At 36.5% G+C, this 57,671-nt stretch carries 54 protein-coding genes and 1 riboswitch (1 of these 55 only partly in view); of the genes, 27 read left to right on the top strand and 27 right to left on the bottom strand.

Going from position 1 to position 57,671, the window contains the following annotated elements:
• Positions 1–586 precede the first annotated feature (586 nt).
• The 13 genes from A9G10_RS12425 to A9G10_RS12855 form a co-directional block, all read right to left on the bottom strand.
• Complete coding sequence (locus A9G10_RS12425) at positions 587–1,381, bottom strand: ABC transporter ATP-binding protein (RefSeq protein WP_065559820.1); 795 nt, start codon at positions 1,379–1,381, stop codon at positions 587–589.
• Positions 1,374–2,327 (bottom strand): ABC transporter permease, encoded by a 954-nt coding sequence (locus tag A9G10_RS12420; RefSeq protein WP_065559819.1) that lies wholly within the window; start codon positions 2,325–2,327, stop codon positions 1,374–1,376. Before A9G10_RS12420 ends, A9G10_RS12425 begins: the two co-directional genes overlap by 8 nt.
• 58 nt (positions 2,328–2,385) lie before the next feature.
• Positions 2,386–3,360 carry an ABC transporter substrate-binding protein gene (locus tag A9G10_RS12415; protein ID WP_065559818.1) on the bottom strand — a complete coding sequence of 325 codons (975 nt, stop codon included), beginning with the start codon at positions 3,358–3,360 and terminating at the stop codon, positions 2,386–2,388.
• Between the two features lie 292 nt (positions 3,361–3,652).
• The gene (locus A9G10_RS12410; protein ID WP_065559817.1) at positions 3,653–4,612 is read right to left on the bottom strand and encodes an ABC transporter substrate-binding protein; all 960 of its coding nucleotides are present in this window, start codon (positions 4,610–4,612) and stop codon (positions 3,653–3,655) included.
• A 281-nt stretch (positions 4,613–4,893) separates the two neighbouring features.
• A complete protein-coding gene (gene fdhE, locus A9G10_RS12405) occupies positions 4,894–5,802 on the bottom strand; it encodes a formate dehydrogenase accessory protein FdhE (RefSeq protein ID WP_065559816.1) in 909 nt (302 codons plus the stop codon).
• A 103-nt stretch (positions 5,803–5,905) separates the two neighbouring features.
• On the bottom strand, positions 5,906–6,604 hold the full coding sequence (locus A9G10_RS12400; protein WP_065559815.1) for a formate dehydrogenase subunit gamma: 699 nt from the start codon (positions 6,602–6,604) through the stop codon (positions 5,906–5,908).
• A complete protein-coding gene (gene fdxH, locus A9G10_RS12395) occupies positions 6,597–7,571 on the bottom strand; it encodes a formate dehydrogenase subunit beta (protein ID WP_081299213.1) in 975 nt (324 codons plus the stop codon). The genes A9G10_RS12400 and fdxH overlap by 8 nt, the downstream gene beginning before the upstream one ends.
• Positions 7,572–7,586: 15 nt before the next feature.
• On the bottom strand, positions 7,587–10,655 hold the full coding sequence (gene fdnG / locus A9G10_RS12390; RefSeq protein ID WP_081299212.1) for a formate dehydrogenase-N subunit alpha: 3,069 nt from the start codon (positions 10,653–10,655) through the stop codon (positions 7,587–7,589).
• Positions 10,656–11,028: 373 nt separating this feature from the next.
• A complete protein-coding gene (plsB, locus tag A9G10_RS12385; RefSeq protein ID WP_065559814.1) occupies positions 11,029–13,446 on the bottom strand; it encodes a glycerol-3-phosphate 1-O-acyltransferase PlsB in 2,418 nt (805 codons plus the stop codon).
• A 235-nt stretch (positions 13,447–13,681) separates the two neighbouring features.
• Positions 13,682–13,891, bottom strand: a complete 210-nt coding sequence (locus A9G10_RS12380) for a hypothetical protein (protein ID WP_065559813.1) — start codon at positions 13,889–13,891, stop codon at positions 13,682–13,684.
• A 113-nt stretch (positions 13,892–14,004) separates the two neighbouring features.
• Entirely contained in the window at positions 14,005–14,769 is a 765-nt protein-coding gene (gene aroD / locus A9G10_RS12375; protein ID WP_065559812.1) for a type I 3-dehydroquinate dehydratase, read from the bottom strand.
• A 134-nt stretch (positions 14,770–14,903) separates the two neighbouring features.
• Entirely contained in the window at positions 14,904–15,776 is an 873-nt protein-coding gene (locus A9G10_RS12370) for a shikimate dehydrogenase (protein WP_065559811.1), read from the bottom strand.
• Positions 15,777–15,823: 47 nt separating this feature from the next.
• A complete protein-coding gene (locus tag A9G10_RS12855; RefSeq protein WP_179855840.1) occupies positions 15,824–15,973 on the bottom strand; it encodes a hypothetical protein in 150 nt (49 codons plus the stop codon).
• A 164-nt stretch (positions 15,974–16,137) separates the two neighbouring features.
• On the opposite strand from A9G10_RS12855, the gene A9G10_RS12850 reads away from it, so the two are divergent.
• From A9G10_RS12850 to rsmB, 3 genes are all read left to right on the top strand, one after another.
• Positions 16,138–16,311, top strand: a complete 174-nt coding sequence (locus tag A9G10_RS12850; protein WP_179855839.1) for a hypothetical protein — start codon at positions 16,138–16,140, stop codon at positions 16,309–16,311.
• A 738-nt stretch (positions 16,312–17,049) separates the two neighbouring features.
• Positions 17,050–18,393 carry a Na+/H+ antiporter family protein gene (locus A9G10_RS12365; protein WP_065559810.1) on the top strand — a complete coding sequence of 448 codons (1,344 nt, stop codon included), beginning with the start codon at positions 17,050–17,052 and terminating at the stop codon, positions 18,391–18,393.
• A 27-nt stretch (positions 18,394–18,420) separates the two neighbouring features.
• Positions 18,421–19,713 carry a 16S rRNA (cytosine(967)-C(5))-methyltransferase RsmB gene (gene rsmB, locus A9G10_RS12360; RefSeq protein ID WP_065559809.1) on the top strand — a complete coding sequence of 431 codons (1,293 nt, stop codon included), beginning with the start codon at positions 18,421–18,423 and terminating at the stop codon, positions 19,711–19,713.
• A 54-nt stretch (positions 19,714–19,767) separates the two neighbouring features.
• Here rsmB and A9G10_RS12355 read toward each other — a convergent pair whose 3' ends face one another.
• Entirely contained in the window at positions 19,768–20,295 is a 528-nt protein-coding gene (locus A9G10_RS12355; protein WP_065559808.1) for an NAD(P)H-dependent oxidoreductase, read from the bottom strand.
• Between the two features lie 154 nt (positions 20,296–20,449).
• On the opposite strand from A9G10_RS12355, the gene serB reads away from it, so the two are divergent.
• Complete coding sequence (gene serB, locus A9G10_RS12350; RefSeq protein WP_065559807.1) at positions 20,450–21,424, top strand: phosphoserine phosphatase; 975 nt, start codon at positions 20,450–20,452, stop codon at positions 21,422–21,424.
• Positions 21,425–21,433: 9 nt separating this feature from the next.
• Entirely contained in the window at positions 21,434–22,813 is a 1,380-nt protein-coding gene (gene radA / locus A9G10_RS12345) for a DNA repair protein RadA (protein ID WP_065559806.1), read from the top strand.
• Between the two features lie 83 nt (positions 22,814–22,896).
• Here the strand turns inward: radA and ppnN are convergent, their stop codons facing one another.
• A complete protein-coding gene (gene ppnN / locus A9G10_RS12340; protein ID WP_065559824.1) occupies positions 22,897–24,273 on the bottom strand; it encodes a nucleotide 5'-monophosphate nucleosidase PpnN in 1,377 nt (458 codons plus the stop codon).
• Between the two features lie 425 nt (positions 24,274–24,698).
• On the opposite strand from ppnN, the gene A9G10_RS12335 reads away from it, so the two are divergent.
• On the top strand, positions 24,699–25,712 hold the full coding sequence (locus A9G10_RS12335) for a hypothetical protein (protein WP_065559805.1): 1,014 nt from the start codon (positions 24,699–24,701) through the stop codon (positions 25,710–25,712).
• Positions 25,713–25,734: 22 nt separating this feature from the next.
• A riboswitch (molybdenum cofactor riboswitch) is annotated at positions 25,735–25,865 on the top strand.
• Positions 25,860–26,834: a GTP 3',8-cyclase MoaA gene (gene moaA / locus A9G10_RS12330; protein WP_065559804.1), complete on the top strand. Its 975-nt coding sequence runs from the start codon at positions 25,860–25,862 to the stop codon at positions 26,832–26,834. (Overlaps the previous riboswitch by 6 nt.)
• On the opposite strand, the gene gluQRS is transcribed toward moaA, so the two are convergent.
• The 3 genes from gluQRS to folK all read right to left on the bottom strand — a co-directional run bounded on the left by gluQRS (position 26,814) and on the right by folK (position 28,822).
• The gene (gene gluQRS / locus A9G10_RS12325; RefSeq protein ID WP_065559803.1) at positions 26,814–27,704 is read right to left on the bottom strand and encodes a tRNA glutamyl-Q(34) synthetase GluQRS; all 891 of its coding nucleotides are present in this window, start codon (positions 27,702–27,704) and stop codon (positions 26,814–26,816) included. The genes moaA and gluQRS overlap by 21 nt on opposite strands.
• 42 nt (positions 27,705–27,746) lie before the next feature.
• A complete protein-coding gene (gene dksA / locus A9G10_RS12320) occupies positions 27,747–28,202 on the bottom strand; it encodes an RNA polymerase-binding protein DksA (RefSeq protein WP_065559802.1) in 456 nt (151 codons plus the stop codon).
• A gap of 134 nt (positions 28,203–28,336) precedes the next feature.
• Positions 28,337–28,822: a 2-amino-4-hydroxy-6-hydroxymethyldihydropteridine diphosphokinase gene (gene folK, locus A9G10_RS12315; protein ID WP_065559801.1), complete on the bottom strand. Its 486-nt coding sequence runs from the start codon at positions 28,820–28,822 to the stop codon at positions 28,337–28,339.
• 212 nt (positions 28,823–29,034) lie between these two features.
• Between folK and A9G10_RS12310 the strand changes: the two genes are divergently transcribed.
• Entirely contained in the window at positions 29,035–30,396 is a 1,362-nt protein-coding gene (locus A9G10_RS12310) for an MmgE/PrpD family protein (RefSeq protein WP_179855838.1), read from the top strand.
• Positions 30,397–30,552: 156 nt separating this feature from the next.
• On the opposite strand, the gene A9G10_RS12305 is transcribed toward A9G10_RS12310, so the two are convergent.
• The 5 genes from A9G10_RS12305 to purB are packed head-to-tail and all read right to left on the bottom strand — an operon-like array spanning position 30,553 to position 34,649.
• Positions 30,553–31,305, bottom strand: a complete 753-nt coding sequence (locus A9G10_RS12305; RefSeq protein WP_065559800.1) for an amino acid ABC transporter ATP-binding protein — start codon at positions 31,303–31,305, stop codon at positions 30,553–30,555.
• 11 nt (positions 31,306–31,316) lie between these two features.
• Positions 31,317–31,988 carry an amino acid ABC transporter permease gene (locus tag A9G10_RS12300; RefSeq protein ID WP_065559799.1) on the bottom strand — a complete coding sequence of 224 codons (672 nt, stop codon included), beginning with the start codon at positions 31,986–31,988 and terminating at the stop codon, positions 31,317–31,319.
• The gene (locus A9G10_RS12295) at positions 31,985–32,770 is read right to left on the bottom strand and encodes an amino acid ABC transporter substrate-binding protein (RefSeq protein WP_065559798.1); all 786 of its coding nucleotides are present in this window, start codon (positions 32,768–32,770) and stop codon (positions 31,985–31,987) included. The genes A9G10_RS12300 and A9G10_RS12295 overlap by 4 nt, the downstream gene beginning before the upstream one ends.
• Entirely contained in the window at positions 32,767–33,291 is a 525-nt protein-coding gene (locus A9G10_RS12290; RefSeq protein ID WP_065559797.1) for a GNAT family N-acetyltransferase, read from the bottom strand. Before A9G10_RS12290 ends, A9G10_RS12295 begins: the two co-directional genes overlap by 4 nt.
• On the bottom strand, positions 33,288–34,649 hold the full coding sequence (gene purB / locus A9G10_RS12285) for an adenylosuccinate lyase (protein WP_065559796.1): 1,362 nt from the start codon (positions 34,647–34,649) through the stop codon (positions 33,288–33,290). The genes A9G10_RS12290 and purB overlap by 4 nt, the downstream gene beginning before the upstream one ends.
• Positions 34,650–34,955: 306 nt before the next feature.
• Here purB and A9G10_RS12280 point away from each other — a divergent pair, with 306 nt between their 5' ends.
• Entirely contained in the window at positions 34,956–36,101 is a 1,146-nt protein-coding gene (locus tag A9G10_RS12280) for an MFS transporter (protein WP_065559795.1), read from the top strand.
• 110 nt (positions 36,102–36,211) lie between these two features.
• On the opposite strand, the gene A9G10_RS12275 is transcribed toward A9G10_RS12280, so the two are convergent.
• Both A9G10_RS12275 and syd read right to left on the bottom strand, forming a co-directional pair.
• A complete protein-coding gene (locus A9G10_RS12275; protein WP_065559794.1) occupies positions 36,212–37,387 on the bottom strand; it encodes an amino acid aminotransferase in 1,176 nt (391 codons plus the stop codon).
• 136 nt (positions 37,388–37,523) lie between these two features.
• The gene (gene syd, locus A9G10_RS12270) at positions 37,524–38,051 is read right to left on the bottom strand and encodes a SecY-interacting protein (protein WP_065559793.1); all 528 of its coding nucleotides are present in this window, start codon (positions 38,049–38,051) and stop codon (positions 37,524–37,526) included.
• A 741-nt stretch (positions 38,052–38,792) separates the two neighbouring features.
• Between syd and rne the strand changes: the two genes are divergently transcribed.
• The 18 genes from rne (at position 38,793) to pgi (ending at position 55,760) form a co-directional block, all read left to right on the top strand.
• Entirely contained in the window at positions 38,793–41,483 is a 2,691-nt protein-coding gene (rne, locus tag A9G10_RS12265) for a ribonuclease E (RefSeq protein ID WP_081299210.1), read from the top strand.
• Positions 41,484–41,567: 84 nt separating this feature from the next.
• Positions 41,568–42,497: an ABC transporter permease subunit gene (locus tag A9G10_RS12260; protein ID WP_081299209.1), complete on the top strand. Its 930-nt coding sequence runs from the start codon at positions 41,568–41,570 to the stop codon at positions 42,495–42,497.
• The gene (locus A9G10_RS12255; protein ID WP_065559790.1) at positions 42,490–43,350 is read left to right on the top strand and encodes an ABC transporter permease subunit; all 861 of its coding nucleotides are present in this window, start codon (positions 42,490–42,492) and stop codon (positions 43,348–43,350) included. The genes A9G10_RS12260 and A9G10_RS12255 overlap by 8 nt, the downstream gene beginning before the upstream one ends.
• A gap of 2 nt (positions 43,351–43,352) precedes the next feature.
• The gene (sapD, locus tag A9G10_RS12250; RefSeq protein ID WP_065559789.1) at positions 43,353–44,342 is read left to right on the top strand and encodes a putrescine export ABC transporter ATP-binding protein SapD; all 990 of its coding nucleotides are present in this window, start codon (positions 43,353–43,355) and stop codon (positions 44,340–44,342) included.
• A 24-nt stretch (positions 44,343–44,366) separates the two neighbouring features.
• Complete coding sequence (locus A9G10_RS12245) at positions 44,367–45,179, top strand: peptide ABC transporter ATP-binding protein (RefSeq protein WP_065559788.1); 813 nt, start codon at positions 44,367–44,369, stop codon at positions 45,177–45,179.
• Between the two features lie 221 nt (positions 45,180–45,400).
• A complete protein-coding gene (gene metA / locus A9G10_RS12240; RefSeq protein WP_065559787.1) occupies positions 45,401–46,333 on the top strand; it encodes a homoserine O-acetyltransferase MetA in 933 nt (310 codons plus the stop codon).
• Positions 46,334–46,684: 351 nt separating this feature from the next.
• Positions 46,685–48,352: a hypothetical protein gene (locus tag A9G10_RS12915; RefSeq protein WP_218837414.1), complete on the top strand. Its 1,668-nt coding sequence runs from the start codon at positions 46,685–46,687 to the stop codon at positions 48,350–48,352.
• Positions 48,349–48,639: a hypothetical protein gene (locus A9G10_RS12230; protein WP_065559786.1), complete on the top strand. Its 291-nt coding sequence runs from the start codon at positions 48,349–48,351 to the stop codon at positions 48,637–48,639. Before A9G10_RS12915 ends, A9G10_RS12230 begins: the two co-directional genes overlap by 4 nt.
• A gap of 162 nt (positions 48,640–48,801) precedes the next feature.
• Positions 48,802–49,107, top strand: a complete 306-nt coding sequence (locus tag A9G10_RS12225; protein WP_065559785.1) for a hypothetical protein — start codon at positions 48,802–48,804, stop codon at positions 49,105–49,107.
• A gap of 298 nt (positions 49,108–49,405) precedes the next feature.
• Positions 49,406–50,125 (top strand): polymorphic toxin type 50 domain-containing protein, encoded by a 720-nt coding sequence (locus tag A9G10_RS12220; protein WP_065559784.1) that lies wholly within the window; start codon positions 49,406–49,408, stop codon positions 50,123–50,125.
• Between the two features lie 3 nt (positions 50,126–50,128).
• The gene (locus A9G10_RS12215; RefSeq protein ID WP_065559783.1) at positions 50,129–50,461 is read left to right on the top strand and encodes a hypothetical protein; all 333 of its coding nucleotides are present in this window, start codon (positions 50,129–50,131) and stop codon (positions 50,459–50,461) included.
• 45 nt (positions 50,462–50,506) lie between these two features.
• Positions 50,507–51,436 carry a hypothetical protein gene (locus tag A9G10_RS12210; RefSeq protein WP_143426014.1) on the top strand — a complete coding sequence of 310 codons (930 nt, stop codon included), beginning with the start codon at positions 50,507–50,509 and terminating at the stop codon, positions 51,434–51,436.
• Positions 51,429–51,854 (top strand): hypothetical protein, encoded by a 426-nt coding sequence (locus tag A9G10_RS12205; RefSeq protein WP_065559781.1) that lies wholly within the window; start codon positions 51,429–51,431, stop codon positions 51,852–51,854. Before A9G10_RS12210 ends, A9G10_RS12205 begins: the two co-directional genes overlap by 8 nt.
• A complete protein-coding gene (locus tag A9G10_RS12200; RefSeq protein WP_065559780.1) occupies positions 51,851–52,192 on the top strand; it encodes a DUF6717 family protein in 342 nt (113 codons plus the stop codon). The genes A9G10_RS12205 and A9G10_RS12200 overlap by 4 nt, the downstream gene beginning before the upstream one ends.
• 488 nt (positions 52,193–52,680) lie before the next feature.
• Complete coding sequence (locus A9G10_RS12195; protein WP_065559779.1) at positions 52,681–52,962, top strand: hypothetical protein; 282 nt, start codon at positions 52,681–52,683, stop codon at positions 52,960–52,962.
• A 10-nt stretch (positions 52,963–52,972) separates the two neighbouring features.
• Complete coding sequence (locus A9G10_RS12190) at positions 52,973–53,335, top strand: hypothetical protein (RefSeq protein WP_065559778.1); 363 nt, start codon at positions 52,973–52,975, stop codon at positions 53,333–53,335.
• A gap of 184 nt (positions 53,336–53,519) precedes the next feature.
• Positions 53,520–53,924, top strand: coding sequence for a hypothetical protein (locus A9G10_RS12185; RefSeq protein ID WP_065559777.1), 405 nt, complete (start codon positions 53,520–53,522; stop codon positions 53,922–53,924).
• Positions 53,925–54,110: 186 nt separating this feature from the next.
• Positions 54,111–55,760, top strand: a complete 1,650-nt coding sequence (gene pgi, locus A9G10_RS12180; RefSeq protein WP_065559776.1) for a glucose-6-phosphate isomerase — start codon at positions 54,111–54,113, stop codon at positions 55,758–55,760.
• A 71-nt stretch (positions 55,761–55,831) separates the two neighbouring features.
• Here the strand turns inward: pgi and crr are convergent, their stop codons facing one another.
• Together crr and ptsI are read right to left on the bottom strand one after the other, a co-directional pair.
• Positions 55,832–56,338: a PTS glucose transporter subunit IIA gene (gene crr / locus A9G10_RS12175; protein ID WP_065559775.1), complete on the bottom strand. Its 507-nt coding sequence runs from the start codon at positions 56,336–56,338 to the stop codon at positions 55,832–55,834.
• 9 nt (positions 56,339–56,347) lie between these two features.
• On the bottom strand, positions 56,348–57,671 hold the 3' portion of the coding sequence (ptsI, locus tag A9G10_RS12170) for a phosphoenolpyruvate-protein phosphotransferase PtsI (RefSeq protein ID WP_065559774.1). It continues 404 nt past the right edge of the window; 1,324 of the gene's 1,728 nt are visible here — the last part of the coding sequence; its start codon lies beyond the right edge, outside the window; its stop codon occupies positions 56,348–56,350.

The raw sequence follows: 57,671 nt of genomic DNA, 5'->3' as shown, positions 1-57,671 counted from the left end.
ATAATATCAAACAGCAGATTGAATTTACCTAATGCTTATTACAAATATTAATAAGTTTGTTTGATGTTAATAACATGTCTATTATCTAGATTAAGTCGTCGATTACAAAATTCCATTAAATATCTATTGTTATATCAGTGTCATGTCGTAGTGCAATTTTCATTGCATGAAAATAGTTAAACAATAGATTTGACCAGCCCAATGAGTGATAAACTTGTTTGATGCTAATAACATATCTGTTATTTAGACTAGATTGTTGATTATAAAATTCCATTAAATGTTTAACACCTATCTAGCCAATAGTCTAGCAAAGCGCTCTCAATAATAACAATGAATCAAATTTATGTTGTTTATTGGGAAAGTATTGTACCAAGGAAAAATCTTTGGATAAAATATTAGAAAAACAGGTTTAGCTAAGGTTATCCAATTATTGCTCATTCATTTATATGGAGAAGTGATTATTGATTTGGCTGCTGTATGTTAATAAGTAAGGTAAAGCTTAACGCTTAAAGTCTGAAGAATTTGATTGGAAAGACAAAAAGATAAAGCAATACTCGTGATAATGAATATTGCTTTTTTGTTAATATTAACCTAGAAGTAAGGCGTCATCGGTAACTTTTTCACCACGTGTTTTTTCAAACATAGCTAATAAGTCATTTACTGTCATCTTATCACGTTGTTCACCAGAAACATCAAGTACGACTTGTCCCTGATGAAGCATTACAGTCCTGTTTCCATATTCTAAAGCTTGTTTCATTGAGTGTGTTACCATCATGGTCGTTAAGTGGTTTTTGCCCACTATTTCATTAGTCAGATCTAGAACAAATTGAGCTGTTTTAGGATCAAGTGCAGCGGTGTGTTCATCAAGTAACAAAATTTTAGATGGCTGTAAGGTCGACATCAATAAACTTATCGCTTGTCTTTGTCCTCCTGAAAGCAACCCCATCATATCGGATAAACGATTTTCGAGACCTAAATTTAAAGTCGCAAGCTTTTCCTTGAATATAGATTGAATTTTGCGATTAAATGCAGGGCGTAATGTAAAACAACGCCCACGATTATAAGCAATAGCAAGATTTTCTTCGATGGTTAAATTTTCACAGGTTCCAACCATTGGATCTTGAAACACTCTGGCAACCATTCCTGCTCTTTTCCATGCAGGAACACGCGTTACATCTTTGCCATTAATGATGATATGCCCTGAGTCACTGAGTAAATCTCCACTAATGATATTAAGTAAAGAACTTTTTCCTGCACCATTACTACCAATAATTGTAACAAACTCGCCTTCTTTAATATTTAAATTTAAGCCACGTAATACATGATTTTCAATAGGTGTACCTTGATTAAAGGTTAATTGCAATTGTTCAACGTTAAGCATATTTATTTCCTCTTTTTTTCGAGTATTTTTTTAATTGCTTAGGTAGTACAAGGGCAAGTACAACCAATATTGCGGTAATAAGATTTAAGTCTTCTGTGCCTACACCTATTTTGTGCAAAAACTCATTACTTAGTGCTACAGCTATAAATAAACGATAAAGAATTGCGCCTAGAATAACTGCCAGCATAATTGCCCATATCCGTTTTGTTGGGAAGATACTTTCACCAATGATAATCGAAGCAAGACCAATGACGATTGTACCCACACCGATAGTAATATCAGCACTACCTTGGATTTGGACAAATAATGAACCGCCTAATGCGATTAAGCCATTTGAAATAGCCATGCCTAAAATGGTAATGCTACCCGTTGGGACACCTTGAGATCTAGCCATTCTTTGGTTTGTACCGGTTGCTCTCAATGCCAATCCCATTTGGGTGTTTAAAAATAAATGTAGTAGTGACCAAACTACGATAACAAAGCCACAAACCATAACGGATTGGACAAAATATTGGTTACTGTAGTCTTCTGAAATAAAAGGTGAGAAAATAGTTTTCGCATCCAGTAATGCGAGATTTGGTGATCCTGAGTATTCAGTTGTTTCGTGGGTAATATAACGTCCAAGACCTAATATTCTTAAATTGATTGAATACAAACCTATCATGACAATAATGCTGGATAATAATTGCAAAATATTGAGCTTAACATAAAGCAATCCAGTCAAACTGCCGGCGATACAACCCGCAAACATACCTAAAAGTGTGGCAATCCAAGGATCAATACCAATATAAATACATAAACCACACACCGCGCCACCTAACGGAAAGCTAGCATCGGCTGTTAGATCCGGAAAATCGAGTAAACGGAAAGAAATAAAAACACCTAAGCTTACAATGGCGTAAATAAGTCCAATTCCCAGTGAGCTTATTAAAAATTCAAAAGACATGAAAAAACCTATTAAAATTAACCGCTAAAATTAGCGGTATAGTGATAAAATTAAAAAACTATTCAACAATCTTCGTTGCTGATTTCAATACATCTTCAGATAATATGACGCCTTGTCGCTCAGCTGCTTTTTTATTGATTGTTAGCTGTGTAATGCTACCTATTTGTGGTGGAATATCGCCTGGCTTTTCGCCATTAAGAATGCGGATAACGATTTTACCAGCTTGGCGTCCTAAATCATAATAACTCATTCCCAATGCCGCGATGGCTCCTCGTTCAGCTGAGTCAGGATCGGAGGCTAACAAAGGTATTTTACTTTCATTAGCGATTTTTGCTAAAGACTCGTAAGCCGAAACGACATTATTATCGGTAGTGGTATAAATCAGATCAACTTTACCTTTTAAACTTCTTGCCGCTGTAGAAATATCTGAAGTACGTTGAGCTGGAGCTGCGATAATTTGCATACCACGTTTTTCCAGTGCGGATTGTAATTGTTTAAGCACAATAGTTGAATTGACTTCGCTAGGGCTATAGACATAACCAATGTTTTTTGCATCTGGTTTAATTTTTAACATCATATCTATTTGCGCATCTAATGGTAGTGCATCAGAAACACCGGTTACATTGGTTTTTGACGCTTCCCAACTAGGGGTTAACCTTGCAGCAACGGGATCTGTTACAGCAGTGAAAATGATTGGAATACGTTTAGTCGTCGCTAATAAAGCTTGTGAGCTAGGTGTTGCGATTCCGACAATCACATCGGGTTTATTGGCAGCAAATTGTTTAGCGATTTGAACAGCATTAGCACTACTGCCTTGAGCACTGGCATACTGTAATTTTAAGTTTTCACCGTTGATATAACCATTATCTTTTAATTCATCTTCCACCCCTCTTCGAACATTATCTAATGCAGGATGTTCAACAATGGCGGTTATAGCAACATACTTTTGTTCCTTTGCTATATCAGCAAATGATGAAAAAGTAAGGGTTGATAAACTGAGTAGCATAATAAGTTTACAAATACGATTACGCATATAGGTACCTTTGTAATAATTTTTTTACAACTTAGATAAATATGTGTTTACTATAAATCATATTTAAATAATTTTCTAGGAATATCACCTTATTTAGCTGTAAATTTTTAATTACAATCTGTTATGATTAGTGCTTGTAAAGCACTTTTAATCGACAAAAATTGGGTATATTTTGCTTCTTTTATAGATTAAAAAAACGAAAAATAATCATTCGTTCGAGAGTAAGCGAGTTCTGTTGATAATAGGGGTATGCTCTGCTGATTGATTCAGCAAAGCATAAAATGGGATTATGTTATTCACCAATGACTTTATAAGCGGACTGAATAACTTCTGGCGATAATGTTGCGCCTTGTTTTTTCGCGGCTTCAATATTGATAACCAATCGTAATGCTTGTCCAATTTCTGGCGCAATACTGCCGGGTTTTTCTCCATTTAAAATGCGAACAACAAGTTTGCCAGATTGACGGCCAACATCATAATAACTCATACCATAAGCCGCAACGGCGCCTCTTTCAATAGCATCAGGAAAAGATGCTAACAAAGGAATTTTGTTTTCGTTAGCAAATTTTACTAATGATTCATAGGCAGATACAACATTGTTATCGGTTGTTGTATAAATCAAGTCAACTTTGCCTTTTAATGAATTTGCCGCAGTGGAAATATCCGCAGTTCGTTGTGCGGGCACTGCAACCAATGAAATATTTTGTTCTGCAAGTTGTGCTTTCAAATTTTTCATTACCACAGTGGAATTGATTTCGCTTGGACTGTAGATGTATCCTACCGATTTTACATTTGGGACAATTTTTTTCATAAAATCGATTTGAGGACCAATCTCTTGAAAATCAGATACACCCGTAATATTGGTATTGGTTGGTTCCCAATTTTTAACTAGTTTTGCGGCAATGGGATCGGTAATTCCTGCAAATACGAGTGGGATTTTTTTCGTTACTGCGGCTGTTGCTTGTGCACTTGGTGTGGCAATGGCGACGATAACATCGGGTTTATCGGCAATAAATTGTCTGGCAATTTGTGCTGCAGTCGCGCTACTGCCTTGGGCGCTTTTGTACTTAACCGTTAGATTTTCATTTAATAGATAACCACTGCTTGTTAATTCATCTTTTACACCATCTCGGATTTGATCTAGTGATGGATGTTCAACAATAGCTGTTATAGCAACACTTTTTACCGTATTGGCTATACACACAAAAGGGGTAATTAACATCAAACAACTGAATAAAAAAAAGCGTTTCATAAAAATAAACTCGCAAACTAGTACAATAGTATTATTCTAAACTGATTCAACCAAAATGTTAAGGTGTAATTGGACTTTTTTGTCATTCTTATTTTTTTAAAAGGATGAGGCATTATCTGATTAATATAAAAATACGCTAAAATTTCAAGCGAATTAAGAATATAATAATCAGATTATTGGTTTTTTTATCCTGCTTTTCATGAAAGAAAGCTAAAAATAGCTACTAATATTGTTCAGTTACCTATTCAAGGTTAATTCTAAATTTATTAGAAGCTAAATTCTTATTGCGCAAATACAAAGGGATTGATACCACTTTTTGCAAAACCTTCTTCTTCGGTTTTGATATCAAGTATTAAAGATGCAATATCATCAGCAACAACTTCAATATGCGGATCTTTATCCTGATCAAAGATTTTTAAATAGCTGTGGCAAGCATCACAACATTCTGTTTTAGTGGCTGATAATTCACTGTCTAACGAAAAATATTCAATATTTTTCATGTTATCACAGTTGGTACATTTCACTCTTGGCACATACCATTCACTTTCACATAAACTACAATGTAAATAACGTAGTCCATTATGACCACCCAATTGAATGACGCTAGCAACCGGCATGCTATTACAAACAGGACATAACCAATTTTTGTCACTATTTTCGGATACCGCTTTACCTTTGATTTGGCTAGCTAGTTGACTATAGTAGACAGAGAGTGCAGACCAAATAAATACGGCTTCATTGCCATCAACTGCGTGAAATTCGCCTTTAAGTAAATGCAAAGCTTTCTTTTGTAATTGCTCAATACTGTTTTTATCCAGTTGTTCAATCACGAGTGAAATTTGATCGGTTAAATTTGATGATGATTGTAATAATGCCTTTAAATAATCCTGCCAGGAATGGGGTAATGTATCGTTTTCTATACTTAGTGGTGGTAAATCATTATTTAATGGCTCGATTAGCCTTTTATTTAGCGGTTTTTGGCTAACTAAGTCTGCTTGCGCTTGCACTAATTGAGCACAAAAACAGAGATAATCACTAAAAGGACTATTTTTTGCTAATTCTTTTAGCCTGTTAGCTCGATGCAAATAGAGCGTTGTTGGTGAAGGATAAAAAAGTAATGGGATTTGTCTGATAACGGAATTGATATTTTGTTCTTCAAGTTGAGCTTGTGGGATGATTTTTATACTCATTATTGGTTACCATTCATGATTATTTTATCCATAATCGATTTAGTGATTGAGATAATTCCGCTGATGGGTATCAGCGGATACAATAGATATATTTTAGAAACAACTATAAAGCTGTTTTTTGTTCGACTTTTGTTGTTTGCTTCAGATCTAAAGGTTTATCTGCTTCCAGTTCCTGTTGATAGATTTTTTGCATTTCTTCTTCATACCATGAAGAGTGGTTTTTTCGAGCCCAAGCTCGAGATACATATCCTGTAATCATCCCTTTAATTGAACCTTTAACCCAGATAGCCATATAAGCATGGCCAATAGCGAGTAAAATTAAGCAAATAGCTGCGAACGAGTGGAAAAAGATTGCAATACGAACAATTTCAATTGAAAAATAATCTGAAACATATCTTCGCCACATAATCATACCGGTTACGAATAACACAGTAATTAAACTCATGATACACCAAAATAAAAATTTCTGACCAACATTATATTTGCCAATGGGGATACCTTCTTCTTTGCCCATGATGACGTGTTTAAAATTCTTGATCCATAACAGATCATTTTTATTAGGGATATTATGATGAGCAAGTTTTACAAACATAAACATCAACAGTATAAAGACGATGCACCCAATTAGGGGATGTAACGCTCTAACCAGTTGAGGGGTTCCAAGAACAAGCCCAAATAGTTTAATGGATGGAAAAAATAACGATAAACCAGATAATGCCGTTAAAATGAAAAGACACACCATACACCAATGGCAAAAACGTACAATAAGTGGTGTTCTAAGAATCATTCCTTTTTTATTCATGATGTTCCTCCTTTTGTGGTATGTCGGCACTATTTTTACGACCAAAAATAGGTAATCCTAATCGTTTTCTTGCTTGTTTATCCGCTTGTTTTTCCTGTTCGATATCTTCTTCGTCTACTTCAATTGCACCGACGCCCATGTAATGGAAAAGTAATCCACCAAAAGTAGCAATAAAGGCGGCAGCTGAAAGTGGTTTCCAAGGGCCTTTCCAGAATCTAACCAGTTCACTGATATGGGGTTCATCTGGCAAACCATGATACAGATCGGGTTGATCAGCGTGATGTAATACATACATGACATGCGTTCCATTGACCGCCTGAGGGTTATAAAGCCCTGCATGTTCAAACCCCCGTTTTTTTAAATCTGCTATTCGGTGCTCAGCATGTCGAATCATATCTTGTTTAGTCCCGAAATGAATAGCACCAGTCGGGCAGGTTTTAACGCAAGCCGGCTCTTGTCCAACCGAAACACGATCAACACATAAAGTACATTTATAGGCTCGATTGTCTTCGTTACTGATACGAGGGATGTTAAACGGGCAACCTGCTACACAATAGCCACAACCAATACAATGTTCTGACTGAAAATCGACGATTCCGTTAGCATATTGAATGATAGCACCTTCAGAAGGGCACGATTTTAAACAGCCAGGCTCAGAACAGTGCATACACCCATCTTTGCGAATTAGCCATTCAAATTTTCCGTTAATTTCAACTTCAGAATAGCGCATTACCGTCCATGCTTTAGGCTCCAAATCAGCCGGATTATCGTAAACACCGAACGTATTGCCAACTTCGGCTCGCAGGTCATTCCATTCGCTACAGGCGACTTGGCACGCTTTACAACCAATACAGGTGGTGACATCAATTAATTTGGCCACCTCTTGTTGATAATCACGTGCTCGCGGCGCAGGCGTTAAATCATTAGTTGCAGAACGACGAATAATATCTTGAGTTTGTAATGACATAATTAATCCTCCTGCCTATGCCACGGTGGTAACTTTTTCGATGTTAACTAAGAATGATTTATATTCTGGCGTTTGAGAATTTGCATCACCTAAATGAGGGGTTAATTCATTGACCAAAAATCCTTTCTTAGTTTGTCCAGTGAATCCCCAAACAATTGGGATTCCAATGGTTTCGATCTCTTTACCGTCTACCGTTAACGTAGGTAAGCGTTTAGTTACAACCGCTTTAGCTTTTATATAGCCTCGATACGAAGTCACTTTAACGGTGTCGCCTAATTTGATTCCTTTTTTATTGGCAAGATTTTCGCTTAGTTCGATAAATTGTTCTGGTTGCGTAATTGAGGCCAATCTTGCGTGTTGTGTCCAAAAGTGGAAATGTTCTGTAATACTGTATGTTGTTCCCACATAAGGAAATTCATCTGCTGAACCTAAACGCGCTAAATCTTCTTTAAATGCTCGAGCAACCGGATTATTGATTTGTTCTGGATGCAACGGATTATTTGTAATTGGCGTTTCAAATGGTTCGTAATGCTCAGGGAAGGGCCCATCAACCAGACGATTTAAGCAGAATAATCCACCTAAACCATCGTTATTCATAATAAAGGCGCCTGCACCAGAACTTGGAGACAAGGTAGCGGTAAAGTCAGCGACATCATTGCCATCCCAATGAGAACCATTCCATTTTATCAATACACGGTTTGGATCCCATGGATTGCCGTGTTCATCTGCCGATGCCCGATTATAGAGTACACGTCGATTCATTGGCCATGACCATGCCCAACCTGCATGGATACCTTTACCAGATGGATCTGTTGGATCACGCCTTGCCATTAAATTGCCTTGTTCAGTCCACGAACCACAGAATATCCAGATACCTGAAGAGGTGGTACCATCATCTTTAAGCTGAGAAAAACCACTTAATAATTGGCCTTTTTTCAGAATCACATTACCGTTGGTATCCGTAAGGTCAGCGAGAGCACGACCATTACACTCTTGGGCTAACTCTTCTGCTGCTGGTCCTTCTGGATCTTGGTAATCCCAAGAAAGATTTTTAATCGGTTCATGATAAGCACCGCCTTCTTCAGCATAAAGTTCTTTGATTCTTAGAAAGATACGTGAAATGATTTCTGGATCATATAGCGATTCATAAGGGGGCTTTGCTGCTGCCCAATGCCATTGCAATAAACGAGATGAATTGACAATTGTTCCGTTTTCTTCAGCGAAACAGTTAGTTGGTAATCGAAAGACTTCGGTTTGAATTTTGCTTGAATCGACATCGTTTGACTCACCATGATTTTTCCAAAATTCGGCCGTTTCAGTGGGCAAAGGATCAATGTTTACCAAGAATTTGAGTTTAGATAATCCTTCACGAATACTATTTTTATCGGGTAAGGCAGCAAGTGGATTGAATCCTTGACAAATAAAACCATTGGCTTGACCGTCACGCATCATTTTACTAAAGCGTAATATATCGTAAGTCTTATCCCATTTAGGTAACCAATCAAATCCCCACTGATTGTCTTTAGTCGCTTTATCACCATACATCGCTTTCATAAAGCTGATGAAGAATTTAGCATAGTTACCCCAGAAGTTCACCTCATTGGCGCCCAACGGTTTAGGCGTTTTTTCATCCAGATACTGTTCAAGCGAAACTTGCGAGTCTTTAGGTAAATCCAAATATGCAGGTAAACGATTGGATAAGAGTCCGACATCGGTTAAACCTTGGATATTCGAGTGTCCACGTAAGGCATTAATTCCCCCACCCATGACACCCACATTACCTAAAATAAGTTGAATCATTGCAGCAGTACGAATAATTTGGGTGCCATAAGTATGCTGAGTCCAGCCTAAGGCATATAAAAATGTTGCTGCTCGGTCATTGGTTTTCGTGCTGGCAAGAGAGCGACAAACATGTAAAAATCCGTCTATCGGGCTTCCAGTGACTTTGTTTACCATTTCTGGAGTATATCGACTAACATGTTGTTTTAACAGATTCCATACACAGCGTGGATGACTGAGTGTTTTATCTCGAAGCGCATAACCTTTTTCATCTTTTTGATATGTCCAACTAGCTTGATCGTATTGGCGATTATCGGCATCATAACCACTAAATAAACCACTATTTTCATCAAAATTAAAGTCATCACTCACAATTAAACTAGCGTTACTGTGTGTGACTAAATATTCAAAATTAACTTCGTTATGGGTAATGAGATAATTAATAATACCTAGTAAGAATGCAATATCTGAACCTGCACGAATCGGAACATATTTATCTGCAACTGAAGCCGTGCGGTGAAAACGAGGATCAATAGCGATGAGTTCAGCGCCATTTGTGATTTTAGCTTCAATCGCCCACTTAAAACCAACCGGATGAGCTTCAGCAGCATTTCCACCCATAACGATGACGACATTGGCATTTTTAATGTCATTCCAGTTATTTGTCATCGCACCACGTCCATACGTTGCTGCAAGACTAGATACCGACGGGCCATGACAAACCCTTGCTTGGGTTTCAAGACTTAGCATACCTAATGAGCGAGCTATTTTGAACGCTAACCAACCCGTTTCATTACTCGCAGCTGAAGTGACCAACCAACCGGTTGATGTCCAGCGATTCACGGTTGTACCTTGTTCATTTTTTTCGATAAAGTTTTTATCTCGGTCTTCTTTCATCAATCGAGCAATGCGATCAATCGCTTCATCCCAACTGATACGTTGCCATTGATCAGAGCCAGGAGCACGATATTCGGGATATTTAACACGTTGTTCGCTTTTGATATAGTCTAGTACCCCAGCACCTTTTGGGCATAGTGAACCACGACTTACCGGATGATCCGGATCGCCTTCTACATGAAAAATGGAAGATTCGGCATTTTTAGCCCCATCTCCTCGGCTATAAAGTAACATTCCACAGCCAACCGAACAGTAGGTACAGTTATTGCGGGTTTCTTTCGATTTTAATAATTTGAATTGGCGAGTTTGTGCGAGCGCCACATTGGGAGCAAGTCCAAGCGTGGCAACTGTTGTTCCTGCCATGCCACCAGCGCAGATCTTAAAGAACTGTCTACGGTTAAATAGCATATGAACTCCTTAAAAGCTGACATTACATTTTAATTTATAATATTGTTAGGTACTAATATCCCTATCGGATAATAATTCATAATAATCGTTTATTAATTGGAAATAAAGGAAAAAACAGGTATCAATAGTTAAAGTTTGACTTTGATCAAAAAATCGGAAGAAAAGATCCGATAATTTTTATTAAATTTTATCTAAAATTGTTAATAGCACTTTGCAATAATTGCGTAAAGCTCATCCTAACAAAACTTAAAATTATTATCAATATACGCGCTATCAAGTGAATCGATTGGCATAGTGGATTTTGCTATATCCAACAATATAGATAGAGCTTGCCACTGATAAAGGGGCAAACTCTATCTATACCAACTCGTGATTAAGGATTAATTTCCTCAATTGTTTGTAAGACTCGATTAGTAATGAGGGGTTTTAAGATGTTATTCATGTTTTCAATTTTTTGAAAACTGGTACTATCTTGATCATCCAAATAACCTTGTTCTCTTAGTGAAGCAACCAGTGTTGAAAAGACCCCTTTATCAAAAAATTCTGGCGCATTAATTCCATGTAATACCGATAATCTTTCCGCGATTAATCGACCTTCTTTTTCTAAATTAGCTCGACTAATTGAAGGATCTTTTTGCAAAAGCGAAAAAGCAATCACATAACGTTGTAAGGTATCTTTTGATGATGAAGCAATTAATTGTAAACTAGATATTTTTGCATAATTGAGCACTAATTTATCTGACGTACAACTAATTAAATTTAAGTCACAATAGGTGGTAATGATTTGGTTTACATATTCAACTAACTGCGCTTCATTATGATATAAAAACAGTTCAGATTTAATTAATGGGAAAAGCAATTTTACCTGTTCTAAAACCGCTTCTGAGGAGATGCGATTATTCTTCACAAGAATTCTGGCAACGATTGCAGGAATGATCAGCAAATGTTGAATATTATTACGATAATAAGTCATTAAAACCGCTTGTTCAGTGGTTAAACCGACAATTTCGCCAGCCTCATCGGTTGTGATAACAAATTTACCCATTTGTTTAGCATGTTCAAATAGTTCATCCGCGCTTTGATCGGGAATCGTTATCAAATCAGAATAAGGAATATTTTTTAGTAAGGTAAGAAGGTAATTAATATGTTCTATAAGTTTAACTTTAGTTAATGCCCGTTGATCCGCAGCCAATAAGATAGAGCAACATAAATTCATGGCGTTAATAGCTGCTGAGGCATTGATACGCTCCATGATCTGTTTTGCCAGCGCATTGGTAGTGGGTGTCAACCAATTTGGGCGAGCGGTGCCAGTTGGTTCAATTGCATCACGCCATTCAGGTATTTGTTGATTTAAAAATTGGTTGAGTGGGATAGGTTGACCAAAATTAACATAGCCTAAACCTAATTTTTTTAATTTTAAAAAGGCTTTTAGCGTACGCCATAAACTCTCTTTTTCTTTTTTTGCTCCGCGTAATTCATTGGCATAAGTTGCCACTTCTAAAACGTGTTCATAACCAATATAAACCGGCACAACGGTGATAGGTCTTGCATCGCCACGCAATAACGTTTGGATGGTCATCATGAGCATGCCTGTTTTCGGATCGAGCAATCTACCGGTACGTGAACGCCCACCTTCGATAAAATATTCAACAGCATAGCCTCGAATAAATAATTCAGCTAAATATTCACGAAAAACGGAAGTATAAAGTTTATTACCTCTAAACGAACGACGAATAAAGAAGGCGCCTAGTCGTCTAAAAATCGGACCAGCAGGCCAGAAGTTCAAGTTGATACCAGCAGCAATATGAGGTGGTACTAATCCTTGTCGATAAAGAACATAAGATAATAAAAGATAATCCATGTGACTGCGGTGACACGGTGCATAAACAATTTCATGTCCATTTTGCGCCAGTTCTCGAACGGGATCGGCATTGGTTACTTTTAAACCTTGGTAAAGTCTGTTCCATGCCCAAGTTAAAACAATATCGGTAATTCTTAGCATTCGATAAGAAAAATTAGCGGCAATTTCGTTTAACATTGCCAGTGCATTTTTTTTCGCTTTATCAAGACTAATATTTTTACTTTTGGCTTCTTCTTGAATTGCATCAGAAAGGCCAGGATTAGTTAATAATTTATTCAGCATTTGTTGCCGAACAGGCAGTTTAGGACCAACTGACGCCATTCTTTGTTTGGTAAAATGAATACGTGCAACACGAGCAAGTTTATGAGCTAAGACTGAAATATTTTGTTGATTATTGATTTCGATATCTTTTAATGACACGGTTCTTGAAAAACGGGTATAGCAATCTCGACCTGAAACAATAATTTTGTATAATTTATAAGTTGCACCTAGTACTTGTAGAGAAGGGCTTTTTTTGCCTTCTTTATCTGGACTACGCCCAAACATCACCGAAACCGGTAACATTTGAATATCCAAGTCGGGATTTTCTTGATGAGCAGAAATATATTCTCTTAAAATTTCAATCGTTTTTGTTTTTTGCTTATTAGAGGCAAAAATACCCGGACCTTTATCAATAAAAATATAAGCAGGAACCATATTACCATTAATATCGATGCCTTCTAGCGGATCAGGCAAGCCGAACTTTGAACATAAAGAACGAACAACCATAAGATCAATCTTAGAATTATAGGGCAAAACATATAGTATAGGTTTATCGATATCAAGACCTAATTCAGAAATAGGATCTGCTGGTATAGGTTTACTTTTAACAAATAATTTAATTGGGATTTGGATTAGTGAAAAAGAAACTTTAGTCCACCACGAAAACATAAAAATAAACCTCATCGTATTTTGCTAATTATAGGCTTAAATAATGAAATATACTTAATCAAGCTAATACAGAAATTATTATTAAAATCATAATAATGAATATCTCTTATTATTTAAATAAGAGAGAAAACATTAAGTATATACTTGTTATCATTTAAACGTTAGCTAATTTGCACAATCTTTCGTCGATATAGTTTGAGTTAAATAACGCTATTTATAACGATAGTTGAAAGCATTATAAAGGTTTATTGATATCAACTCCACGAATCTCTTTGTTTTTTATCCTTTCCAATCGTTGAATCAGGGTAATAACATCTCGTCCTTCACGCATGCTATGGATGAGTACAATATTCGCTTTTTGTTTGGTAAATTCACGGCAAATTTCGGAGCCCATGACACCAATTGCACCTGTGATGACACAAACATCATTTTTAATCCTAACCAACTTTGGTTCATAAAGCTCATATTATTAAACTTGATAACTTTTATTTATACTTTCTTAGCATATCTTTGTGCTTGATTAAATCTTGATGTCAAAGTAAGTACCAAATATTTAAACTACTGTTTACTTTGATACAGGACATCTAAAATATAACGTAACTGTTTGACATCTAATTGCCCCGGTGCTGAGGCATTTTTAGCTGCTCCAAATGTCATTGCTGAACCAAATGTTGTTCCTGCCACTCGGCTAATTGCCCCCAATCCTGCCATTGACATGGTAATGATGGGTCTGGTTGCATATTTTTCATTCATTTCTGTGGTTGCAGCTAATAAGGTAAGGACGTCATCTGTGGTCTGTGGCATAACCGCAATTTTGGGAATATCAGCACCTAAATCTTGCATTTTGCATAATCGTGAAATGATATCGCTTTTAGCGGGTGTCTTTTCAAAGTCATGGTTGGATGTGACAACCAATACATTATGTTGATGCGCTACATTAATAATTTCTTTTACATATTGATCGCCAATAAAGACTTCAACATCGATCAGGTCGACCAGTCCACTCTTAGCTATTTCTTTGTTTAATTCAAGATAAGCGGTTAATGGCCACGGTTTTACTCCACCTTCATTAGCGGTACGAAAGGTAAATAAAATAGGTTTGCTCGGTAATAAGGTTGCGATTTTTTTAGCAACCGTTTTCACTGCATCAATATTATCAACTTGGGTAAAGTGATCCACTCGCCACTCCAAAACGTCAAAATCTATCGATTGTAAAAATGTGACTTCATCAAGCAGTTCAGTTTCAGTTTTCCCCACGATTGGGACAATAATTTTCGGCACACCCGATCCTATAACTAGATTTTTGGTCGTAACTGTTTTCATTTTATATCCTGTTGGTAAAAGATTATATTCATAATGATTAATCTTAAATTGTGTGATTCAAATCAGACAATAACATAAAATAATCTGATAATTTATTTTTAATTGGATTATTAGGTAAAAAGATTACTTATCGACTAATCATTAAATCCCATTTTTTCTTTTACATACTCAATAGGTGCATCTTCACCCGTCCAAATTTTGATTTGCGCCGCACCTTGCCAAAGCATCATGCCAATTCCATTTAAGGTTTTGCAACCTTGCTGTTCTGCGATTTCAAGCAATTTGGTCTTACGTGGGCTATAAATACAGTCTGTTACGACAAGATCTGGTCTTAACATCGTTGGATCGGTAATTAAACTTTGCCCTTCTAATGGTTTCATTCCAACACCTGTAGCGTTACAGAGTACTTCACTGGTGGCAATGGCTTGACGGAGTTGCTCTTTATCTGCAAGATCGATCACACTGACTTTACATGGTGTGTTTTCATTTAATTTTTTTGCAATTGCTTCAATTTTTGCATAGCAGTCATCTTTCTGATTGAAGATAGCGATCTCTTTCACGCCATCAAGCGCAGCTTGTACTACAATGGCTGTTGCTGCACCGCCAGCACCAAGAATCGTCATTTTTTTACCTATGGCATTAATACCTGCTTCTTTCAACATGCGCATATAGCCAATGCCGTCGGTGTTATAACCAGTTAATATGCCATTATCATTCGAAATTGTATTGCAAGCCCCACTCATTTCAACTGCCGGTGTTAACTTGTCAAGATATTGGCAAACCAATTGTTTATTGGGCATCGATACTGCACTACCTCGCAAACCTAAGGCACGAAGACCTTTTATTGCATCGGGTAATTTTTCTTGATCAACTTCAAAAGCTAAATAAACATAAGGGATATTTAGTTTTGAATAAATGGTGTTTTGCATTTGCGGTGATAAACTATGACGTATTGGATAAGCCATTAAACCAATCAATAAATAATGACCGTCGATATTATTTCTCATTAAAAATTCTCCACTACACGCCTTATTTTTTAACAAAGCGTTAACAATTAAGATTGTTCAGCAACACGTTTTAATAATGCACGTGTATTTTCAATATACATTTTAGCGCGTTCAATTGGTGATTTATATAAAGCTAATTCGTCATTACAACATTCAATTGAAATCGGCATTTCAGATAAAGCTTTCAACAAAGACACAAGGTCAATACCACCATCCCCCAGCGATAAGCGATAGTTAGGGGCTTGATAAAGTAGTTCTTCTGTGTCTTTAGGTTTTTTGTACCATCACACAGTTGCCTATAACGCCAACAATCTTTAGGTACTTTTTTCAAATCTTCAAGGGTATTTGGACCTCGATCAAAATGCAAGGGATCAATTATCATACCTTGATTGTTTTGATTCGCTTTTTTAACAGTTCAACACCAGCATTGACGCCAGAAATGTTCGTCCATGGTATTGGCTCGATATTAATGGTAATGTTAAGGGGAGCGGCAATGTCACAAAGCTGGGCAAAATTATCGGCTAGTCGATTATGATCGGGCTCGTTACCCGCCGTACCTGACTGGCATCTAATCTTGCGCCTGTTTCAAGCACGGGTAAAAAGTTAATGACACGGGTATCGGGTTTTAAACGAAAGATTTCTATATCTAAAACTTTAATTCCAGCCTCTTTTTAACGGCGTTCAATTTCTCGAACCAATGGCGTATCGCCGACAGTCGCCTACACCGGCTCAGTGGGTGTAGCCAGTATAAGCCTCAAACCGACATAAGCACAGCCCGCTTCTTATGCAACAAGGACTTGGTTAGCAGGTGAAACATCTAAGACAGTTAACGCTGCCAATCCAATTGGACGGTTAAATATATCTTTCTCCTTAATTAAAAATTTAATTCATCTAAAGCATAAAATTAGTGTAATTTTTAAATAAGCCACATTATGATTTATTATTATATTTCTATAAATATAATTATTTCTATTAAAAATATCTATTATTTAAAATGGCCATTTATTCTGTAATTAGCAAGGATAAAAAAAGGATTTTTATGAAAATGAGATCTTTATCAATAAAAAATTAATCAGACAGTTATAAAAAATATGGGTAGTTTATTGAGCAATGTATTGATTTTGCTTTTTATTTTAATGTGTCACTCAAAATCCACTTAGACGTCATCTATTTTTAGAATAATCATGGTTAAAAGTCAGCATCTACTATCAATTGCACTTTCTATAGTCATCCACTAAAATAATTAACTTTGTTTATTTAAGAGAATATATCTATGAATACAGTTTTTGAGCTTTTATCGTCAATAAACGCTGTGGTTATTGCGGTAATTTGTATGTTAATTTTATCTCTTTGCCGTGTTCATGTGGTAATTAGCTTAATTATTGGTGCCTTTGTTGGTGGCTTATTTAGCCATTTAACGTTAAAACAAACAATTGATGCATTCAATACAGGTATTAGCAATGGTGCAAATATAGCGCTTTCTTATGCTATGCTTGGCGCTTTTGCGGTTGCAATTTCAAAATCGGGATTGCCAGAATTATTAGCTGATAAAGCGGTTAAACAGCTGACAACAAGCAGTGCTAAAAAACGCATAAAATGGTTATTAATTATTATTATTGCGTTGGTGAGTATTTCTTCACAAAATATCATACCTATCCATATTGCTTTTATTCCACTGTTAATCCCACCACTATTATATGTGATGTCACGATTGCAATTAGATCGACGAATGATTGCCTGTATTATGACATTTGGGCTAATTACGCCTTATATGTTCTTACCGGTTGGTTTTGGTAATATCTTTTTAAATCAAATTTTATTAAAAAATATCACCGCATCCGGCATGGATGTCAGTCATGTTAATGTGATGCATGCTATGGCGATACCGGCGTTAGGGATGTTTGTTGGGCTACTTTGGGCAATTTTTGTCAGTTACCGTAAACCAAGAGAATATAAAATTATTCGTGAAGAGACAAATTTAGAAACGGTAAATAGTGTGAATAAGCGTTCGCTTATTGTGTCTTTATTGGCGATTGTTCTCTCTTTTGCTATCCAACTTTATACAGGTTCAATGATTTTAGGGGCGCTAATTGGTTTTATTTGCTTTATTGTTTCGGGAACCATTAAATGGGGTGAAGCAGACGGCGTTTTTACCGATGGCATTAAAATGATGGCCATGATTGGTTTTGTTATGATTTCTGCTCAAGGCTTTGCCGAAGTGCTAAAACAAACAAATGATATTGAACCGTTAGTTGTTAATAGTGCTGCTTTATTCGCAGGTAATAAAGTTATTGCTTCATTTATGATGATGTTAGTCGGATTGGTGATCACGTTAGGTATCGGTTCGTCATTCTCGACGGTGCCAATTATTGCGGCAATCTATGTCCCACTTTGTATGCAGCTTGGTTTTTCACCTATTGCAACCGTTTGTTTAATTGGTGCTTCTGGGGCGATTGGTGATGCGGGTTCCCCGCCTTCTGATACCATTTTGGCAACGTCGGCTGGGCTTAATAGTGATGGTCAGCATGATCATATTCGTGATAGTGTTATTCCAACATTCACCCATTTTAATATCCCTTTATTTATTGCGGGTTGGGTTGGGTCGTTAATTCTGTAATAACATCAATAATGGCTGTCATTGCTTATGAATAACAAGTTATATCAAAATATCCGAGCGGTTTGTGCTCAGGCTATTTTTAATGTGTTGGAAGAAGGGCAATCGCTCAGTTCTGCATTGATGACTTTAAATCCTAAAATTACCGATAAAGATAAAGCATTAGTTCAAGAAATCTGTTTCGGGGTAATGCGGGTATTACCTGAACTGAATTTCTATATTCATAGCTTGATGAACAAAGTGCTTACCGGTAAAAATAGAATTTTACACTATTTATTGTTAGTGGGTGTTTACCAAGTTCTCTATACCCGTATTCCGGAGCATGCAGCAGTAGGAGAAACAGTTAACGCGGTTAAAGAATTAAAAAAAATCGCTCTCAAAGGGTTAATTAATGGTGTGTTGCGGGAATTTTTACGTCAACAAGCTGTTTTAACAAACCAATTCACACAAGACAGTAAACAAGACACCGCCCGAACGCTTCATCCGACGTGGTTACTAACGCGTCTTAAGCAAGCTTATCCACAGCAGTGGCAAGCAATTGTAGCGACTAATAATCAAAAACCTCCGATGTGGTTACGAGTCAATCTCAATCACTATTCAGTGAGTGAGTACCAACAACTGCTTACCAAAGCAGGCATTGAATCACAAGCTTGTACAGCTATACCTTCTGCGATTAGGTTATTACAACCCGTTAATGTGGCCAAATTGCCTTATTTTTCTGAAGGTGCGGTAACCGTACAAGATTTATCTGCGCAATATGCTGCTTATCTACTTGCCCCGCAAAATGACGAGCAAATTTTAGATATGTGTGCCGCACCTGGCGGTAAAACTACGCATATTTTAGAAGTCGCCCCAAATGCTCAAGTATTAGCGGTTGATGTTGATGCGAGTCGTGCTAAACGGATTAATGATAATTTAACGCGTTTAAAACAATGTGCTGAAGTGAAAGTCGGCGATGGGTTAACGCCAGAAAAATGGTGCGCAGGGCGTCAATTTGACCGGATTTTACTTGATGCTCCTTGTTCAGCTACGGGCGTTATTCGGCGTCATCCAGATATAAAATGGTTACGTCGAGATAGTGATATAGCCCAACTCACTGAGTTACAACATGCGATCTTAACCAATATTTGGCCCTATTTAAAAACAGGTGGTACTTTAGTCTATGCGACTTGTTCTATTCTACCAGATGAGAATAGATTGCAAATTGAGCGTTTTTTACAAGAAAATAGTGATGCAAAATTGCAAGGCGAGGTTAAACAGTTTTTACCTACCGATAACGGCGGTGATGGTTTTTTTTATGCGGTATTAACCAAACATAGCTAACAGAAAGTATAATGTGATGATGTCTGCCTCACGCTATATCATCACATTTTGTCATTAACAGTAACTTTTTATCAATTCAGCTAATTGCTGTCCATGTTGTAACGCTTTGGTTTTTATTTCTGTTTTATCATCAAATGGTGATACACCATATAATAATGCCGGTGGAAGATATTCCATTTGTATATACAGAGACGAAAATTTTACTGATTCAAGAAAGTGGTCAATTAAATTTTCACCGTATTCTTGGTAACTTTTTTGCCCTATTGTTAAACTCTGCAATAACTTTTTACCTTTTAATTTATCACCTTGTGAGCCATAAGCAAATTGGTAAGTCAACACTTCATCAAACCATAACTTTAATATAGCTGGCATATTAAACCAATACATAGGATATTGAAGAATAATAAGATCATGCCTTAATAACGCGGCTTGTTCTTGTTCTACATCGATTTGATAATTAGGGTAAAGTTGATGTATATTTCGGATTTCAAGATCAGTAACAGTTTGCTGTAATGTCTCAATAATTGTTTTGTTAGCAATGGATTGCGCCATATTGGGATGGCCTAAAATCATTAATGTCATAGTAATTTCCTTTCCTTTTAGTTAATAAAATGCACGTTATTCAATACTATATACTAGTATAAAATTAAATTATAGGATAATTATTGCTCACTTGGACAATTTTTAGTAGATGTGGTAAATTCTCAGTTTATTTTGTGTTATAAAGATATTTGTAATGGCTTATACTCTCCCCTATAGTGATCTCCCCGAAAATATTCAATACTGGCAAGGTTTACCATTATCTTTGAATGGTTGTGAAGTGGTTCCGCTTGACTATAATGCAGGTAAAACGGGTTGGATCATCTATGGTAAAAAATTAAATAAAACGATATTGTCAAAATTCCAAAATCAGTTGGCGATGCCAATGGTAATAGTTTCTTCTTGGAAAATTAAAACTTACCAAATTGTCCGTATTGCTGGCGTTATGCCTAAAAAGGCAAAATCTATTTCCCTAGCATTAGGTATTGATGTATCACCTATTGATAATTTACCAAGCTTACATTCTCCGGGGTTGCTTGTTATGGATATGGATTCCACGGCGATTAAAATTGAATGCATCGATGAACTTGCCAAATTATATGGTGTTGGGCATCAAGTCGCGGCTGTCACTGAGCAAGCTATGCGGGGCGAGTTAGACTTTGCAACCAGCTTACGTAAGCGAGTTGCAACCTTGAAAGGGGCTCCTCAAGAACTCTTACAGCAAGTAAAAAATGAATTACCATTGACATCGGGACTGACTTATCTAGTTAAGGAATTACAAAAAAGAAATTGGTATGTCGCTATCGCATCAGGGGGATTTACCTATTTTGCCGACCATTTGAAACAAAAATTAAAATTGGTCGATGCTTATGCAAATGAGTTAGAAATCAAAAATGATAAATTAACGGGTAAAGTGACAGGTCAAATAGTCGATGCCAAATTTAAAGCTCGAACGTTACAGAATTTAGCAGCATCGTTAGATATTCCCATTGAACAAACCGTTGCTATTGGTGATGGCGCGAATGATTTAATGATGATTCGAATTGCTGGGCTCGGTGTGGCTTATCATGGTAAACCAAAAGTGGTTGAAAAGGCACGAATTAGCATTAATTATGCAGATTTAACTGGATTATGGTGTATCTTATCGACCAGTTTATTAAGTGAAGGTTAGGAGATCAAGTTGGCAAAAACCGTTAAACGTGCTTTTGTTTGTAATGATTGTGGTGCAGATTATCCTCGTTGGCAAGGTCAATGTAGTGCATGTCATGCTTGGAATACCATTACCGAAGTTAGGCTGGCAAGTTCATCATCTCGCAATGATCGGTTAACCGGTTATGCCGGTAGTGGCGTTGGGCAGGCAAAAATTCAAAAACTGTCTGAGATCAGTTTGGAAGCACTGCCAAGATTCTCCACTGGCTTTTCCGAATTTGACCGAGTGTTAGGGGGTGGTGTTGTTCCGGGCAGCGCTATTTTAATTGGGGGTAATCCGGGTGCCGGTAAAAGTACCCTGTTATTACAAACCATGAGTAAGCTTTCAACGCAAATGAACACCCTTTATGTAACGGGTGAAGAGTCATTACAGCAAGTGGCTATGCGTGCTCATCGCTTAGGACTAACTACCGACAATATAAATATGCTGTCAGAAACCAGTATTGAGCAGATCTGTTTGCTGGCTGAACAATCACAACCTAAACTCATGGTTATTGATTCCATTCAAGTTATGCATCTTGCTGATATTCAATCATCGCCGGGGAGTGTCGCTCAAGTTCGTGAAACCGCTGCTTATTTAACTCGTTTTGCTAAAACCAAAGGCATAGCCATTATTATGGTTGGACATGTCACGAAAGATGGGTCACTTGCCGGTCCAAAAGTCCTTGAGCACTGTATCGATTGTTCAATTTTATTAGATGGTGATGCGGATTCCAGATTTAGGACGTTGCGTAGCCATAAAAACCGGTTTGGTGCCGTGAATGAATTAGGCGTTTTTGCGATGACCGAGCAAGGATTGAAAGAAGTCAGTAATCCATCAGCGATTTTTTTAAGTCGTGGGGATGAAATGCTACCCGGTAGCTCGGTGATGGTGTTATGGGAAGGGACACGTCCATTATTGGTTGAGATTCAAGCGCTGGTAGACCATTCAATGTACGGTAATCCAAGGCGCGTGACAGTGGGGCTTGATCAGAATCGATTAGCCCTTTTACTGGCTGTCTTGCATCGGCATGGTGGATTACAAATGGCTGACCAAGACATTTTCGTTAATGTCGTCGGTGGTGTAAAAGTTACAGAAACCAGTGCCGATTTAGCATTGATTGCCGCCTTAGTATCAAGCTTTCGAAATCGTCCACTGCCACAAGATGTGGTTATTTTTGGCGAGATTGGCTTAGGTGGCGAGATTCGTCCTGTGCCAAGTGGTCAAGAGCGGATTTCTGAAGCGGCAAAACATGGCTTTAAAAAAGCGATAGTACCTATTGCCAATATGCCGAAAAAGAGACCTGAAAATATGCAAGTTTTTGGTGTCAAAAAAGTTTCTGAAGCTTTAGATATTTTGAATGATTTATAACTAATTGGTTGATGCATCTGTTATTTTGCCGGCATTTTTTGTCGGCAAAATAACAGTTCAATAAGCTATGTTTTAATGATGTGTTAATAACAGATCTCATAACAAGGTTGATAAGCCGTTCCACCCGGTAATTTCATCCGATCTTGTTTAACAAAGCTACGTAATAAATCATCCAATTGTTTCATTATTTCCTTATCGCCTTGTAACTTATAAGGGCCATGTTCGGCAATTTGTTTCATACCAAACTCCTTCACGTTACCGGCAACAATTCCCGAAAATGCACGACGTAAATCAGCGGCTAATAATTCCACTGGCTGATCTTTGTGTAAATTCAATGAAGCCATATTTTCATGAATGGGTTCAAAAGGTTGTTGTAACGAACCATCAATTTTAAGGAGCCAGTTAAAACCGTAAGCATCACCTGTTTTTAAGCGTGAGGATTTAACATGTTTAACGCCTTTTTTCATAATACGTGCAACTTGTTCTGGGGAATCAATAATAATTTGATAAAGCTTGGTGGCTTCTTCGCCTAAGGTTTGACGAATAAAGTCATCGATGGCAGCAAAATAACCTTCGCATTCTTTAGGGCCAGTTAATATAAGTGGCAATGTCTGATTTTTATTTGCCGGGTTTAACATAATGCCTAAAATATAAAGCAGTTCCTCAGCAGTACCCGGACCACCAGGGAAGATAATAATACCGTGTGCCATACGGACAAAAGCTTCAAGCCGTTTTTCAATATCTGGCATGATGATAAGCTCATTGACCAAGGCATTAGGTGGTTCAGCGGCAATAATTGAAGGTTCAGTCATCCCAATAAAACGGCTATCTTTATAGCGTTGCTGAGCGTGACCAACAGCGGCGCCTTTCATAGGGGCTTCCATAATGCCGGGACCACAGCCTGTGCAGATATTAAGCTCACGTAGCCCTAACTGCATGCCGACTTGACGGGCATAATAATATTCGTTTTCATTAATTGAGTGCCCACCCCAGCAAACCACAAGATTAGGCTCTTCGCCGACGTGTAGCGCATTTGCATTACGTAAAATTGAAAAAACCAGATTAGTAATATAATAGGAATGATCTCTATCAAGATTGACATTTGAAACTAGTTGTTTAACAGCACTGATTTGACTATTTAAAAATAGAATATCGCGCAACACCGCAAAAAGGTTAGCTTGAATTGAACGGATAATACGTTTATCCACAAAAGCACTTTCCGGCGCATCGATAAGTTCTAGCTTAACGCCTCGTTCTTTACTAATCACATTAATTTCGAACGATTGAAACCTATCTAATAACTCTTTCGTATTATCGGTTTTACTACCCGCATTAAGTGTTGCTAATGAGCAATTTCGAAATAATTGATATAATTCACTATTTGCTGATCTTTTCAGAATATCCACTTCAGCTTGAGCAAGTAAATCCATAGATCCTAATGGGCTTATATGGGTGGTAATCATCACAACCTCCATTTGACGGTTTTATCGACAAAAAAATTATTATATACCGAAATAAAATGAATACTAAGCAAAGCTGAAAATAAGCTTAAATATAAACCAATTAGGTGAATAAAAAAATTATCTCTAGAGACAGAATAATAATTACTCTATAATAAAAAATGTTGAGAAATTAAAATATTAAATAGACTGTATTTTATTTGTTTGGTTAGTGAGTTATCAATGAGAAGGGATTTTTATTTACTTATTAAAAAATTATATCATGCAGGTTCGAGTGATATATTTAATGATCCGCAGACGCCCGAATTTAAACCGTTAGCACAATTTAAAGGCGAATGTGATTATTATTGTAAAACGCCAACATTGTCTAACTGGTTACCAATTATTGACTAGATAGCATTAACGAACAACAAAGAAGGAACTTTATGAAATCTTGCGCGACATCCTCGATTGAACATTATCAAATTATCACTGGTTATATCACGGATTTAGCAGTCTATCCGTCACGAGAGACTTTTATTCAAGCCCGCCAATTAGCTGGGTGTGCTGATATTAATTTAAACTCAATCGGTTATCTTGCTCTGGTTTATAAAATCAATCAAATGATTGCTGCACAGGATTCATCCGGCAAGTACGATACGCCAACGCCAAATATTGAACAATATTACCGATTTAAATTAGGTGATAACCTAATTGAAGGAGTTTGTAGTCGTGTCGCTTTTACTGACGGTGATTATGTTGAGGTTGTGGTTGACCCAATGGACGGCGGCAGCTATTTTGCCTATGCGCTACGTCGACCTGTTGATCATCTAATATGGATGCATCCTTATGTTACAGAGGGAACAGAAGCGAGCGTTGAAAATCCTAAAATTCGCACATCACCGATTGTAAAGTTCATGGAGCTGATCGGCATTTCAAGTTGTATTTGGGGCTTGCTACAGATCTATTTGCAAATCTCATTGGTACCGACATTGTATCTCTTTATTTTGGGTGCAATATTGTTGCTTCCTTTAATTATATTTTGTGGCAAAAAAAAACAAGTCAACACAGGTTCACCTATTGCAGACAGGATTTATACGACTTTAGGCTATCACAATCCTAAGCAGTTTAGTATTGAAAAAGAGCAAGCCTTATTGTTAAAGAAATTAGAGCAGTTAAGTGCAAATTATATAGCAACCTATCAAGGTCCATTAACCGAGGGTGAGGAAATAATAAAAGAATTTCTTAATCAATATAAAGATCAACAATCGCCTAGTGATACTGAAAGTGACAAATTAGTTAAGCAATACATAAAAATTGAGCAAAATGGTATGCAGTGGGTTTATCTTTATCGCTGTGCGCCGACTATACCTAATTACATCACCGTTATTCATACTGAAAGAAACAATGATGAAATTGAATCATCTAATCAATCATCGAATAGTGATAATTGTCCGTAGTCAAAAAATATTGTCTATGTTAGACTAAACCAAACTCTGAAGCTTTTTCACCTAAGTGTTGCCTTGGCCTGTTTCATATGGTGAATTAGCCGCGGTATAGCGCAGAAATGGCTATGCTTCCCGATTTGGATAAGGTGTTTTTTTTATATGCAATTAGTGGATAATTATCAGCGTCGATTTCAATATCTGCGCTTGTCGATTACCGAACTATGTAATTTTAAATGTCAGTATTGTTTACCCAATGGTTATCATCCTAATAAGCCTCACCATTTTTTATCGCTTAATGAAATTGATAATATTGTGTCAACATTTACTGAGCTTGGTGTTCATAAAATTCGACTTACTGGTGGTGAGCCGACATTACGTCGAGATTTTACCGAAATTTTGTCGGTTATTTCGTCTTATCCCAGTATGCGTGAGCTTGCAATCACGACCAATGGCACACGGTTGTTAAAAAATATCAACTATTGGCATCAAGCCGGTCTAAATTCAATCAATATTAGTATAGATAGTTTTTCCCCTCATATATTCAAACTGATCACCGGTCAAGATAAACTGAAAGAGCTGATTGCTGGCGTTGAAAAAACGTTAGAAATTGGCATACCGAAAGTGAAGATTAATACTGTTTTAATGAAAGATCTCAACAGCCATTTATCAGATTACTTATCTTGGATTAAATATAGACCGGTTGAGTTGCGTTTTATCGAGCTTATGGAAACCAATGAAAGCCGTAATCTATTTCATCGTTATCACTTAGCCGGTCAATCAATTGAACGTCAATTGATTGAGCAAGGTTGGCAGTTACAACCGAAGCAAGTTCTATCAGGGCCGGCAAAAGTTTATGCACATGATGATTATCAAGGTAAAATCGGTCTTATCATGCCATATTCAAAAGACTTTTGTAAAAGTTGCAATCGATTGCGAGTGTCATCAATTGGGCAGTTACACTATTGTCTGTTTGGTGATTCGGCGATTGATTTGCGTGATTTGCTGGTCAGTGCAGACCAAAAACCACAACTTAAATCACGCATTCTTGCCTCATTGGTAGTCAAACCAGAAAAACATCGATTACACGATAATCAAGTGGGGATGGTGCCTAATTTATCTTACATTGGTGGTTAATACTGCATTTTGTTTCGGGATAGTTGAAAGCTGCCAATATGCTATTGCCCAATCTAACAATTGTTGTTGGGTTGCATCTTGCCAATCTTGTGGTATCTGTTGTCCTAAAAATTGTAGTGCTTGAATGGTTAATGAGGTTGGATTATCCAATTCGATTGGTTTAGCATGATTTTGTTTCGACAGTTTATTACCATTATGATCTAAGACGAGTGGTAAATGGCAATAGGTTGGAACGGTAAAGCCTAACTGTTGATAAAGTGATATCTGTTTTGCGGTAACTGGTAGCAAATCAGCGCCACGAACAATTTCGGTAATGCCTTGTTGATGATCATCGAGCACGACGACCAAATTATAAGCAAATAGTCCATCTTTTCGGTGAATAATAAAATCTTCTTGCGCACTGGCTGGATTAACTGTTTGTAATCCAAGAATGTTATCTTCAAATTCAAAGATTGGATGGGTTTGCTTTAACCGAATGGCTAAATGCTGCTGGTGGTTGGGGGTTAAATTTCGCTGACGGCAAAAGCCATCATAAATATGATTGGTAAGATGATGGATTCGTTGTCTTGAACAATCGCAATAGTAGGCTTGCTGTTTGGTCAGTAATGATTGCAATACCGATTGATAACGTTCACTACATGTTGATTGGTATAGAACGTCATCATCCCAAAACAGATTAAATATTTCTAATGTTTTTAAGATAAGTGAAGAAGCGCCTTTGACTTCGCGTGGTGGATCGATATCTTCAATACGGACTAACCATTTACCTTGATAAGCTTTAGCTTGTAAATAGCTACCGAGAGCCGTCACCAACGAACCAAAATGTAATGGTCCGGATGGTGAGGGAGCAAAACGACCAATATAGCACATGGGCTTATCTGGCAGTGTAATGTTTGAGGAAGGTAATTAAAATTACATTCCCATTTGTTTTTCGCGAAGTTCCGCTAACGTTTTACAATCGATACATAGATCCGCCGTAGGTCTAGCTTCAAGGCGACGAATACCAATTTCAACGCCACAAGATTCACAAAAACCAAAATCATCAGTTTCAATTTTCTTTAATGTCTTTTCAATTTTTTTGATCAGTTTACGTTCTCTATCGCGTGCTCTTAACTCTAGACTGAACTCCTCTTCTTGAGTTGCTCGGTCAGCTGGATCTGGAAAATTTGCAGCCTCATCTTGCATGTGCGAGACTGTTTTGCCCATTTCGCCTTGTAATTGCGCAAGCCATGCTTCTAAGATAAGTTTGAAATGTTTCAATTGCTTAGGGTTCATATACTCCTCGCCTTTCGCCTCTTTATAAGGCTCAAGCCCAGCAATTGAAAGCAGGCTAAGAGAAGATGTATTAACTTTTTGTTCCTTTTTCACAGCAATCCCCTTAAGTACAGATTATTTGCAAGCGCTAAACTATAGCAATAAATTAGCCATTGGCAAAATTTTTTTATGATTTTTTTTACATAATTAGAGCAAATTAACATAACTATATGTATTAATGTATATAATTATGCTATCCACTGTTTCATGTCATTTTTAGGACACTTAGCAACAAGATCTGACAATTTGTCATTATCGGGAAAGACCAATTCTGGCTCAATATCAAAAAGTGGATAAAGGACAAATTCTCGGTTTTTCATGTGGTAATGCGGTATGGTTAATCGTTCACTATTGATAATCAAATCATCATATAAAAGAATATCCAAATCTAAAGTTCTTGCTCCCCAACGATTATCTTTGCGAACTCGCCCTTGTGATTTTTCAATCGATTGTAAGGCATCTAATAATTCAATTGGTGAAAGGCTCGTTGTTAACTTAATCACAGCGTTGAGATAATCATTTTGATCTTGTGGCCCTAAAGGTTTACTGCGGTAAAAAGGCGAGACTTCAACCAGTTGAGTATGAGGCAATTGAGTTAAAGCGGCTATTGCTCGATTTGCTTGAGCAAAAGGATCGTCAAGGTTACTTCCTAACGCGATATAACAAATTGACATAATTAGATAAGTGAAATTTTAGGTTAATCATTTGTTGTCTATATTAGCATACTATTGATTAGTCAAAAATAGTTATATGAAGGGAAAAGACGACTGCATGATGCAATAATATTAAGTTTAGTTATTAAAATATAACTAGATAATCTTTAACTTAATGTTCATTTTACGCTATTTTGGTCAAGTCTATTTATGATAGTTTGATGAGTGAATATATGATGAACTTAAACCAACAATTATGCTTATTAATTAAAAATACGCCGCTCCTTAGTGATTCGACTGTTATTAATAATGCGATTAATGGCATCGTCGATTATTTTGCATGTTGTTTACAAGCTCGTCAGGATATGAATGTTCAAAGATTACTCGCTTGGATAAAAGAAGAAGGTGGGCATGAACGGTCTTGGCTTATTGGTCAAAAAAAGTTAGCCACACCACGTCAAGCTGCATTATTCAATGGTTTTCAAGCCCACTGTTTAGATTATGATGATGTTCATTCAGATATACGAGGCCATCCTTCAGCGGTGATTTTATCAGCACTGTTTGCCAGTATTCGATTAGATCATTCACCATTCAAGATAGATGGACGGCGATTTTTAACGGCTTATGTTATTGGTATTGAAGTTATGGCGTTACTGGGTAAAAGCGTCAATCCACAACATTATGAAAAAGGATGGCATGCCACTATTACGCTTGGTGGCATAGCAGCCACAGCCGCAATTTGTTATTTGTATGATGAACCTTTTTTATCGCAAGCATTAGCACTTGCAGCAACCCAAGCTTCGGGAATGCGATTGTTAATGGGCACACCCATAAAATTTTTACATGCAGGACTGGCAGCGCAACATGCCATCCAAACCGTTGATTGGTTAAGAGCAGGACTACAAGCAGAACAAAATTTTTTAGATGAAAATTTAGGATTTCTCGCCATGTATGGACAAGGGAATACGACGTTGAATTTAACCCGTTGGGCAAAGCCTTGGAAGATAATTGACCCCGGATTATGGTTTAAAACTTATAGTTTTTGTTCCGCTGGAGCCTATATTGCGGATGCCGGACAATTACTTTTTCGACATCCACAATTTCGTGTTGAGAATGTGGCTAACATTACCCTTTACTTTGCGCCACCCAAGAGTGATGCTGCATTAATTTATCAACAGCCAACTCTTGCTGAGCAAGGGCGCTTTTCTGCTGAATATATTTTGGCCTTAATTTTATTAGGTTTACCCACTGATTTTAAGGCATTTTCGGCAACGCCAATCGCTGACAACATTCAACAACTGATGCAAAAAATGCAACGCAGTTATCACATCACCCTAGCACCACATCCTCAAGCCTATAACGGTCGTTATGTGGTTGTTGAGATATTACTTAATAACGGTCAAAAAATCAGCCAACGCATCGACCTTCCCAAAGGATCACCAAAAAATCCTTACAGCAAAAATGAAATGACAGCAAAACTCGTAAACGCTATTGATGATCAACCAACTGCAATAGCACTAAGCCAAGATATTCAAGCATTTGCAAAAGGGTTAGATGTCAGCGATTTTATAAAGCGTTATATAGTTAAGTTATAGTTGAAAAATCTTGATTCAATTAAAAGAATAAAAATTAAAGCTTTTTAATAAGGTAATATTTACTATTACATGAATTTTAAATAGGGGGGCGATGTAAAATCCCCCCAATTTCTTGTCTCAATATAAGCACTCAGTGAGCGAACAATTTTTTCTTTATTAAATTTCGAAATTAATATCATCGGTTAGTTGACGCAAAAAACGTTGAGTTAACTCGTTTTGTGGATGCTCGATAAGAGTTTTAGCATAGCCTTCTTCTACAATGACGCCATTTGCCATAAAGATGATTCGGTCAGCGACATATTTAGCAAATTCCATTTCGTGAGTAACAATGATCATCGTGATATTTTCTTTGGCAAGTTGTAACATGACTTGCAGTACTTCGTGTACACGCTCAGGATCGAGTGCCGATGTCGGTTCATCAAATAGTAGAACTTTAGGTCTAACCGCCAATGCTCTGGCAATAGCCACCCGTTGTTGTTGCCCACCGGATAAAGTTATGGGGTATTGGTCAGCATAAGGTAACATGCCAACCCGTTTTAGTAGCGTTAATGCTTGTTGTTTGGCTTCATTTTTATTGATTTTTTTACCCAGAATCAAGGGATAAGTAATGTTCTCTATCGCTGTTTTGTTTTTAAATAAATTATAGTGTTGAAATACCATCGCTGATTGTTTGCGTAATTGGACTTCTTCTTTATGGCGATAATGTTCACTATCCAGAATGACATCACCTATTCGAATTGTACCCGTATTGAGTTTTTCTAATAAATTCAGACAACGTAATAACGTGGATTTACCTGAGCCTGAAGGTCCAATAATGGCGACAACTTCACCTTGTTTTACATGAAGGTTTATCTCTTTTAATACTTGATGATGACCAAACCGTTTAGACAGATGTGATACAGAAATCATGAGCTTGCTCCTTAACGGTAATACGGTTTGCTTAATTTACGTTCTAACTGTTTTTGTATCCATGAATAAGCAACAACCGTTAGCCAATAAACAATGCCGACTGCTAAATAGGTTTCAAAATAGAGAAAGGAGCTCGCCGTTAGCATTTTGCCTGCTGCTAGCAGTTCTTGTACGCCAACAAAAAAAGCGACAGACGAGTCTTTGAGTAATGAAATAAACATGTTACCGGTATTAGGCAAAGCATTGACCAATGCTTGTGGCAAAATAATGTTCCGGTAAACCTGAATCGTACTTAGCCCCGAGGTAAGTCCTGCCTCTTTTTGTCCTGGATCGACTGACGCCAAACCAGCACGAAAAATTTCGGCAAGATAAGCTGAATATTTTAGGCTAAAGCAGATAATAGCGGCGGTTGTTGCTCCCATGTGCTTTAATACAGGAAAAATCTGCGGTAAACCGTAATAAATAATAAAGAGCAATACCACCGACGGAATTCCACGAAATAGCGAAATAAACAGCGAAAAAATTGCGTCAACAATGATGATTTTATTGTTACGTAACAATGCGATAGCCAGACCTAACACCATAGCAAATAAAATTGACACCACCGCAATAAAAAGTGTGACCGGTAGATATGGTAATATCTGAGGAAACACACTTAAAAAATAGTTTACATTAAAGTTCATGAGGTAATATCTTCACCAAAATATTTAATCGAAAGATTTTTTAACGTGCCGTTGTTGCGTAACTTGTCCAAAGCTTGATTAAACTTTTCACGTAATGCTTGACCTTTTTCATCTTTGCTAAATGGAAAAGCAACTTGCTCAATCGTTATTGGCTCGCCTACTAATTTAAATGGAAGGTTTTTACGTTTGATTTCAGCCAGTAAGATGGGTTTTGAATTAACATAACCTTCAACCCGTTGATATTCGGTATCATACATGGCTCCGTCACGGGTTTCGTAAGTTTTAACCGTCACTTCATTATTGGGAAAGGCTTTTTTCAAATTATTGATATGATTTGAACCTAACACGCCAGCAATGGTTTTACCTTCAAAATCAGCTAATGTATTGATATCTTGATTATCTTTATGGGTAACAATCTGACTACCGTAATAACTATAAGGCTGAGAAAAATCATACTTAGCTTGGCGAGCAGGTGTGATTGCAACGGCATTGGCAATGGTATCTAAACGTCCAGAATCAAACTGTCCCATTAATCCACCAAATTCAGCAACCCCCCATTCAACTTGATAACCCAGTTCATTGGCAATGGCTTCTGTCAGTTCAACATCAAATCCGATTAATTTATCTTGTTGTTTATAACCATTAGGATAACTTTGACCGGTTGAACCGACTCTAATGATCGGCTGCTTTGCCGTTGCATCTTGGCTGTTGGTATCGCATCCGAATAATAATGTTAAACTGGCGAGTAGTATCGCAGAGAAAATTGTTCTGATTGTTTTCATTGTTTGTGATTCCTTTTTTTCCATTCAGTGTAGTTTTTATGATTAAAAATTTTTTCAAAATAGAGTGTGGTGTGATCAGGGGTTAAATCGGCTTGCCCAATAGGTTTATAACCTTTGTTGAGGTAAAGTGTAGCTAACCATGGATGATTTGCGGCTGTTCCTAATGTCGCCGCAGGAAGTTTTAATTGTTTAATTAAGATTTGTTGTTCAACAAAATCCCATAACGTATGACCATAGCCTTGACCTTTATATTGTGGGGCAGTGGCAAACCAACCTAAATGCGGTAATCCATAGGGTCCGGGATTATTGCCCCATGGAAAACGAATCGTTAATGTTGAAATTAATTTACCCTGTTTTTCATAGAGATAAACAGCATTTGATTCAAGGTGATCGGCAATTTGTGTTTGATTAACTGTCGCAGCAGCAAAGTGGATACCAAGTTGTAGGGTTGCTTGATAAGCACTATGCAATAGCGTTTGATAAGCTGGGATATCGTTTTGCGTCATTAAGCGGAACGTCATACTAAGACTCCAGTTTGATCAGCATACCGGATTACTTGTTCCACTTTTTCAGGCGCTAAACCAACATAATTAATTGGTTCTAACCAACTATCGAGTTCATCTTCGGTAAACTCTTTATTCAAGATAGGATCAGCTAATAACACTGCTTTAAAGGTTTTATTTTGCTCAAAAGCTTGCATTGCGCTTTGATAAACTAAACGATGAGCGGTCTGTTTGCCTAATCGCTTGCCTATTTCAAACATCACTTTTTCAGACAGCAGTAAACCATTTTGTAAGGTTAAGTTAGTTAACATGCGTTCAGCATTGACTTTTAACCCTTGCAGTACAGCTAATGCCGTTTGTAGTTGTGAAGAAAGATAGAGATTAATTTCAGGAAGCGCTATCCACTCCGCCCGCCAACTCATGGCGTCTCGCTCATGTTCAACTTTCATGGATTCGTGAATTAAAGCGACACTTTTTAATAATGGCGCTGTCAAGCTAGCTAAGCCTTCTAATGCGGCTGGATTTCGCTTATGAGGCATAGTGGTTGAACCGATTTTTCCGTCAGAAAAGGGCTCTTCAACTTCGTTAATTTCAGTACGCATTAAGTTATAAAACTCATTACCCATTTTACCCAGCGTTCCACTGATTAATGCAATAACTGATGCATATTCAGAAAACCGATCACGTGCAGCTTGCCAACCAATGTTAGGAGTATTGAGACCTAATAAAGTTAATACTTTGGCTTCAACTTGTACCCCTAATTCGCCCATAGCGGCATAAGTACAAATTGCACCACTGATATTACCCACTAAAACCCGTTGCTTAATTTCACTTAATCGCTGTAAATGGCGAACAAACTCATCTAACCAAACGGCAAGTTTAAACCCAAAAGTGGTAGGAAGAGCCTGCATACCATGAGTACGTCCAACCATAGGTAAATATTGATACTGTTTAGCTAACTTTTTTAATTCACATGCCACTAGTTTGGTGTCACGTTCAATAATGGCAAATGATTGCTTAAGTTGTAAAACGGTTGCCGTATCGACAATATCTTGCGTGGTTGCACCATAATGAATAAATTGACCGGCATCGCCAACTTGATCTTGCAGCGCATTGATCGTTGACATTAAAGAGTGCTTGGCTTTTGCAGCTTGTTTGGCAATTTGTGCAATGGACAGTTTCGAAGCATCGGCCTTAGCAACGATTGCATCAGCGGCATCGCAAGGAATGACACCTAGTTCACCTTGTGCTTTTGCTAGTGCGACTTCTACATCAACTTGCTTTTCTAAGCGATTTTGTTCTGACCAAATTGCTTGCATTTCACTGGTACTAAAATTATTACCTAAAATCAAATAATCAATAACATGTGACGCCACCGAAATATCCTCAAAGATTAATTAATGTTTTATTATTCAATTATTAAAGATTATTCAAACAGCGTCTAATATCCTCTTGGACTATGGATATAACTAAAAAGAATTAAGGTTGTTGGGTTTTGATCACAGGCGATTGAGGATGTTAATTGTTGAATGTTTGTTTTGTCTTGATGAATAGACTCAAATAGTGGAATTTTTTCAAAATTTCTTATTTTTTATTCGTATTATGCACGGTACTTGACCTCTTTGATGTTATCATCGTAGGGCACAACGTGAGCCTGCTTAACAAATAAGGAATAAATAGTGATGAATAACAAATTATTTAAATTAGTCTGTTTAGGCTCTTTTTTGACCTCTTTTGCCTATGGTGTGATGTTAACGCTGCCGTTATTTTTAACCGACACTTTAAAGCTTTCGTTGGTGATGTCGAGTGAAATTATTTCAATGGGGATCATTGGAGTGGTGGCGTCGATTTTGTCGATTCCTTATGTGCTGAAATCTGTTTCTACTAATGTGATTGCGGCAATGGGGGCGTTAATTTATGCCTTTGCTATTGCGTTGATTTTGTATACTGGTGGTGTTTTTCTTTATATTGCTGGTTTGTTGCTTGGTGCAGGGTGGGGGATTATTTATACGTTGGGGCCGATTATGGTGTCGTCAACTAGTGATACTGCCGAATTAAGTCGTCATTTTATGTTTATTTCGGCATTTAATATGTTAGGTGCCGGATTATCGCCGGTGATAGTTAAAACACTGCTCGATTATAATATTGCTATTGAATATATGTTTTTGTTTGCTGTGTTGTTAAGTTTGTTAGCCGGTGGAATATTTTTTAATGTAACGCTATCCAATAAGCAAAATAGCGTTAAGTTATCGATTTTGCCAGTAATGAAAACCATTGTTACTTCAAATGCAGTCATTCCATTAATAATGGTTTTTTTAGGCGCCTGTATTTACATTTCAATGATGAACTTTCAATTTGTGTTTGCGAAAGAGAAGAATTTAAACTTTTCGATATTTTATATTTCTTATACTTTTTCATTATTATTTGCTCGATTCTTTCTGGCTAAATTTATTTTAAAACTGTCACAGCAATTAGCCATGATCGGCCTGTTATTCATTATGTTGATTGCGTTGTGTCTGTTTTTGGTTACGACAAATAATATTTTTTATATTGTACCGTCGTCATTATTAGGCATAAGTTATGGTTTGGTTTATCCGTTAATTCAAACACAAATGGTTAAAGATATCGATGCTGAAAAGCGAAGTATCTATTTAACTATTTTTAGTTTAAGCTACTTTATTGGCGTGTTTGGCTATCCGTATCTGTTTAGTTTAGGATTAGATTCAGGCGGTGTTTTAGGCTCGTTTTTCGTGCTGATTTCACTGTGTGTGTTAGATATTGTATTTGCCTGTTTATTATATAAAAAAAATTTACCAAATAAGTCGTGATATCCGTAATATGCAGAGGGATTGATAATCAATCCCTCATGCTTTCATTATCAAAGTAACACAACAGTTAATCAACAATAATGCCTAAAAATTTATTTCATAAAATAGGCTTATAACACTTTAACTATCGATTCACACAGGCGTGACATATTATCAAGGGTCATGCCAGCGACATTGATTCGTCCCGAATTCACGATGTAAATACCGTAGTCGTTGCGTAATTTTAGTACTTGTTGTTCTGTTAATCCACTGAAAGAAAACATGCCGTTTTGTTTAGCGATGAAGCTAAAGTCTTGATTGGCACCTTTATCTTGTAAGGTTTTGACGAATAATTGGCGCATACGATGAATACGTTGACGCATACTTGTCAGTTCATCGATCCACTCATCTTTTAATTCCTTGTTATTTAAAATATAAGATACAATTTTGGCGCCATGAGCGGGTGGATTAGAATAATTGGCTCGAATAATGGTTTTAACTTGGCTAAAAGCCCGATCCGCAATCTCCGTATCCGCAGCGATCAAGGTAAAAGCGCCAACTCGTTCATTATACAGCCCAAAGTTTTTAGAGTATGAGCTAGCAATCAATAATTCTGGGTGATGATTGGTGAATAGTCGTAATCCATACACATCTTCTTCTATACCTTGTCCAAATCCTTGATAAGCTAAATCAAATAAAGGTAACCAACCATTTTTTAATGCTAAATCTGAAATGGCTTGCCATTGTTCAGGGGTTGGATCGATACCGGTTGGATTGTGACAGCAACCATGAAAAAGTACCGCCTCACCTGCTGCAATTTTACTTAAATCTTGCATCAGTCCATCAAAATCTAAGCTATGGGTTTGTGCATCATAATAACGGTATTCTCGCACTTCAAGGCCGGCAGTTTGGAAGACACTTCGATGATTTGGCCAAGAAGGGTTACTGACCCATATACGTTTTACTTTGGTTCGGCGAGCTAAAAAATCGGCCATGATTCGTAAAGCGCCAGTGCCTCCGGGTGCTTGTGCCGTTCTGGCTCGTTCATTTTCGTTACCAAATAATAAGATTTGTGTAGCGATATTAAATTCTTTGATTCCGTCAATGGATAAATAACTTTTTGTGGTTTCGTTATTTAATAAAAATTGTTCGGCTTTTTTGACGCTTTCTAAAATAGGTGTTTGGGTGGTTTCATCTTTATAGACACCGACACTTAAATTAATCTTACTGGTGCGTTCATCTTTATTATAAAGATCGGCTAATCCAAGTATCGGGTCGGCCGGTGCTGCTGTTAAACTTTCAAACATAATTCACCTATTTCGTCTAATAACTTTCATCGCATTATATACATAATATTTTATAATATACAATTTCGATACACACAATTTGTGAATAAATGTTTAGACGATAATCTTATTAATTTTTATGAATTATTTTTTTACATTAAATTGAAAGATTATTAAAAAATGATGTTAAATTTTCAGCTAATATCGTCAGTTCTCCACTAATGAGATCTTCTTTAACCACTTCACCAGTTAAATTATTTATGGCGATAATTTCGGTACTTTCATCGGTAGAGGCAATAAAAATAGTTGGTATCCGTTTTAATCTTTTTTGTTGCGACAAATGGGCAATTAAGTTTTGCTCTAAAATTGAGAAATCGTCATCATTCCATGCTTGTAGTAATACTAAATGAGTATCAGCAAAGTTTGCGTTTATATTTCCGGCATATTGTGTGCCATAAAAAACATGAGCACTTTGACACAGATTGATGTTAACGACTTGTTCTACAATAGTTAGATCTCTTGCAGGCTCTAATAAAAAAGGTTGCCAATATACTGCAAGTTGCGCTGTTTTTAGTATACAAGGTGAAGGAATGGCATGTAATTCTTCACTTTTAGGGGCATAATCAAATTGATTCATCCAACGAGAAGTAAAATCAAGTAAGGCTGTTTTTTCGGGTGATTTCATAAATAAGCTAAGTCTCTTTTTTGAATTTATTTTATATTTTTCTTCTATTATACAAATTAAGTCACTTTATGTTCTACTAAGTAAGTTCCAAATTTCTATTTTTCAAATAATAAGTAAAAAAATGTAAAGCAATTTTTGCTTTTTAGTGTCGTTAATATAAATTTTTAATATATCTAATATGATTTTATTGAAATGATAAATATTATTTGTAAATAACTCAAAATATTAATCTAACTATCGATGAAATATGAAGTTTAATTTTCTTGCTATCCTTTGCCGAAACGTGAATAATAAGGGGGGATATTTTTATCCTTGTAATGCAGCAATGGCGTTAGACATTACAGTTTGTCAAAACAAAATAGCGTAAGTAGAATCATGATAATTAGATAATATGTTTATTTTAAACAATCATATAAAGATTTAGTTTATTTGCTAGAACCAATAAAATGAAGGTTTGCAAATTAACCATTGAAATAATATCAATAAATTATATATTTAGGAATAATTCGGCGTATCATTTGTACTTTTGAATTTAGCGGTTATCCCCCTAAAATATTATTTTAATGTAGTCAATGTGAAATCGGTGTCACATAAAATAATAACAAAAATAACACAAATAAAATAATGCACACTGTATAGAAATATCGAATTAAGTACTTTTTTTATCATTGTTAAAATAAGCATTTATCAATAATAGGATTCTACCTACAATTAATTAAGATTAATGAAGAGTGTAGAATAATGAAAAGAATGCTAATCAATGCAACCCAGCAAGAAGAGCTGCGAGTTGCGCTTGTTGATGGCCAACGCTTATATGATTTAGATATCGAAAGTCTTGGGCATGAGCAAAAAAAGGCCAATATCTATAAAGGTAAAATTACTAAAATCAATCCAAGTTTAGAGGCGGCTTTTGTTTCATATGGTGGAGAGCGAGATGGTTTTTTACCATTAAAAGAGATTGCCGATAGTTATTTTCCATCCAATATGACCGGTCGTCGTACCATTAAACATCTTGAAGAAGGTCAAGAAGTTCTCATTCAAATTGAAAAAGAGATTCGAGGCAAAAAAGGTGCTGCGTTAACGACTTATATCAGTCTTGCCGGTAGTTATTTAGTTTTAATGCCTAATGATCCACGTGCTGGTGGTGTGTCTCGCCGAATTGAAGGTGAAGATCGTGCAGATTTAAAACGTATTATTGACGCCATTGAAAAGCCTAAAGGCATGGGCGTAATTGCCAGAACGGCTGGTGTTGGTAAAAGCCAAGAAGAGTTACAACAAGATTTAGATGCGTTAGTCAATTATTGGGCAGCGATTCAAAATGAAGCTAAGAATCATCCAGCACCAAGTTTAATCCACAAGGAAAGTGATATTATTACCCGAGCATTTCGTGATTATTTACGTGATGATGTGGGTGATATATTAATCGATAATCCGAAAGTCCTTGAGATCGCTAAAAAACGATTAGTTGATTTGGGACGTGTTGAATACGTTAATCGACTAAAACTTTATGAGGGGGATGTACCTCTATTCAACCATTTTCAGATTGAAGGTCAAATTGAATCTGCGTTTCAACGTGAAGTGCGTTTACCTTCGGGCGGTTCAATTGTAATTGATGCGACCGAAGCATTAACGGCAATCGATATTAACTCCGCTAAATCGATACGGGGCAGTGACATTGAAGAAACGGCCTTTAACACGAATCTTGAGGCTGCTGAAGAAATTGCTCGTCAACTACGTTTACGTGACTTAGGTGGTTTAATTGTTATCGATTTTATCGATATGACACCAATTCGTAACCAACGTGAAGTCGAAAATCGCTTAAAAGAGGCGATGAAAACAGACCGAGCACGTATTCAAACAACACGGATTTCTCGATTTGGTCTGCTTGAAATGTCACGCCAACGATTAAGTCCGTCTTTGCGTGAAGCAACTCATCACATTTGTCCACGTTGTCAAGGAACGGGAACGATTCGTGATAATAATTCATTATCGCTTTCTATTCTTCGATTAATTCAAGAAGAAGCGATGAAAGATAACACTGTCCAAATAGATGTTATCGTGCCAGTGCCAATTGCCAGCTATTTATTAAATGAAAAACGTCGCGCGATTAACAATATCGAAAGAATGCACCCTGATGTAAAAATTGTCATCGTGGGTGATGAAGAGATGGAAACGCCACTTTATAAAGTGATTCGTAAACGTGTTGGCGAAGAAACTGATGTTCTGAGTTATAACTTACCGAAATTAATCCGAGAACTGGAAGAAGAGGAAGAAGACGCAGCGGCTGAAATTATCGTTGAACAAGCAGTATTATCAGGTCCAAAAGTCGAAGCGAACACGACCTCGAAAGAAAAGAGCGAGCCTAAAGTTGAAAAATCTGGGGGCTTGTTTAGTGGATTATTTAGTAAGTTACGCAAATTATTTGTTGCTGAAAAAAGTGAACCTGAACCAGAAGTTAAACCAAAACCGACTAAAAGACGTGAAAATAATCGATCGAATAATCGTCGTCAGCGTAATAGTCGCAATGGCAATGCTGCAAATGCTAATAGCAGCTCAGCAACAGAAGACGTGAAAGAGACAACTCGTAGTAACAGTCGTCGCACTAAGCAAAACAATAGTCATTCGGCGAATGCGGTAAATGCAACTAAAGCTGAAAAAACAGCGAATAGTAATGAAGTGGTAACACCGAAACAAAAAGAAGTGAAACCAAGACGTCAACAACGTTCATTGACAAAAAGCGTACGTGTAAAAAATAGTGAAGCAGCGATTCAAGTCAATGAAGAGCGTGTTGTTATTCCATCGTTATTATTACCGGTGATAGTCCCTGAACAAGCTGAGACAGCGCCTGTTTTAGAGTCACAACCAAAACGTCAACGACGCACTTCCAGACATCTACGCATGAATGGACAACGTAATAAACGACGGGTACGAAGTGGCGATCTTAAAAAATCACCAATGCCGTTACAATTTGCTGCTGCATCTCTTGAATTGGCATTAGGTCGGGTTGCGATTGATTATAGTCAAATCACACAAGATGAACCAAATAATGTAGTGCCTGTGATTCCTTCACTTTTATTACCTGTTATCGTTAAAAGTGAAGTGGCAGAAACTCGTTCTGAACCGACAATTGACACAGCTGATTTGAATGATGTATCCATCAATTCTGTATCAACTCAAGATCATGATGCTACAAAAGACAGTGAACAAGAAAGTCATGATAGCGATGTGAATACTGATGTGTCTCAAGCTACAGGTCACGCTTCGTCAGTGATGACTAAAGCCCCTGCACCAGAGTATGTGGATTCTGAAATTGGTTTTAAACTACGGGAAGAATCAGACTATCACTTTGAAGGGAAAGGTGAAGCGGGCGGTTTAAGCTCACAAAACCATGCCTTTGCTAAAGCAAGTAAACCTTCCTATCCTTCAGAATAATAGTTTAAAAACTGATATTTATAAACAGAGTGGTCATCAGACCACTTCTGTTCCTATTCAGACAAATAAAAGCGATAAAAAAACATGATTATTTATATTTTGAAAAAAATAGTCACTTTTGTATTAATTATCTGCATTTTGGCTCAGATCAGCTTTTGCCTTGTCTATTTTTCGCCCCATTCCATGTTTAATCATCTGCATATTGTTGATGCTTACAGTTCTTTCTTTAGGCAGTTATTGCAAGGACAATTTACATTAACCTCAGGGGAAAAGGTCTCGTTTCTTTATACTCTATCTGCGACGATTGAACTGTGTATTCTAGCCTTAGCGGTTGCACTAATTGTTGGTTTACCATTGGGTATCTTTTTAGGACTAAGTAATATTAATTGGTTAAATAGCACGATTCGGTTAAGTTGCTTATTACTATATTCATGTCCTATTGTGATGTTAATTGTGATGGTTATGTTTTGGGTCTCGCCAAATTTGTCTGTATCAATACATTTTGATACATCTTCTTCCGCTATTGGTACATCGTTATTAGAAATTTTACTGTCTGACAAACAGAATAAAATAGATTTATTGATTGAGCAGTTTCATTATTTGATAGTGCCGATAATCATTCTTGCAATACAGCCTAGCATTATCACTATTCAGCTTATTAGCCAAAATGTCAAAAATACCTCACGCCAGAACTACATAAAAATGGCTGCAATTCGAGAAAGGTCACCTTTAAAAATTTTACGACGACATTTATTGCCCAATACCATTCCGGCAACCATTCCGCAACTGACCTATAATACAACCACATTGTTGTTTTCAACGATGATTGTCGGAATATTGTTTAATCGTATTGGGTTAGGGCAATGGGTGATGGGCGCTTATCTGCATCATAACTATTTTATTATCTCAATTGCTATCCTTGCTTGTGGAACAGTGATAAGCTTTTTAACATTATTGGGTGAAATTACCGCTGTGGCTATTTATCCATTACGTCATAAGGAACATCATGTCTAAGGTAACAAGGTTATTAAATAGCGTGGCATTATGTTTTAATAAGCTACATAGTAATCTTTATTCAATTGTTGGCTTTTATGGCATTGTGGCAATTGTCTTTGTTGCTATTTCAACAAAATGGTTTTTTCATGCTCATTTAGATCCTATTTATGCAAGTTCCTTACCGCCAGCATGGTTTATGAATGGCGATATTAATCACATTTTAGGCACTAATGCTAAAGGACAAGATATCTTTGATTACTTATTAATTGGTTATCGCTCAACCTTATCGATGACACTAAAGGCGGTATTTTATGTTGTTGTGATTGCGGGATTGATTAATTATTTAATGTTTTTCATTCCATTTCTACGATCTTTTATTTTATTGATTTTCCGATTTTTTTTGGTCGTACCGCCATTATTGGGGGTTATCGTTGTCAGTATGTTATTTGAAGATGACATAACCAATATGTTGTTAATCATTGGGTTATCTTACTCACCTCGATTTATATACAACATTCATCAACGTGTGATTAAGGAGTGGAATAAAACTTATATCACGGCTTATCGGCTTGATGGATTATCTAAAATAACGATTTTAAATCACTATATTTTGCCTAATATTCTACCTGTCTATTTAACTGAAATTGTATCGTTATTTAGCTCAATTATCTTAGCCATTACCAGCATCACCTTTTTAGGTTTTGCTAACGATACCTCCAGACCCGATTTAGGTATGATGATGTTTAAAATGAAAGACATTATTGGTACCAATTATTTAGCCTTTTTATCCCCCGGAATTGCGGTTTCAGCTACCATTATCTTTGTTTATTTATTAAACTTTGGATTAAATGGTCGACGAGCAGGGCATTAATCATGGCATTGTTAGATATTCGTAATTTAACGATAGAGTTTATTACTCCTGATGGTCTATTACGTGCTATCGACCGGGTTAACCTTAGATTATCAGAAGGTGAAATCCGAGGATTAGTCGGTGAATCGGGTTCTGGAAAAAGCTTAATTGCCAAAGCGATTTTAGGGATCACTAATCATAATTGGAAAATTTCGGCAGATCGCTTTCATTTTAATAATATTGATTTACTAAAACTTACGCCTAAACAACGCCGTAAAGTTATTAGTGCGAATATTTCCATGATATTCCAAGAACCACAATCATGTTTAGATCCATCAATGAAGATTGGGCAACAACTGATCGAGGCAATACCTAGACGCACCTTTAAAGGTCATTGGTGGCAACGGCTATTTTGGCGTAAAAATCGTGCGATTGAACTATTGCATCGGGTTGGAATCAAAGAGCATAAAGAAATATTAAAGTCTTATCCGTTTGAACTGACGGAAGGTGAATGTCAAAAAGTCATGATAGCCATTGCATTGGCCAATCAACCTAAATTACTGATTGCCGATGAGCCGACTAATGCCATGGAAGCCACGACAGAAGCCCAAATTTTTAGGCTACTGGCTAGCATGAATCAAAATATGGGCACCACGATTTTGCTTATCAGCCATGATTTGCAAATGATAACAAGATGGACAGATCGGATTAATGTATTATATTGTGGACAGACGGTTGAAGTAGCGGATAGCGAAGATTTAATTAAATCGCCTTATCACCCTTATACACAAGCGCTCATTTACGCAATTCCTGATTTTGGTAAGGCAATGCCACATAAAAGCCCATTAAATACCTTACCGGGTGTTATTCCGTCACTTGAACATTTACCTATTGGCTGTCGATTGGGCCCACGTTGTCCTTATGCACAAAAAAAATGTATTCAAGCACCCGAATTAATCCAAATTAAAGATCACTTTGTTGCTTGTCATTTTCCTTTAAATACTGATGAGTAAAATTATCAAAACCAGGACTAAACCATGAACCCAATTTTAAAAGTGCGTAATTTGTCAAAGCAATTTAAAATTCCTAAAGGATTTTTGGGACATCTTTATATTGATGCTGTTAAACCGATATCTTTTTCGATCAATGAAGGAAAAACTCTAGCTATTATTGGGCAAAATGGATCGGGCAAATCAACTTTAGCTAAAATGTTAGTTGGAATGGTCAAACCCGATAGTGGTGATATTTGGATTGATGGCACAAAAGTCGAATATGGTGATTATAGTTACCGGTGTCAACTTATTCGCATGATTTTTCAACATGTTGAAAGCTCTTTTGATCCAAGACTTCGCATTGGTCAACTGCTTGAAATTCCACTCAAACACAATACCCATTACGATGCGTTTGAACGTGAAAAAATGATAAGCGACGTATTAAAGCAAGTTGGCTTACTGCCTGAACATGCTTCTTATTATCCATCGGTGATGGCATCGGGGCAAAAACAACGGGTCGCCCTAGCAAGAGCATTAATTCTAAAACCTAAAGTTATTATTTTAGACGAAGCGTTAGCCGCATTAGATATCTCGATGCGTTCACAGATTGTTAATTTGATGTTGTCATTACAAGCCGAGCATAACATCTCTTATATTTATGTGACTCAAGATATTGGTATGATGAAGCATATCAGTGATCAAATCTTAGTGATGCATAAAGGCGAACTTGTTGAATACGGGAATACCGCCGAAGTGTTAGCCTCGCCACTTAGTGATATCACGCAAAAACTTGTTAATAGTTATTTTGGCGAAGCGTTAACCGCTGACTCATGGCGCACCGATACACGGGCTTTTTAACTCTTCCCTTATTTTTGTCAATTATCCAATCTAAAAAAGACTAATGCGAATTTAACTTTATTTGGTTGTGGTAGTATCATGATTTTATTTTAGATATTGGATTTGGCTGATCAAAATAAAAACCTCGACAAATAATCTAAAACATCTTATATTTAGCTATACAGATTTCTAGACGTCTATTTTAGGTTTTTAAAGATTGTTGATTATTAGGAGTTTTTGCTATGCCTATTTGTATTCCTGATTCATTACCAGCCGTTGATGTACTTCGTAAAGAAAATATTTTTATCATGACATCTTCTCGTGCAAATACACAAGAAATTCGTCCGCTAAAGCTGCTTTTTCTTAATCTTATGCCTAAAAAAATAGAGACAGAAAACCAATTTTTACGACTGCTTTCCAACTCCTCATTACAAGTCGATATTCAACTATTACGTATTGATCAGCGTGAATCGAAAAATACACCAGTCGAGCATTTAAATAGTTTCTATTGTGATTTTGACGATATACGTGAACAAAATTTTGATGGGCTTATTATCACTGGCGCACCGTTAGGAAAAGTGGCCTTTACGGATGTAGTCTATTGGTCAAAATTAGTTGAAATTATCACATGGGCAAAAGAACATGTCACCTCAACCATGTTTGTGTGTTGGGCAGTACAAGCCGCTTTAAATGTACTTTATGATTTACCAAAATTTACACGTTCACAAAAATTATCTGGGGTTTATCAGCATCAAATTTTACAACCTAATGCCATTTTAACCCGAGGATTCGATGACTCTTTTTTAGCACCGCATTCAAGGTATGCAGATTTTCCGATTGAAAAAATAAAAAATTATACCGATCTTTCAATACTGGCAGATTCTGATATTAGCGGCCCTTATTTAATGGCAACAGCAGATAAACGGATGGCATTTGTTACCGGGCATCCTGAATATGACTCATTTACTTTAGCCAACGAATATTTTCGTGATCTTAAAGCTGGTATTCAGCCTGCTATCCCAGAAAATTATTTTCCTCATAATAATCCAGACTTAACCCCTAAAGCTACATGGCGTAGTCACGCTTATTTATTGTTCAGCAATTGGCTTAACTATTATGTCTATCAATTAACACCATTTGATTTAACGACGCGTAATTTAACAATTGATGATTAAACCGAATATAAAGAAACTATACCTAAGATTCAAAGAGCCAGAAATAAATTCATTATTCTAACTTTGATCGGCTATTGCTTGTGCAACAATATTTGAATAATGATTTATAATTAGAATTTGTTTGTTAAGATTAAAAAAATAACAGGTGATAATTTCCAATAAATTGCGTATTTGTTTCTAAAAAAGAAAAAAAAGCTTGTCGCCTGTCAAAAAATAATCTATCCTAAAAAAAATGGTTTTATATAAAAATACAAAATAAAACCATAAAATGCAAAATGTTAGCTTTAAATCGTCAGTTTAAGCTTATGCATTACGGATTTGGTATATAAGGGATAGAGAACAACAAGCTGTATGAAATGTTATAAATTGATTACTCAAAAAGAGTGGCTGGCACTACAAAAGAAAGCCCCCGAAAGTCTGTTAGCTCAGTATGGGTTTTATGAGTTTCCCAAAACACAGTTACAAGCATCCGGTTATAACACCGTTCGTTACGATTACAGCGCAGCACAAGATGAAGCTATTGCTCATTGCGTTCAACATCCTGAACAATGTCAACAGCTTTACCCTACACTGGAAAACTTGGGCTTATACTATGGCAACAATCACTATGGTCATGATAACGCCAAAGTCACGCAAGCCTTAACAGAAGCACTGACAACCGGTCGGGCGTTGTTAATTGAAAAACCGCTCACGCTTGATTGTGGATTATTACCGCCTCAAACTAATTTTTTAAAACTACCGAGCAACAAAGCGCCACGTAAATTAACCCCCGCAGAAATACGGGAACGGGAGTTGTTTTTCTTTGATGAGGATAACTGGATAGAATTCAGTGTTGAAAACTTACCGAATCAATCTTTTACGTTATTTAATAACAGTAATCAACGAATGATTTATCAGGGACAACTTGATAGTCGTGGACATGCTTACGTCAATCTTGAGCCGGATATAAAATTAGTGGATGTCATCTTTGACCGCCAAACACAGCACCGAGCCTGGTATCAAGATGTCCCCTTACAGATATTGGGTGGATTACGAGATGCAGGACAAAGTACACTCGATTTATTATGGGATAGCACCTTAATTAATCCGGTATCTCCGCTATTTTTTGCTCGAGTGCATGCAGAAATTATCAGTGATAAACCGATTGGTCAGGCGCCCAATCCTATACAAATTCCTGAGGTATCACCACCACAGACTATCTCTGGTGGGATAACACATGGTGTCAGTCAATTTATTGTCGGGTTTATACCGGCGGTAAGGGCAACCAAATTTATAAAGCCCTTGAAAAATGTAGGCTCGTGGGTAAAAGGGATGATAGCAGGCAGTGTCACAGATTTTACGGTATTTAGTCCTCATGAAGAACGCCTGTCAAACTTAGTACAAGAATTTCCCGAACTGGCTAACCCAATAACCGAATATTTACAAGCCAAACCAGACGATAGTTTTGCAGAAGGACGATTAAAAAACAGCTTAGAAGGATTGTTAGTAGGCGGCTTAGCCGAACCCTTAACCCGTTCACTACGCTTATTAAAATACGCCCGCATCAAAATAACCGGTACTGAAGTCAGAGCGAAGGTACATCATAAAATTGAAGCGGTAGAGGTTGAATTAGATGAGGTTAATTGGAATAATGTTGTTGAAAAGAGGACGGTAAATCAACAATATCTTACTGAAATGTCCAATAATGGAGTTAAATTTTCACCTGAAAATGTTTTAAGGGTTGAAAAACTGCCTAATGGTAAAATAGTTTTTCTTGAAAAAGGAAATCTATCTGCAGGTCTTCAACATATTATTAAAGAGCATGCTGACGATTTTGCAAAAATAGGCGTTTCAGAATCACAAATACCAGATGTTGTTATGGATGCGGTTTCCAAAGGAAAGATAATTGGTTATCAAGGGAAAGGAACCGGACGTCCAATCTATGAAGTTCTTATTAATGGGCAAAAACAACGTATAGCTGTAACGACAGGTAATAACGGTTTTATTGTAGGAGCTAACCCCGCTGGGAGTGTTAAATGAAAAAAATAAAATTAATGGCTGATTATCAATGTTATCCTCTATGGCTTAATTCAAATGATGCTGTTGGAAATATTAACCCTAATACATTACCAATAAGTAATGTACTAAAAAATGAGCTTAATAGCTGGTCAGATAAATATGATGAAACATTAAATTTAGATGATCCTTTAACTTCTGGATTTGCGACTCCAGAAGAAGAAATGATCTTTAATGAAATGGGGCAATCTTTGAAAGAAAAGCTGCAAGCCGAATTAGGTGATGATTATGAAGTAACATATCAACAATGATAAAATTATATTCTGGTGGGATGACTCTGGTTTTAATCCTACGGCTGGAAAGCTTGTAAAATCTACAGACGACCAAAGAATATTTGGTTTTGGAACTAGAGAAATTGCTGATTGGCTAAGAGATGATATTCAATAAACTCAATCAATATCTGGATTAGTAACTTGATTGATTTGGAAAATAGCCCTGCACCCGATGATATGTTCAGTGTTGGTAATGCGTTTTGGGTATTGATTACTGGAAATTATGTTTTTATAGGTACTGAATACGTCGAAGAACAACAAGTCATTATGACCAAAGAACAACTTTTATATGTGTTAGAGCAATATAAAGCTTTCTTAGAAGGAGATTATAACGATCCCAATAATCCACCCGATCCTATTGATGTTGAGTTTATTGCAGAAGGGCAAGAAGCGATCGATATCTACAATGGATTGCCAAATTCTCATTTGGTTCCTTACGCTTGTTAATCACTTCCCCACTTAACTTGTGGGGAGCTAATTTTTAAGTACCCAGATCAACATTATAGGTTCAATAATTAATCTATTCTGAATAACTTTAATAATAAATGATCGCGCGACATAAACACCATTCTGCTCCAGTCTTTAATGGGATTAACAACACATTAAAAAAAGCAAATAAACTAAAACATTTCATCAAAAATGTTTACCTAATCATGTCAGTCAATTTATTGTTGGGTTTATACCGGCGGTAAGGGCAACCAAATTTATTAAACCCTTGAAAAATGTAGGCTCGTGGGTAAAAGGGATGATAGCAGGCAGTGTCACAGATTTTACGGTATTTAGTCCTCATGAAGAACGCCTGTCAAACTTAGTACAAGAATTTCCCGAACTGGCTAACCCAATAACCGAATATTTACAAGCCAAGCCAGACGATAGTTTTGCAGAAGGACGATTAAAAAACAGCTTAGAAGGATTGTTAGTAGGCGGCTTAGCCGAACCCTTAACCCGTTCACTACGCTTATTAAAATACGCCCGCATCAAAATAACCGGTACTGAAGTCAGAGCGAAGGTACACCATAAAATTGAAGCGGTAGAGGTTGAATTAGATGAGGTTAATTGGAATAATGTTGCTGAAACGAGGACGGTAAATAGTAATCCCTCCATAAAACCAAGTACTAATTTTGCACCAGATGTAAGTCCGAACTTAACTGTTAATATGAATCAACAAAATAAACATATTGTTGGAACAAATGAACATAAAACTGCAAACGCTAGTTCTTCTACACCAAGGAGTACTTTGAACAATAATATTGATACTCAAAGTTTAGTCAATCAATATGCAGGAACTGGAAGAGAGATTCCAACCAATAGACCTTTAGGAACACCCGGATCAAAAGAAGTAATATCAACTAATAAAATAATCGGACAGTATTATGACATAACTACTGGATCTTTTGTCCCTACAACTAATTTTACAATCCATTATTCAAAAACAGGCGTACATATAGTACCAGCGAGGCCATAAACTATGTATTCAGATAAAACAAATGAAGAAAAAGTAAAAATTGAAAATAGAATAAAACTATACATAATGCATTGTATGATTGATCGAGCAACCAAGAAAATGCGTGGAATAACTGCAAGTATAATTGATCAAGATTTAACAATTGAAATATTTTTTGATAGCGATTTAACTGAAGAAGAAGAGGAAGAAATGGAATGCGCTCATACTGAAGTTGTTTCTGATTTATATCAAGAGTTTGTTGGTATGTATTTAAATCTTACAGTTATTCCTATTTCTACTTCATTATATGATAAAAAAGGAAATTTAGGTTGGTTTTATCTTCGTCGAGAATATTAATAACGGGCTTTTCCTACACAACTTTTATTGGGTGAGTTACGAGATGTGGGGCAAAGTACACTCGATTTATTATGGGATAGCACCTTAATTAATCCGGTATCTCCGCTATTTTTTGCTCGAGTGCATGCAGAAATTATCAGTGATAAACCGATTGGTCAGGCACCCAATCCTATACAAATGCCTGAGGTATCACCACCACAGACTATCTCCGGCGGGATAACACATGGTGTCAGTCAATTTATTGTTGGGTTTATACCGGCGGTAAGGGCAACCAAATTTATAAAGCCCTTGAAAAATGTAGGCTCGTGGGTAAAAGGGATGATAGCTGGCAGTGTCACAGATTTTACGGTATTTAGTCCTCATGAAGAACGCCTGTCAAACTTAGTACAAGAATTTCCCGAACTGGCTAACCCAATAACCGAATATTTACAAGCCAAACCAGACGATAGTTTTGCAGAAGGACGATTAAAAAACAGTTTAGAAGGATTGTTAGTAGGCGGCTTAGCCGAACCCTTAACCCGTTCACTACGCTTATTAAAATACTCCCGAATTAAAATAACCGGCACTGAAGTCAGAACGAAGGTACATCATAAAATTGAAACGGTAGAGGTTGAATTAGATGAGGTTAATTGGAATAATGTTGTAAAGGAAACGGGTGAGAATCAAATATCAAAAGAAACACAAGCTGCAGCTGAAAAAATTGGTATTGATTTAAAAAATATTAACATTAACAATGGGACTGCTAAAGTAGAAATTAAAATTACAAGTGAAATTAATTATTCTGATGTTAAATTGTTAGTTGCACATGCAAAATCTAAAGGTGCACAGAAAGTCGAGGTTAATACTGGATATATTGCAAATGAAAAACTTATGGATTTTCTAGAAAAAAGAGTTGCTGATGGTAAACCTTTCATGGGAGGTAAAGTAGTTCGTGGAAACTCAAGCACAACAGACTTTACAATAATATATGACTAAAAAAGAATGGTATAAAGATCGCCTTCTCTGGAAGGCAAATCAGTTCAAGTCGCTTTCGGAAACAAGACTCAATGATGAAGAAAGGGATAATTTTGCGGACAAATTACACAAAGAATATGTGAATTCGGATGATGAAATAATATTTTTATTTTTCGAAAATAACAAGAAGCGCTGGACAGCTATAACAACAGATAAAGTTATTAGTTATCATAATAATAGTATCTATCAATTAAAATTAGATAGTATAGAGAAGTTAATTGATATTAGGAAAGAAGGTATTTCTGATGATGACTTGAAATACGACTCCAATTTTTTATTTATTGGTCACGAAAAGCTACCAATTTGGACTCCTAACTCCAAAATTCTCTTCGCGCTAATGAATATTTTACGAATGTTTCCATTAAGGGAAAATACATGAACTCAATTAATATTATAAAACCATATAAATATCTTGATATGTGGGTCTTTGATGATGAAAAGGTAGGCTTGTTACAAGAGCCTTTTGTTTCTGGCGCAGATACTTTAATTGATAAAGCCACTGAATCAATCCCAAATGCTGAAAAAGGATTTATTTTAATCTTTTCTAAAGATTACTTCCCTGATACCGATCTTTGTTTAGAATGGCGAAGATCTGATAATGCTGGTAACTGGTATTACTCGAAAGAATTTGATATGGAAGGTTGGCTTTGTCCTGCTTTGTTTAAGTATTTTCCTGAAGCCCCCAAAAACTTGTATGTCAAAATTAAATCTATCTAGTTAGAAAATCTAATATTACAAATTATCATGAATGTTAATGTCACTAGTGCTTTATAAATCGGCAAAATATAAAAAACCACACAATATTGTATGTGATTATCTGAAGGAAAAGTTGTAATGCTTGCTATTAATCTACTTCGAAAAGTGATCATTGACCATACTAAATTCAACCAATTTTTTAGTGGTTTAATTTAGAAGCATTATTATTAGGTGGTTTAGCCGCTCCTATTAGCCGTTCACTACGCTTATTAAAATACTCCCGCACCAAATTAACCGGCACTGAAGTCAGAGCGAAAGTACATTATAAAATTGAAGCGGTAAAGATTGAATTAGATGAGGTTAATTGGAATAATTTTGCTGAAAAGGGAGAGAGAGGATCTTTAACCGGCAAACCAACTGAAATACCACTTTCAAGTACTTCTGAAAATATACGCTCAATTATAAGAGAAAATGAAAGTGCTCAAATTCTTTCAAAGAATGGTTATCATGTGGAACAGAACCCCATTACATCAGGAATAAAAAACCCAGATTACAAAATTAACGGTGAAATATTTGATAACTATGCTCCAAGTTCAAATAATGTTAGGAATATTTTGGCTGGCGTTGAAGATAAAGTGCTTAAGGGGCAAACAAACAATGTAGTTATTAATATATCTGATTCTAAAGTGACGGTAGATGCTCTTGAAGAACAGTTTTCTAAATGGGAGATTAAAGGATTGGATAAAATAATTGTTATAGATAAATCAGGAAATATAACTAGAATTAAGTGAGATAAATATTATGGCAATAGATATAACATGCTATACAACATTAGATGCAGAGTTATTAAATAAAAAAATTAGTAAGGTTAAATCAGTTTATAAAGATATTTTTGATAAATCATATATTATTTATTTGGCTTCACCAATTTTAGAACGAAAACAATTAGAATTTATTAGTGATAAGCAGAAAAGATATTCTCTAGAAAGTAAGTTATTAATTGCTGAAGAATTTGGTTTAGAAGGTGCTAGATCATATTTTATGGTATCGGTAAATGATAAATCCTTTCCGGAAATGAATACATCAGAAATAGCAGATCTTTTACGCTCAGAGCTAGGAATAGAAAATATCATTGTATTGCTTAACAATGAGAAATTAATTTAATTTTTTCCCCGATCAATAGATTGGGGACTTTCATCTATTTTTTGATCTCTATCACAAGCTTAATCATTATTTTATTCAGCTCAAAGTTAATGATGAACGGTAGCCGGATATAAAATTAGTGGATGTCATCTTTGACCGCCAAACACAGCACCGAGCCTGGTATTAAGATGTCCCCTTACAGATATTGGGTGGTTTACGAGATGCAGGGCAAAGTACACTCGATTTATTATGGGATAGCACCTTAATTAATCCGATATCTCCGCTATTTTTTGCTCGAGTGCATGCAGAAATTATCAGTGATAAACCGATTGGTCAGGCACCTAATCCTATACAAATTCCTGAGGTATCACCACCACAGACTATCTCTGGTGGGATAACACATGGTGTCAGTCAATTTATTGTCGGGTTTATACCGGCGGTAAGGGCAACCAAATTTATAAAACCCTTGAAAAATATAGGCTCGTGGGTAAAAGGGATGATAGCAGGCAGTGTCACAGATTTTACGGTATTTAGCCCTCATGAAGAACGCCTGTCAAACTTAGTACAAGAATTTCCCGAACTGGCTAACTCAATAACCGAATATTTATAAGCCAAACCGGACGATAATTTTGCAGAAAGGCGACTAAAAAGTCGTTTAAAACGATTATGAATTGGTGCTTTAGTCAATTGGTCAGTGTGCTTAATTCAAAAATAAAAGATAAAAGATCCTTATCTTGCATCATTTTAGGCATAGTTATATTATGGATAGAGTGCTTTATTATTTAAGGAATGAGTTATGTTAAAATCAATTGATCCAACTACCACTTCATCTTGGAAATCCCTTCAAGCAAGTTATCAAAAGCATCACAATAAGACCATTGCGCAAATTTTAAAAGAAGAGCCAAAACGAGTTGAAAAACTCAGCATCCCATTTGAGGATGAGTTTTTGGTTGATCTTTCTAAAAATCGTATTACGCAAGAGACATTAGCAATACTTCATAAGCTTGCTGATGAATGTGATCTTAAAGGTGCAATTACAGCTATGTATAGTGGTGAAAAAATTAATCGCACCGAAGATCGTGCTGTTTTGCATGTTGCTTTACGTAATGTATCGAATACCCCTATTTATGTTGATGGCAAAAATGTGATGGATGATGTCAATGCGGTATTAGCAAAAATGGAATCATTCAGTAATAAAGTCATTAGCGGTGAGTGGAAAGGGTATACCGGTAAAGCGATAACTGATGTGGTAAATATCGGCATAGGGGGATCAGATCTTGGACCCGTCATGATTACCGAAGCGTTGCGTCCTTATAAAAATCATTTAAACATGCATTTTGTTTCAAATGTTGACGGTACTCATATTGTTGAAGCATTAAAAGGCTTAAACCCTGAAACAACCTTGTTTTTAGTAGCATCAAAAACATTTACTACACAAGAAACCATGACTAATGCACAAACGGCTCGTTCTTGGTTACTTGATGCAGCTAAAGATGATAAAGCGGTTGCTTTACATTTTGTTGCGCTATCCACTAATGCCAAAGAAGTTGAAAAATTTGGTATTGATACGGCGAATATGTTTGAATTTTGGGATTGGGTAGGCGGTCGTTACTCTTCTTGGTCTGCGATTGGTTTATCGATTGTTTTATCCATTGGATTTGATAATTTTAAACAATTTTTGGCTGGTGGTCATGCCATGGATAAACACTTCCAAAATACACCAATTGATAAAAATATTCCTGCATTATTAGCCTTAATTGGGATTTGGTATAATAATTTTTATGGTGCTGAGACTGAAGCCATTTTACCTTATGATCAGTATATGCATCGATTTGCTGCCTATTTTCAACAAGGCAATATGGAATCAAACGGTAAGAGTGTCGATCGTAATGGTCATAAAACAACTTATACTACTGGTCCAATCATTTGGGGTGAACCGGGTACCAATGGTCAACATGCATTTTATCAATTAATTCATCAAGGTACTAAACTTATTCCGTGTGATTTTATTGCGCCAGCAATTAGCCATAATCCGGTTGGTGATCATCATCCTAAATTGTTATCTAACTTTTTTGCTCAAACTGAAGCATTAGCATTTGGTAAAACCAAAGAACAAGTTGAACAAGAATTTATGGCTGCCGGAAAAACGATTGATGAAGTTAAAGCAATTGTGCCGTTTAAGGTGTTTGAAGGAAATAGACCGACCAATTCAATTTTAGTTAAGAAAATTACCCCGTATAGCTTGGGTGCATTAGTTGCGATGTATGAGCATAAAATCTTTACTCAAGGTATTATTTTGAATATATTCAGTTTTGACCAATGGGGCGTTGAGTTAGGTAAGCAGTTAGCCGGTCGAATTTTACCTGAATTAGCAAGTGATACGCCAGTAACTTCACATGATGATTCAACAAATAATTTGATTAATCAATATAAAAAGTGGCGTTAAACAGATTTAACTTTAGACAGTTAATGAATTGAGCAGAAAAACCTTCAGTAAAACTGAAGGTTTTTTTTTGATTATTTTTTCACGCGCATAACAGGTGTTTTACCTGCTTCTACGGTACCAGATAGTTTTGTCAGTTCGACAATACTATCCATATTAGAAATGACAACAGGTGTTAACACTGATTTTGCTTTACTTTCAAGTAGTGGTAAATCAAATTCGATAATGGTGTCACCAACTTTTACTTGTTGACCTTCTTCAGCGATACGGGTAAAACCTTCGCCTTTTAATTCAACAGTGTCAATACCAAAGTGTACAAATAGCTCAATACCATCATCTGATTCAATAGCAAAAGCATGATTAGTTTCAAATATCTTGCCAATTCTACCGTTTAGTGGTGCAACAATTTTATTACCAGCAGGTTTAATTGCAATACCATCACCAACGACTTTCTCTGCAAAAACGACATCTGGCACATCTTCGATTTTAACGATTTCGCCACTCAGAGGTGCAATAATTTCGATGCTATCATTGCTATCATCAGATTTGATGAATTGCTTCAATTTATCGAATAACCCCATTATTTTCTCCTAACAAATTTGCTTTTCAGCGTTATATTTTTCGATTAAATCCATAATTTCTTTAGAAGTTGCTTTTTCTAGCACATTGTCAGCAAGTTTTTTCGCTTCTTCAAAATGTGTATTACGAATTAATTTTTTGATTTTAGGAATTGATACTGCACTCATGCTAAATTCATCAAGTCCCATACCAAGTAATAAAATCGTTGCTCGTTCATCACCAGCAAGCTCACCACACATGCCTGTCCATTTACCTTCTTTGTGCGAAGCATCAATGACTTTCTTAATCAGTGTTAAGACAGATGGTGAAAGTGGATTATAAAGATGTGAAATTAATTCATTACCACGATCAACCGCTAATGTGTATTGTGTTAAATCATTGGTTCCAATACTGAAGAAATCAACTTCTTTCGCTAAATGATGAGCAATGACAGCAGCCGCAGGCGTTTCAATCATTACGCCAACTTCGATGTTTTTATCGAACGCTTTACCTTCAGCAGTAAGCTGTTCTTTAAGAATATTAATTTCAGATTTTAAGATACGGATTTCTTCAACCGATATGATCATCGGGAACATGATACGTAATTTACCAAATGCTGATGCGCGTAATATTGCACGTAACTGTGCATGGAGTATTTCTTTGCGATCTAAACAGATACGAATTGCACGCCAACCTAAGAAAGGGTTTTCTTCTTTCGGTAAATGCATATAAGGTACATCTTTATCACCGCCAATATCCATTGTTCTGACAATCACAGATAAACCATTTGTTGATTCGGCTACTTCTTTGTAAGCTTTGAATTGTTCATCTTCGTTAGGATAGGCATCACGATCCATAAATAAAAATTCAGTACGATAAAGACCAACACCTTCATAACCGTTGCGATCAGCACCAGCGATATCACGCACCGTACCAATATTCGCACAAATTTCAACTTGGTGACCATCAAGCGTGACGGCTGGTAAGTCTTTTAATTTTGCTAACTCTTCTTTGTCAGCAATATATTTTGCCTGAACTTGTTTGAGTTTTTCTTGGGTAGTATGATCGGGATTGATATAAATGGCGTTATTTATAGCATCAAGTATAACAAAATCACCTTGTTTAATTGTTTGTGTTGCATTTGATGTACCAACAATTGCCGGAATTTCTAATGAACGAGCCATTATTGAAGTATGGGATGTACGTCCACCTGCATCAGTAATAAAACCAAGTACCATATCTAGATTTAGTTGTGCAGTTTCAGATGGAGTAAGATCTGTTGCAACTAAAATACAAGGTTGGCTAATAGCACTTAAATCGACAATTTCAATCCCTAAAATATTTTTTAGTAAACGT

The sequence above is a fragment of the Gilliamella sp. wkB308 genome, from assembly GCF_001690185.1.
GTDB classification, from domain to species: domain Bacteria; phylum Pseudomonadota; class Gammaproteobacteria; order Enterobacterales; family Orbaceae; genus Gilliamella; species Gilliamella apicola_I.
The sequence above is the reverse complement of the archived record's forward strand: the minus strand, read 5'-3'. Positions and strand labels throughout refer to the sequence as shown.

Coding starts and splice junctions, on each gene's coding strand:
- A9G10_RS12425 (WP_065559820.1), bottom strand. CDS start 1,381: ATGCTTAACGTTGAACAATTGCAATTAACCTTTAATCAAGGTACACCT.
- A9G10_RS12420 (WP_065559819.1), bottom strand. CDS start 2,327: ATGTCTTTTGAATTTTTAATAAGCTCACTGGGAATTGGACTTATTTAC.
- A9G10_RS12415 (WP_065559818.1), bottom strand. CDS start 3,360: ATGCGTAATCGTATTTGTAAACTTATTATGCTACTCAGTTTATCAACC.
- A9G10_RS12410 (WP_065559817.1), bottom strand. CDS start 4,612: ATGAAACGCTTTTTTTTATTCAGTTGTTTGATGTTAATTACCCCTTTT.
- fdhE (WP_065559816.1), bottom strand. CDS start 5,802: ATGAGTATAAAAATCATCCCACAAGCTCAACTTGAAGAACAAAATATC.
- A9G10_RS12400 (WP_065559815.1), bottom strand. CDS start 6,604: ATGAATAAAAAAGGAATGATTCTTAGAACACCACTTATTGTACGTTTT.
- fdxH (WP_081299213.1), bottom strand. CDS start 7,571: ATGTCATTACAAACTCAAGATATTATTCGTCGTTCTGCAACTAATGAT.
- fdnG (WP_081299212.1), bottom strand. CDS start 10,655: ATGCTATTTAACCGTAGACAGTTCTTTAAGATCTGCGCTGGTGGCATG.
- plsB (WP_065559814.1), bottom strand. CDS start 13,446: ATGTTTTCGTGGTGGACTAAAGTTTCTTTTTCACTAATCCAAATCCCA.
- aroD (WP_065559812.1), bottom strand. CDS start 14,769: ATGAAAACAGTTACGACCAAAAATCTAGTTATAGGATCGGGTGTGCCG.
- A9G10_RS12370 (WP_065559811.1), bottom strand. CDS start 15,776: ATGAGAAATAATATCGACGGTCATTATTTATTGATTGGTTTAATGGCT.
- A9G10_RS12850 (WP_179855839.1), top strand. CDS start 16,138: ATGCAAGGGATCAATTATCATACCTTGATTGTTTTGATTCGCTTTTTT.
- A9G10_RS12365 (WP_065559810.1), top strand. CDS start 17,050: ATGAATACAGTTTTTGAGCTTTTATCGTCAATAAACGCTGTGGTTATT.
- rsmB (WP_065559809.1), top strand. CDS start 18,421: ATGAATAACAAGTTATATCAAAATATCCGAGCGGTTTGTGCTCAGGCT.
- A9G10_RS12355 (WP_065559808.1), bottom strand. CDS start 20,295: ATGACATTAATGATTTTAGGCCATCCCAATATGGCGCAATCCATTGCT.
- serB (WP_065559807.1), top strand. CDS start 20,450: ATGGCTTATACTCTCCCCTATAGTGATCTCCCCGAAAATATTCAATAC.
- A9G10_RS12335 (WP_065559805.1), top strand. CDS start 24,699: ATGAAATCTTGCGCGACATCCTCGATTGAACATTATCAAATTATCACT.
- moaA (WP_065559804.1), top strand. CDS start 25,860: ATGCAATTAGTGGATAATTATCAGCGTCGATTTCAATATCTGCGCTTG.
- gluQRS (WP_065559803.1), bottom strand. CDS start 27,704: ATGTGCTATATTGGTCGTTTTGCTCCCTCACCATCCGGACCATTACAT.
- folK (WP_065559801.1), bottom strand. CDS start 28,822: ATGTCAATTTGTTATATCGCGTTAGGAAGTAACCTTGACGATCCTTTT.
- A9G10_RS12310 (WP_179855838.1), top strand. CDS start 29,035: ATGATGAACTTAAACCAACAATTATGCTTATTAATTAAAAATACGCCG.
- A9G10_RS12305 (WP_065559800.1), bottom strand. CDS start 31,305: ATGATTTCTGTATCACATCTGTCTAAACGGTTTGGTCATCATCAAGTA.
- A9G10_RS12300 (WP_065559799.1), bottom strand. CDS start 31,988: ATGAACTTTAATGTAAACTATTTTTTAAGTGTGTTTCCTCAGATATTA.
- A9G10_RS12295 (WP_065559798.1), bottom strand. CDS start 32,770: ATGAAAACAATCAGAACAATTTTCTCTGCGATACTACTCGCCAGTTTA.
- A9G10_RS12290 (WP_065559797.1), bottom strand. CDS start 33,291: ATGACGTTCCGCTTAATGACGCAAAACGATATCCCAGCTTATCAAACG.
- A9G10_RS12280 (WP_065559795.1), top strand. CDS start 34,956: ATGAATAACAAATTATTTAAATTAGTCTGTTTAGGCTCTTTTTTGACC.
- A9G10_RS12275 (WP_065559794.1), bottom strand. CDS start 37,387: ATGTTTGAAAGTTTAACAGCAGCACCGGCCGACCCGATACTTGGATTA.
- syd (WP_065559793.1), bottom strand. CDS start 38,051: ATGAAATCACCCGAAAAAACAGCCTTACTTGATTTTACTTCTCGTTGG.
- rne (WP_081299210.1), top strand. CDS start 38,793: ATGAAAAGAATGCTAATCAATGCAACCCAGCAAGAAGAGCTGCGAGTT.
- A9G10_RS12260 (WP_081299209.1), top strand. CDS start 41,568: ATGATTATTTATATTTTGAAAAAAATAGTCACTTTTGTATTAATTATC.
- A9G10_RS12255 (WP_065559790.1), top strand. CDS start 42,490: ATGTCTAAGGTAACAAGGTTATTAAATAGCGTGGCATTATGTTTTAAT.
- sapD (WP_065559789.1), top strand. CDS start 43,353: ATGGCATTGTTAGATATTCGTAATTTAACGATAGAGTTTATTACTCCT.
- A9G10_RS12245 (WP_065559788.1), top strand. CDS start 44,367: ATGAACCCAATTTTAAAAGTGCGTAATTTGTCAAAGCAATTTAAAATT.
- metA (WP_065559787.1), top strand. CDS start 45,401: ATGCCTATTTGTATTCCTGATTCATTACCAGCCGTTGATGTACTTCGT.
- A9G10_RS12915 (WP_218837414.1), top strand. CDS start 46,685: ATGAAATGTTATAAATTGATTACTCAAAAAGAGTGGCTGGCACTACAA.
- A9G10_RS12230 (WP_065559786.1), top strand. CDS start 48,349: ATGAAAAAAATAAAATTAATGGCTGATTATCAATGTTATCCTCTATGG.
- A9G10_RS12220 (WP_065559784.1), top strand. CDS start 49,406: ATGATAGCAGGCAGTGTCACAGATTTTACGGTATTTAGTCCTCATGAA.
- A9G10_RS12215 (WP_065559783.1), top strand. CDS start 50,129: ATGTATTCAGATAAAACAAATGAAGAAAAAGTAAAAATTGAAAATAGA.
- A9G10_RS12205 (WP_065559781.1), top strand. CDS start 51,429: ATGACTAAAAAAGAATGGTATAAAGATCGCCTTCTCTGGAAGGCAAAT.
- A9G10_RS12200 (WP_065559780.1), top strand. CDS start 51,851: ATGAACTCAATTAATATTATAAAACCATATAAATATCTTGATATGTGG.
- A9G10_RS12190 (WP_065559778.1), top strand. CDS start 52,973: ATGGCAATAGATATAACATGCTATACAACATTAGATGCAGAGTTATTA.
- pgi (WP_065559776.1), top strand. CDS start 54,111: ATGTTAAAATCAATTGATCCAACTACCACTTCATCTTGGAAATCCCTT.
- crr (WP_065559775.1), bottom strand. CDS start 56,338: ATGGGGTTATTCGATAAATTGAAGCAATTCATCAAATCTGATGATAGC.